Origin of the sequence: Pseudomonas sp. WC1 (genome assembly GCF_050586565.1) — a bacterium.
Taxonomy (GTDB): Bacteria; Pseudomonadota; Gammaproteobacteria; order Pseudomonadales; family Pseudomonadaceae; genus Aquipseudomonas.
In genome coordinates, this window is sequence record NZ_JBOBDQ010000024.1 from 1 (window position 1) to 57,671 (window position 57,671).

The 57,671-nt window shown below is 56.5% G+C and carries 44 protein-coding genes and 3 pseudogenes (1 of these 47 running past the window's edge); 24 read left to right on the forward strand and 23 right to left on the reverse strand.

What is annotated here, in order from left to right; genetic code table 11:
* Window positions 1–4: 4 nt before the first annotated feature.
* The 3 genes and pseudogenes from ACQ4OD_RS13045 to ACQ4OD_RS13055 form a co-directional block, all read right to left on the reverse strand.
* A complete protein-coding gene (locus ACQ4OD_RS13045) occupies window positions 5–772 on the reverse strand; it encodes a methyl-accepting chemotaxis protein (protein ID WP_430944419.1) in 768 nt (255 codons plus the stop codon).
* A 165-nt stretch (window positions 773–937) separates the two neighbouring features.
* Window positions 938–1,717: pseudogene (locus ACQ4OD_RS13050) on the reverse strand (methyl-accepting chemotaxis protein); the annotation flags it as partial.
* 100 nt (window positions 1,718–1,817) lie between these two features.
* Window positions 1,818–3,581: an ABC transporter transmembrane domain-containing protein gene (locus ACQ4OD_RS13055; protein WP_139672421.1), complete on the reverse strand. Its 1,764-nt coding sequence runs from the start codon at window positions 3,579–3,581 to the stop codon at window positions 1,818–1,820.
* A gap of 246 nt (window positions 3,582–3,827) precedes the next feature.
* On the opposite strand from ACQ4OD_RS13055, the gene ACQ4OD_RS13060 reads away from it, so the two are divergent.
* Entirely contained in the window at window positions 3,828–3,998 is a 171-nt protein-coding gene (locus ACQ4OD_RS13060) for a PA1571 family protein (RefSeq protein WP_173862435.1), read from the forward strand.
* 53 nt (window positions 3,999–4,051) lie between these two features.
* On the opposite strand, the gene pdxB is transcribed toward ACQ4OD_RS13060, so the two are convergent.
* The 3 genes from pdxB to rlmM form a co-directional block, all read right to left on the reverse strand.
* Window positions 4,052–5,194, reverse strand: a complete 1,143-nt coding sequence (pdxB, locus tag ACQ4OD_RS13065) for a 4-phosphoerythronate dehydrogenase PdxB (RefSeq protein WP_198753853.1) — start codon at window positions 5,192–5,194, stop codon at window positions 4,052–4,054.
* A gap of 47 nt (window positions 5,195–5,241) precedes the next feature.
* Entirely contained in the window at window positions 5,242–5,484 is a 243-nt protein-coding gene (gene tusA / locus ACQ4OD_RS13070) for a sulfurtransferase TusA (protein ID WP_139672427.1), read from the reverse strand.
* Between the two features lie 107 nt (window positions 5,485–5,591).
* Entirely contained in the window at window positions 5,592–6,656 is a 1,065-nt protein-coding gene (gene rlmM, locus ACQ4OD_RS13075) for a 23S rRNA (cytidine(2498)-2'-O)-methyltransferase RlmM (RefSeq protein WP_139672430.1), read from the reverse strand.
* Between the two features lie 219 nt (window positions 6,657–6,875).
* Between rlmM and acnA the strand changes: the two genes are divergently transcribed.
* The 3 genes from acnA to ACQ4OD_RS13090 all read left to right on the forward strand — a co-directional run bounded on the left by acnA (window position 6,876) and on the right by ACQ4OD_RS13090 (window position 12,289).
* On the forward strand, window positions 6,876–9,617 hold the full coding sequence (gene acnA / locus ACQ4OD_RS13080) for an aconitate hydratase AcnA (RefSeq protein WP_110698777.1): 2,742 nt from the start codon (window positions 6,876–6,878) through the stop codon (window positions 9,615–9,617).
* Window positions 9,618–9,746: 129 nt separating this feature from the next.
* Entirely contained in the window at window positions 9,747–10,523 is a 777-nt protein-coding gene (locus ACQ4OD_RS13085) for a CPBP family intramembrane glutamic endopeptidase (RefSeq protein ID WP_111532751.1), read from the forward strand.
* A gap of 200 nt (window positions 10,524–10,723) precedes the next feature.
* Window positions 10,724–12,289 (forward strand): methyl-accepting chemotaxis protein, encoded by a 1,566-nt coding sequence (locus tag ACQ4OD_RS13090; RefSeq protein ID WP_430944397.1) that lies wholly within the window; start codon window positions 10,724–10,726, stop codon window positions 12,287–12,289.
* 113 nt (window positions 12,290–12,402) lie between these two features.
* Here ACQ4OD_RS13090 and ACQ4OD_RS13095 read toward each other — a convergent pair whose 3' ends face one another.
* The 4 genes from ACQ4OD_RS13095 to ACQ4OD_RS13110 all read right to left on the reverse strand — a co-directional run bounded on the left by ACQ4OD_RS13095 (window position 12,403) and on the right by ACQ4OD_RS13110 (window position 15,232).
* Entirely contained in the window at window positions 12,403–13,287 is an 885-nt protein-coding gene (locus ACQ4OD_RS13095; RefSeq protein WP_139673197.1) for a pseudouridine synthase, read from the reverse strand.
* Between the two features lie 50 nt (window positions 13,288–13,337).
* On the reverse strand, window positions 13,338–13,646 hold the full coding sequence (locus ACQ4OD_RS13100) for a hypothetical protein (protein ID WP_046856421.1): 309 nt from the start codon (window positions 13,644–13,646) through the stop codon (window positions 13,338–13,340).
* Between the two features lie 67 nt (window positions 13,647–13,713).
* A complete protein-coding gene (locus ACQ4OD_RS13105; RefSeq protein WP_277503313.1) occupies window positions 13,714–13,950 on the reverse strand; it encodes a glutaredoxin family protein in 237 nt (78 codons plus the stop codon).
* A gap of 73 nt (window positions 13,951–14,023) precedes the next feature.
* On the reverse strand, window positions 14,024–15,232 hold the full coding sequence (locus ACQ4OD_RS13110) for an ammonium transporter (protein ID WP_430944398.1): 1,209 nt from the start codon (window positions 15,230–15,232) through the stop codon (window positions 14,024–14,026).
* 302 nt (window positions 15,233–15,534) lie between these two features.
* Here ACQ4OD_RS13110 and ACQ4OD_RS13115 point away from each other — a divergent pair, with 302 nt between their 5' ends.
* The 10 genes and pseudogenes from ACQ4OD_RS13115 (at window position 15,535) to ACQ4OD_RS13160 (ending at window position 28,017) form a co-directional block, all read left to right on the forward strand.
* Window positions 15,535–15,846 (forward strand): DUF883 family protein, encoded by a 312-nt coding sequence (locus tag ACQ4OD_RS13115; RefSeq protein WP_023631678.1) that lies wholly within the window; start codon window positions 15,535–15,537, stop codon window positions 15,844–15,846.
* 9 nt (window positions 15,847–15,855) lie between these two features.
* Entirely contained in the window at window positions 15,856–16,230 is a 375-nt protein-coding gene (locus tag ACQ4OD_RS13120; RefSeq protein WP_102683128.1) for a phage holin family protein, read from the forward strand.
* On the forward strand, window positions 16,227–16,553 hold the full coding sequence (locus ACQ4OD_RS13125; RefSeq protein WP_102683127.1) for a hypothetical protein: 327 nt from the start codon (window positions 16,227–16,229) through the stop codon (window positions 16,551–16,553). The genes ACQ4OD_RS13120 and ACQ4OD_RS13125 overlap by 4 nt, the downstream gene beginning before the upstream one ends.
* Window positions 16,554–16,631: 78 nt before the next feature.
* Window positions 16,632–17,963: a deoxyguanosinetriphosphate triphosphohydrolase gene (locus ACQ4OD_RS13130; protein WP_102683164.1), complete on the forward strand. Its 1,332-nt coding sequence runs from the start codon at window positions 16,632–16,634 to the stop codon at window positions 17,961–17,963.
* Window positions 17,964–18,240: 277 nt separating this feature from the next.
* On the forward strand, window positions 18,241–18,861 hold the full coding sequence (locus tag ACQ4OD_RS13135) for a response regulator transcription factor (protein WP_102683126.1): 621 nt from the start codon (window positions 18,241–18,243) through the stop codon (window positions 18,859–18,861).
* Between the two features lies 1 nt (window position 18,862).
* Window positions 18,863–21,178, forward strand: a pseudogene (locus ACQ4OD_RS13140) (transporter substrate-binding domain-containing protein); the annotation flags it as partial.
* Between the two features lie 415 nt (window positions 21,179–21,593).
* Window positions 21,594–23,858 carry a hypothetical protein gene (locus ACQ4OD_RS13145; protein WP_430944399.1) on the forward strand — a complete coding sequence of 755 codons (2,265 nt, stop codon included), beginning with the start codon at window positions 21,594–21,596 and terminating at the stop codon, window positions 23,856–23,858.
* On the forward strand, window positions 23,845–26,127 hold the full coding sequence (locus tag ACQ4OD_RS13150) for a hypothetical protein (RefSeq protein WP_430944400.1): 2,283 nt from the start codon (window positions 23,845–23,847) through the stop codon (window positions 26,125–26,127). The genes ACQ4OD_RS13145 and ACQ4OD_RS13150 overlap by 14 nt, the downstream gene beginning before the upstream one ends.
* Window positions 26,124–26,648 (forward strand): hypothetical protein, encoded by a 525-nt coding sequence (locus tag ACQ4OD_RS13155; RefSeq protein WP_430944401.1) that lies wholly within the window; start codon window positions 26,124–26,126, stop codon window positions 26,646–26,648. The genes ACQ4OD_RS13150 and ACQ4OD_RS13155 overlap by 4 nt, the downstream gene beginning before the upstream one ends.
* Window positions 26,635–28,017 carry a tyrosine-type recombinase/integrase gene (locus ACQ4OD_RS13160; protein ID WP_430944402.1) on the forward strand — a complete coding sequence of 461 codons (1,383 nt, stop codon included), beginning with the start codon at window positions 26,635–26,637 and terminating at the stop codon, window positions 28,015–28,017. The genes ACQ4OD_RS13155 and ACQ4OD_RS13160 overlap by 14 nt, the downstream gene beginning before the upstream one ends.
* Window positions 28,018–28,253: 236 nt before the next feature.
* On the opposite strand, the gene ACQ4OD_RS13165 is transcribed toward ACQ4OD_RS13160, so the two are convergent.
* Window positions 28,254–29,126, reverse strand: a complete 873-nt coding sequence (locus ACQ4OD_RS13165) for a hypothetical protein (protein ID WP_430944403.1) — start codon at window positions 29,124–29,126, stop codon at window positions 28,254–28,256.
* An 836-nt stretch (window positions 29,127–29,962) separates the two neighbouring features.
* Between ACQ4OD_RS13165 and ACQ4OD_RS13170 the strand changes: the two genes are divergently transcribed.
* On the forward strand, window positions 29,963–30,592 hold the full coding sequence (locus tag ACQ4OD_RS13170) for an MFS transporter (protein WP_430944404.1): 630 nt from the start codon (window positions 29,963–29,965) through the stop codon (window positions 30,590–30,592).
* Window positions 30,593–30,688: 96 nt separating this feature from the next.
* Here ACQ4OD_RS13170 and ACQ4OD_RS13175 read toward each other — a convergent pair whose 3' ends face one another.
* Window positions 30,689–31,588, reverse strand: coding sequence for a hypothetical protein (locus tag ACQ4OD_RS13175; protein WP_430944405.1), 900 nt, complete (start codon window positions 31,586–31,588; stop codon window positions 30,689–30,691).
* 698 nt (window positions 31,589–32,286) lie between these two features.
* Between ACQ4OD_RS13175 and ACQ4OD_RS13180 the strand changes: the two genes are divergently transcribed.
* The 3 genes from ACQ4OD_RS13180 to ACQ4OD_RS13190 all read left to right on the forward strand — a co-directional run bounded on the left by ACQ4OD_RS13180 (window position 32,287) and on the right by ACQ4OD_RS13190 (window position 42,018).
* Window positions 32,287–36,213: a reverse transcriptase domain-containing protein gene (locus ACQ4OD_RS13180; protein ID WP_430944406.1), complete on the forward strand. Its 3,927-nt coding sequence runs from the start codon at window positions 32,287–32,289 to the stop codon at window positions 36,211–36,213.
* 322 nt (window positions 36,214–36,535) lie between these two features.
* A complete protein-coding gene (locus ACQ4OD_RS13185) occupies window positions 36,536–37,609 on the forward strand; it encodes an RES family NAD+ phosphorylase (RefSeq protein ID WP_430944407.1) in 1,074 nt (357 codons plus the stop codon).
* A 395-nt stretch (window positions 37,610–38,004) separates the two neighbouring features.
* A complete protein-coding gene (locus ACQ4OD_RS13190) occupies window positions 38,005–42,018 on the forward strand; it encodes an NACHT domain-containing protein (protein WP_430944408.1) in 4,014 nt (1,337 codons plus the stop codon).
* Window positions 42,019–42,198: 180 nt separating this feature from the next.
* Here ACQ4OD_RS13190 and ACQ4OD_RS13195 read toward each other — a convergent pair whose 3' ends face one another.
* From ACQ4OD_RS13195 to ACQ4OD_RS13205, 3 genes are all read right to left on the reverse strand, one after another.
* A complete protein-coding gene (locus tag ACQ4OD_RS13195) occupies window positions 42,199–42,405 on the reverse strand; it encodes a hypothetical protein (RefSeq protein WP_028700110.1) in 207 nt (68 codons plus the stop codon).
* Window positions 42,406–42,569: 164 nt separating this feature from the next.
* Window positions 42,570–43,670, reverse strand: a complete 1,101-nt coding sequence (locus tag ACQ4OD_RS13200) for a helix-turn-helix domain-containing protein (protein WP_430944409.1) — start codon at window positions 43,668–43,670, stop codon at window positions 42,570–42,572.
* Window positions 43,667–44,320: a hypothetical protein gene (locus ACQ4OD_RS13205; RefSeq protein WP_430944410.1), complete on the reverse strand. Its 654-nt coding sequence runs from the start codon at window positions 44,318–44,320 to the stop codon at window positions 43,667–43,669. The genes ACQ4OD_RS13200 and ACQ4OD_RS13205 overlap by 4 nt, the downstream gene beginning before the upstream one ends.
* Before the next feature lie 128 nt (window positions 44,321–44,448).
* Between ACQ4OD_RS13205 and ACQ4OD_RS13210 the strand changes: the two genes are divergently transcribed.
* The gene (locus ACQ4OD_RS13210) at window positions 44,449–44,682 is read left to right on the forward strand and encodes a hypothetical protein (protein WP_430944411.1); all 234 of its coding nucleotides are present in this window, start codon (window positions 44,449–44,451) and stop codon (window positions 44,680–44,682) included.
* 1,225 nt (window positions 44,683–45,907) lie between these two features.
* Here the strand turns inward: ACQ4OD_RS13210 and ACQ4OD_RS13215 are convergent.
* Both ACQ4OD_RS13215 and ACQ4OD_RS13220 read right to left on the reverse strand, forming a co-directional pair.
* Entirely contained in the window at window positions 45,908–46,405 is a 498-nt protein-coding gene (locus tag ACQ4OD_RS13215) for a hypothetical protein (protein WP_182363940.1), read from the reverse strand.
* 3 nt (window positions 46,406–46,408) lie between these two features.
* Window positions 46,409–47,020 carry an antitoxin Xre/MbcA/ParS toxin-binding domain-containing protein gene (locus ACQ4OD_RS13220; protein WP_430944412.1) on the reverse strand — a complete coding sequence of 204 codons (612 nt, stop codon included), beginning with the start codon at window positions 47,018–47,020 and terminating at the stop codon, window positions 46,409–46,411.
* 504 nt (window positions 47,021–47,524) lie between these two features.
* Here ACQ4OD_RS13220 and ACQ4OD_RS13225 point away from each other — a divergent pair.
* Window positions 47,525–47,863, forward strand: a complete 339-nt coding sequence (locus ACQ4OD_RS13225) for a helix-turn-helix domain-containing protein (RefSeq protein WP_430944413.1) — start codon at window positions 47,525–47,527, stop codon at window positions 47,861–47,863.
* Between the two features lie 420 nt (window positions 47,864–48,283).
* Window positions 48,284–49,597: pseudogene (locus tag ACQ4OD_RS13230) on the forward strand (ATP-binding protein); the annotation flags it as partial.
* A gap of 30 nt (window positions 49,598–49,627) precedes the next feature.
* On the opposite strand, the gene ACQ4OD_RS13235 reads toward ACQ4OD_RS13230, so the two are convergent.
* Window positions 49,628–49,972 carry a YggL family protein gene (locus ACQ4OD_RS13235; RefSeq protein ID WP_046856427.1) on the reverse strand — a complete coding sequence of 115 codons (345 nt, stop codon included), beginning with the start codon at window positions 49,970–49,972 and terminating at the stop codon, window positions 49,628–49,630.
* Between the two features lie 185 nt (window positions 49,973–50,157).
* Here ACQ4OD_RS13235 and dacB point away from each other — a divergent pair, with 185 nt between their 5' ends.
* A complete protein-coding gene (dacB, locus tag ACQ4OD_RS13240) occupies window positions 50,158–51,621 on the forward strand; it encodes a D-alanyl-D-alanine carboxypeptidase/D-alanyl-D-alanine endopeptidase (protein ID WP_046856428.1) in 1,464 nt (487 codons plus the stop codon).
* Window positions 51,622–51,845: 224 nt separating this feature from the next.
* Entirely contained in the window at window positions 51,846–52,061 is a 216-nt protein-coding gene (locus tag ACQ4OD_RS13245) for a hypothetical protein (protein WP_430944414.1), read from the forward strand.
* 15 nt (window positions 52,062–52,076) lie between these two features.
* Here ACQ4OD_RS13245 and ACQ4OD_RS13250 read toward each other — a convergent pair whose 3' ends face one another.
* The 5 genes from ACQ4OD_RS13250 to ACQ4OD_RS13270 form a co-directional block, all read right to left on the reverse strand.
* Window positions 52,077–52,886: an OmpA family protein gene (locus ACQ4OD_RS13250; protein ID WP_102683123.1), complete on the reverse strand. Its 810-nt coding sequence runs from the start codon at window positions 52,884–52,886 to the stop codon at window positions 52,077–52,079.
* A complete protein-coding gene (locus ACQ4OD_RS13255; protein ID WP_102683122.1) occupies window positions 52,883–53,236 on the reverse strand; it encodes a DUF4398 domain-containing protein in 354 nt (117 codons plus the stop codon). Before ACQ4OD_RS13255 ends, ACQ4OD_RS13250 begins: the two co-directional genes overlap by 4 nt.
* Window positions 53,237–53,245: 9 nt before the next feature.
* Complete coding sequence (locus ACQ4OD_RS13260; RefSeq protein ID WP_430944415.1) at window positions 53,246–54,067, reverse strand: substrate-binding periplasmic protein; 822 nt, start codon at window positions 54,065–54,067, stop codon at window positions 53,246–53,248.
* 87 nt (window positions 54,068–54,154) lie between these two features.
* Window positions 54,155–55,084 (reverse strand): electron transfer flavoprotein subunit alpha/FixB family protein, encoded by a 930-nt coding sequence (locus ACQ4OD_RS13265; RefSeq protein WP_139672459.1) that lies wholly within the window; start codon window positions 55,082–55,084, stop codon window positions 54,155–54,157.
* Window positions 55,085–55,834 carry an electron transfer flavoprotein subunit beta/FixA family protein gene (locus ACQ4OD_RS13270; protein ID WP_102683119.1) on the reverse strand — a complete coding sequence of 250 codons (750 nt, stop codon included), beginning with the start codon at window positions 55,832–55,834 and terminating at the stop codon, window positions 55,085–55,087. It lies immediately after the preceding gene.
* A gap of 542 nt (window positions 55,835–56,376) precedes the next feature.
* Between ACQ4OD_RS13270 and ACQ4OD_RS13275 the strand changes: the two genes are divergently transcribed.
* Window positions 56,377–57,671: the 5' portion of an electron transfer flavoprotein-ubiquinone oxidoreductase gene (locus ACQ4OD_RS13275; protein ID WP_430944416.1), read on the forward strand. Its footprint extends 370 nt past the window's final position; only the first 1,295 of its 1,665 coding nucleotides appear in the window; it begins with the start codon at window positions 56,377–56,379; the stop codon falls past the right edge of the window.

Consider the following 57,671-nt stretch of genomic DNA (forward strand, 5'->3'; position numbering starts at 1 on the left):
ACCGTCAGGCGGTCAGGCGGGAAGTCACTTCGCCCAACTGACCCGACAGTCCGTGCAGGCGCTTTCCGGCCTGCTCGGTGTGCTGCACCGCCTGCTGGTTGGCGGTGGCGATGCGGGTGATCTCGACCAGGTTGCGCGAGATGTCCTCGGCGACACTGGTCTGCTCCTCGGCAGCAGTGGCGATCTGGCGGTTCATGTCGCGGATCGCCTCCACCGCCGTGGTGATGCGCTGCAGCATCTGCCCGGCCTGCTGCACCTGCTCGGCGCCCTCCTCGCTGCGCTGCTGGCCACTCTCGATGGCCTTGACCGCCTCCACCGCGCCCGACTGCACCGCCTCGATGATCTGGTGGATCTCGGCGATCGAGGCCGCGGTGCGCTGGGCCAGGCTGCGCACCTCATCAGCCACCACCGCGAAGCCACGCCCGGCCTCGCCGGCACGGGCGGCTTCGATGGCGGCGTTGAGCGCCAGCAGGTTGGTCTGTTCGGCGATGCCGCGAATCACTTCAAGTACCTTGCCGATGCGCGTGCTGTCGTTTTCCAGGTGGCGAATCACCGCGGCGGTGCCGGCAATCTCGCGGTTGACCGCGGCAATGGTGTCGATGGTGCGCTGCATGACCTGCTCGCCCGCCTGGGCGCTGTGGTCGGCCTCGTCCGCCGCGCGGGCGGCATCGGCGGCATGGCGGGCCACCTCCTGGGCGGTGGCGGACATCTCGTGCATGGCCGTGGCGACCTGGTCGGTACGCTGGAACTGATCATGGGTGCCGTGGGCCATGTCGCCGGCGATACGGCTGAGCTGACCGCTGGCGTTCTCCAGTTCCTCGGCGTTGTCCTTGAGCCGGCCAACGGTGTCGGCAAGAAAATCGCGCAGGGTGTTGGCGGCCAGCGCCAGGCGTCCGAGTTCATCCTCGCGGCGGCTGTCGACCCGGGCGGCGAAACGCCCCTGGCTGAGCTGGGCGACGTAGTCGATCAACTGGCGAATCGGCTCGACCAGGCTGCGGTTGACCAGCCATAGGCTGAACAGCCCGACCAGTACGGCCGAGGCCAGCATCACCAGCACGCCCAACCACACCGTGCGCTCGGCGCTGGCGCTGATGGCGTCGGCACGCCCGTGGGCATCGGCGCGCAGTTGCTCCACCAGTGCACTCATCTGGTCGCTGGTGGCGCGGTCCACCCCCTTGACCGCCAGGTCGCCGGCCACCGGGTCGCCACCGGCGGCCAGGAATGCCTGGCGCCCTTGCTCGTAGGCCGAACCCAGCTGGCGGTGGCTGGCCTTGAGCTGCTCCAGACGCGATTTGAGAGCCGGATCGCTGCTGTCGATCAATTGCCCCAGCAATTGCTGCACCTGCTGCTCGCGGGCCTGGAACTGCTGCCAGTACTTGTCCAGCTCCGCGGGTTGGCGACCACGCAGCAGCACGTTCTTCCACTCCTGCACCTGGATCTTGAACTGCAGGTTGGCTTCGTCGATCAGCTGCGAGGCACGCAAGGGTCCGTCCACCAACTCGGCGTAGCCGCGCACACTGGACGACAGGAACTGGAAGCACACCAGGGCGATCAACAGGATCGCCAACAGGCTGCCACCGAGCAGGGAGAGAATTTGCACTCTGAGGGATTTACGCAAGATTGCGGATCTCGGAACAAGGAAGAGGGAAACGGCGCACGCCGGCACCGCCGACAGAGGCGTCCTTGTCCTCGTTCGCTGCCCCATCAACGCCGCCATCGGGCGATGGCAACTAGGGCAAGCACCTGCGCAACAGCCGAGGCAGATAGTCTCAGGCAATTGCTACAGAATTGTTACAAAACAGCGACAGCAAAGACGGTCAGCCCGAGTTGAATTGCAGTGCTGCCAGGCGGGCGTAGAGTGGGCTTTGCTCGATCAATTGTCGATGGGTCCCGACTGCCGCCAGTCGGCCTTTGTCGATCACCGCGATGCGGTCGGCATGCTGCACCGTCGCCAGGCGGTGGGCGATGACCAGCGTGGTGCGCCCGGCCATCAGTTGTGGCAACGCCTGCTGGATCAGATACTCGCTTTGCGCGTCCAGCGCGCTGGTGGCTTCGTCCAGCAGCAGGATCGGCGCATCCACCAGCAGCGCCCGGGCAATCGCCAGGCGCTGACGCTGGCCACCGGACAAGCCCACGCCCCCTTCACCCAAGAGTGTCTGATAGCCCTGGGGCAGCTGGATGACGAACTCATGGGCATGGGCACCGCGCGCCGCCGCCTCGACCTCGGCCAGGCTGGCCTCGGGCCGACCATAGCGGATGTTGGCCTCGACCGTGCCGCGAAACAACGCCGGTTGCTGGGCCACCAGGGCAAACTGGCGGCGCAGGTCGGCAGGCGCCAGACCGGTTATCGGCTGGCCATCGAGCAGAATCGCGCCACCTTGCGGATCGTAGAACCGCAGCAGCAGGTCGAACAAGGTCGATTTGCCGGCCCCCGACGGCCCAACCAGCGCCACGGTCTCGCCGGGACGGATGTGCAGGCTCAGGCCGTCGACGGCCGCCACCGCGGGCCGTGACGGGTAGGCGAAGCGCACCTCGCGCAGTTCGATGTCGCCACTGGCGCGCCCGTGCGCCAATCCCGCCGGCTGTGACGGCGCCAGGATCGCCGTCTGCGCCGCCAGCAGCTCGGCGATACGCTCGGCGGCACCGGCGGCCCGTTGCAATTCGCCAATCACCTCGCTCAGGGTGCCAAAGGCGCTGCCGACGATCAGGCTGTAGAACACGAACGCGGCGAGCTCGCCGCCGGAGATACGTCCGGCGATCACATCCATGCCGCCGACCCAGAGCATCACCCCCACTGCGCCAAGCACCAGCACGATCACCAGGGTGATCAGCCAGGCGCGCTGGGCGATGCGACGGCGCGCCACATCGAACGCCGCCTCCACGGTGTCGCCGAACAGTGCCTGGTCACGCGCCTGGTGGTTGTAGGCCTGCACCGTCTTGATCTGGCCAAGGGTCTCGGCGACATAGCTGCCGACATCGGCCACCCGGTCCTGGCTCTGCCGCGACAGGCTGCGCACGCGCCGGCCAAACAGCAGGATCGGCGCCAGCACCAGGGGCAGGGCCAGCACCACGATGCTGGTCAGCTTGGGGTTGGTGACGAACAGCAGGATCACCCCGCCGACCACCATCAGCGCATTGCGCAGGAACATCGACAGCGACGAGCCGATCACCGACTGCAGCAAGGTGGTGTCGGCGGTCAGCCGCGACTGGATCTCCGAACTGCGGTTGTCCTCGAAAAAACCCGGGTGCAGGCCGACCAGGTGGTCGAACACCGCCCGGCGGATATCGGCCACGCAGCGCTCGCCGATCCACGACACCAGGTAGAAGCGGGCGAACGTCCCCACCGCCAGGGCCAGCACCAGCAGCAGGAACAGGCCAATGGTCTGGTTGAGCTGGTGCGCCGAGCCGGTCATGAAGCCCTGATCGACCAGCAGGCGGATCCCCTGCCCCATGGACAGGGTGATGGCGGCAGTGACCACCAGCGCCAGCAAGGCCAGCAGCGCCTGGCGGCGATAGGGTCGCACGAACTGCCAGCCCAGGTGCAGGGCGCGGCGTTGGCGGGGAGAGATCGGATCGGACATGGCAAAGGTCGTTCCACAGGGGATTGGTAGCAGACTACCACTCGTCGGTGCTATGCAACGCCTGGGAATGCGAGGTCGTCCCATGCCCGGACGGAACGGCAGTGGCTATGCCCATTCGTTCTAAAGTGTGACTGGAGCTTTGCCGCGCTTTCTGGTGGACTGATCCAGCATGAAGCCGAAAAGCTGTCACAGACCAGTCACGGCGAAGCGATACCTTGAGCTTGAACCTGAAAGAGGAGACAGGACATGAGCTTGCAGCACACCGATACGCCCAAGACCCAGCCCCCTGCGCAACATCAGGTCTGCGGCTCGATCATCGATGCCCAGGGCCGCGAGGTACCCATCACCGAGCAGATGATCCAGAAGGCCTGCAAGGACCTGGAAGCCAGCCGGGCCGAGAAAACCCGCAAGACCTGACCCCTGAATTGCGTGCAACCCGGCGCTTGCGCCGGGTTTTTAGTGGCCGAGCCTCAGGCCAGCACCGCCCCCAGCGCACTGACCAGTTGCGCCAGCTGCGGCGCCTCCCCACGTACACCCACCGCCAGCCCCTCGATCTCACGCCTTACCGGGTAGTGTTTGCGCAGCAGGTCGAACGCCGCACGCTGTTCGAGCGGATCTTCGCTCAGGCTGCGACGGAAATCGGCATCGTCACGACGTGGGTCGTAGACCGCCCGGCACAGGGTGGCCAATGCCCAAGCCGAATCCGCGCTCGCGTCAAACTCGATCCGCGCAAGGCTCGGCGCCGGCAGCAGGTCGGCGAGGCGCACCTGCTCGGGCTCCCCGCGCCAGCGGCAGAAGGCCTGGTAAATCTGCGCCGTGCCCCGCTGCTTGCCGTCCAGGCTGTAGCCGGCGATGTGCGGCGTGGCCAGGGTGCACAGGTCAGCCAGTTGCAGGTCCACCTGCGGCTCTCCCTCCCACACATCAAGCACCGCGTGCAGATCCTCGCGATCCAGCAGCAGTTCGCGCAGGGCCGCGTTGTCCACCACAGGCCCACGGCTGGCGTTGATCAGCCAGGCACCTGCGCGCAAGCGGGCCAGGCGCGACTTGTCGAGCAGGTGCCAGGTCGGGTGCTCGCCGCCACGCTGCAGCGGCGTGTGCAGGCTGATCACATCACACTGCGCGAGGACACTATCGAGATCGACAAAATCGCCGGTCTCGCTGGCCTGGCGCACCGGGTCGCACACCAGCACCTTCCAACCGAGGCCGCGCAGCACCCGCACCAGCCGCCCGCCGACCTCACCCGCGCCGACCACGCCATAGACGCGCTTGCCCAGGTCGGCCCCCTCGAGCTCGGCCAGGGTCAGCAGGCTGCCCAGCACGTAATCCACCACGCCACGGGCGTTGCAGCCCGGCGCGCTGCTCCAGTGGATACCGGCTTCGGCGAAATGCTCGAGGTCGAGATGATCGGTGCCGATGGTGCAGGTGCCGACGAAGCCCACCCGACTGCCCTCAAGCAGTTGCCGATCGACGCGAGTCACCGAGCGTACCAGCAGCACGTCGGCGTCCTTGACGCAGTCGGCGTCGATGGCCCGGCCGGGATAACGGCGAATTTCACCGAAACCGGCAAAGAAGGCATCGAGCAGCGGGATATTCTCGTCGGCAACTATCAGCATGGCGCTCTCCTGTCAGGGGAGCGCAGTGTAGCGCGATCGCGGCAGGCTCAGTCGGCCTTCTTGCGGATCCAGTACAGGTAGGTTCCGGCGTCTTCTTGCTGGCCGAGCAGCTCGTGGCCGAGGAAGATGCAGAACTTGGGGATGTCGCGGCGGGTCGACGGGTCGGTGGCGATGACCTTGAGCACGCCGCCGGATACCAGCTCGCGCACATGCTTGTGCAGCATCATCACCGGCTCCGGGCAGTTCAGGCCGGTAGCGTCGAGGATCGCGTCGTGGGTGAAATCGGTCATGAAAGGCTCCGCAAAATGCTCGTCATTGTGGCGTATCGGCCGAGGGGCGCCAAGCCCACTCCCACAAGGGCCGGGTACCGTGGGAGCGGGCTTGCCCCGCGATGGGCTCAGCGCGGCTTCAGGTCCAGCCGGCGCAGGTGGCAGGTGACTTCCTCACGGTCGTGATACAGCTGCTTGCAGGCGATCGAGACCTTCACCTTGCGCGCCTTGAACCCAGCCTCGATACGGTCCAGCAGCTTGCGAACCTCGGCATGGCGCTGTTTCATCGGCAGCTTCAGGTTGACCACCGCCTCGCGGCACAGCCCTTCGCCCAGCCAGGTCTCGATCAGCGAAGCGGTGCGCGCCGGCTTCTCGACGATGTCGCAGACCATCCAGTCCACCGTCAGCTTCGGCTGCCAGGTGAAACCGTCGGCCATCAGATGGGTGACCAGGCCGGTATCCATAAGGCTCTCGGCCATCGGGCCGTTGTCGATGGCGGTGACCAGCATGCCACGCTTGACCAGCTGGTAGGTCCAGCCACCGGGCGAGGCGCCCAGGTCGACACCCGTCATGTCGTCGTTCAGGCGCGCGTCCCATTGCTCGCGCGGGATGAACTGGTGCCAGGCTTCCTCGAGCTTGAGGGTCGATCGGCTCGGGGCCTCGCGGGGGAACTTCAGCCGTGGGATGCCCATCGGCCACAGCGCCGAGTTGTCGGCCTCGGCCAGGCCGAGGAACACCCGGCGGCCGCTGATGAAGGTCAGCAGCAGGCGCGGACGGCGGGCGTCATCGACCAGGCGGCCGGCCTTCTCCAGGGCCTTGCGCAGCGGCACTTCGAACTTGCGGCAGAAGGTCGACAGCTCCTTGCCCTCGTTGCTGTCGAGCACCTCCAGCCACAGGCTGCCGCACACCGGCAGTCCGGCCAGGTGCTCGAGCAGCACGCTGATACGGTCGGTCTCTGGCAACTCGACGTACATACCGCGGGCCCACTGGCGCGGGAAGATCAGCTGCGAGAAGCGCAGCGCCTGCATCATGCGTTCGGCGCCACCGGGCTCGGTGCAGACGAACTCGGCGCAGGCACTCTGCGGCTTGCCCTTGGCATAGCCGGGCACGCCCAAATGGGCGGCGTGTTCGCTGATTTCGGCGCAGACCTCGCCCTCGAAGCCGGGCCGGCAATGCATGAACAGGGTATTCATTTCTCACTCCACATCACTGGCGCAGACGGCGCCAGGGCGGCGAATGATAAAGGAAGTCGGGAACCAGCGACACGCCCCATCGGTCCAGAAAAGGGTCGGGGCCGGCAAACCGGTCTAACCTGACTGTTCAGCCAGGTCCGTGCCGTGCGGACCGGTCCAGAGCGGTGATACCGGCGAGCGACCCGCAGTCGCCGGGCACCGGAGCACAAGGAGTTGTAAATGCCCTCGCTCGATAGCCTGAAAACCCTCAAGACCCTCCAGGTGGCCAACCGCGCCTACCACTATTTCAGCCTGCCCGACGCCGCCCACCAGCTCGGCGACCTGCAGCGCCTGCCCATGTCGCTCAAGGTGCTGCTGGAGAACCTGCTGCGCTGGGAAGACGGCAAGACCGTTACCGGTGACGACCTGCGCGCCCTCGCCGCCTGGCTGCAGGAGCGTCGCTCCGACCGCGAGATCCAGTACCGCCCCGCGCGGGTGCTGATGCAGGACTTCACCGGCGTGCCGGCGGTGGTCGACCTGGCCGCCATGCGCGCGGCCATGGCCAAGGCCGGCGGCGACCCGCAGCGGATCAACCCGTTGTCGCCGGTGGACCTGGTGATCGACCACTCGGTGATGGTCGACCGTTATGCCACCCCGGCCGCATTCGCCCAGAACGTCGACATCGAGATGCAGCGCAACGGCGAACGCTACGCCTTCCTGCGCTGGGGCCAGAGCGCCTTCGACAACTTCCGCGTGGTGCCGCCGGGCACCGGCATCTGCCACCAGGTCAACCTCGAGTACCTGGGCCGCACGGTATGGACCCGCGAAGAGGACGGCCGTACCTATGCCTTCCCCGACACCCTGGTCGGCACCGACTCGCACACCACCATGATCAACGGCCTGGGCGTGCTCGGCTGGGGCGTGGGCGGCATCGAGGCCGAGGCAGCCATGCTCGGCCAGCCGGTATCGATGCTGATCCCCGAGGTGATCGGTTTCAAGCTCACCGGCAAGCTGCGCGAGGGCATCACCGCCACCGACCTGGTCCTGACAGTCACGCAGATGCTGCGCAAGAAGGGCGTGGTGGGCAAGTTCGTCGAGTTCTATGGCGACGGCCTGGCCGACCTGCCGCTGGCCGATCGCGCCACCATCGCCAACATGGCCCCCGAGTATGGCGCCACCTGTGGCTTCTTCCCGGTCGACCAGGTGACCCTCGACTACCTACGCCTGTCCGGCCGCCCCGAGGAGACCGTGCAACTGGTCGAGGCCTACTGCAAGGCCCAGGGCCTATGGCGCCTGCCCGGCCAGGAGCCGTTGTTCAGCGACACCCTGGCGTTGGACATGAACGATGTGGAAGCCAGCCTGGCCGGGCCCAAGCGCCCGCAGGACCGCGTCGCCCTGGGCCAGGTGCGCCAGGCCTTCGACCACTTCATCGAGTTGCAGCCCAAACCACTGGCCAAGGAAGTCGGCCGCCTGGAAAGCGAAGGCGGCGGTGGCGTGGCGGTGGGCAATGCCGACCAGGCTGGCGAGATCGACTACACCCACGAAAACCAGACCCACACCCTGCGCGACGGCGCGGTGGTGATCGCCGCCATCACCTCCTGCACCAACACCTCCAACCCCAGCGTGATGATGGCCGCCGGGCTGGTGGCGAAGAAAGCCGTGGAGAAAGGCCTGCAGCGCAAGCCCTGGGTGAAGAGTTCGCTCGCCCCCGGCTCCAAGGTGGTCACCGACTACTACAAGGCCGCGGGCCTGACACAATACCTCGACCAGCTCGGTTTCGACCTGGTCGGTTATGGCTGCACCACCTGCATCGGCAACTCGGGCCCCCTGGACGAGGCCATCGAGCAGGCCATCGGCAGCGCCGACCTCACCGTCGCCTCGGTGCTATCGGGCAACCGCAACTTCGAAGGCCGGGTACACCCGCTGGTCAAGACCAACTGGCTGGCTTCGCCGCCGCTCGTGGTGGCCTATGCTCTGGCCGGAAGCGTGCGCATCGACCTCAGCCAGGAGCCGCTCGGCACCGGCAAGGACGGCAAGCCTGTCTACCTGCGCGACATCTGGCCAAGCCAGCAGGAGATCGCCGAGGCGGTCAGCAATGTCGACACCCGCATGTTCCACAAGGAATACGCCGAGGTGTTCGCCGGCGATGCCCAGTGGCAGGCGATCGAAGTGCCACAGGCCGCGACCTATGTCTGGCAGGCCGATTCCACCTATATCCAGCACCCGCCCTTCTTCGATGACATCGGCGGCCCATTGCCGGAGATCGGTGATGTGCGCAACGCACGCATCCTCGCCCTGCTCGGCGACTCGGTGACCACTGACCACATTTCCCCGGCCGGCAACATCAAGGCCGACAGCCCGGCCGGCCGCTACCTGCGCGGCAAGGGCGTGGAACCGCGCGACTTCAACTCCTACGGTTCGCGTCGCGGCAACCATGAAGTGATGATGCGCGGCACCTTCGCCAACATCCGCATCCGCAACGAGATGCTTGGCGGCGAGGAAGGCGGCAACACCCTGTACGTGCCCAGCGGTGAAAAGCTGTCGATCTACGATGCCGCCATGCGTTACCAGCAGGATGGCACGCCGCTGGTGGTGATCGCCGGGCAGGAATACGGCACCGGCTCCAGCCGCGACTGGGCGGCCAAGGGCACCAACCTGCTGGGGGTCAAGGCGGTGCTGGCGGAGAGTTTCGAACGCATCCACCGCTCCAACCTGGTGGGTATGGGCGTGCTGCCACTGCAGTTCAAGGCAGGGGACGACCGCAAGCGCCTGGGGCTGACCGGCAGCGAGCGCATCGATGTGCTGGGGCTGACTGATGCGCAGATCCGCCCGGGCATGAGCCTGCCGCTGCGCATCACTCGCGAAGACGGGCGCCAGGAGCAGATCGAGGTCCTGTGTCGGATCGACACCCTCAATGAGGTGGAGTACTTCAAGTCGGGAGGGATCCTGCATTATGTGCTGCGGCAATTGATCGCAGGGTAAGGCCCCTTCGCGGGGCAAGCCCGCTCCCACGCAATGTGGGGGCTTGCCCCGCGCGGGTGGTTTCAGGTGTCCTGAAGGCCAGACGAGGAGTCCTACCCTCCTCTGATTCACCGGCACTAAGGAAACACCATGCCTCTTCTCCACTGGATCGCCCTGCTCCTGCTTGCCCTCGGCTATGCGATCGCCCTGACCTACGGCAGCCTCGGCCTCGCCGCCCTGCCCGCCTTGCTCGCGCTGCTGTGCAGTGCCCTGCTCGCCCGCCGTCCGGTGCGCTGGCAACAAAGCCTCGGCCATCTGCTGTTCATCCTCCTGGGCATCGCCCTCGCGCTGCACTGGCTGCCCGGTTTCCATGGCGCTCGCGTCATCGACAAGGCCGTCCTCAGCGAAGGCGCGGTGCCCTTCTCCATGTACCTGAACCTGGACAAGCCGCTGATCGGCCTGTGGCTGCTGCTGGCCTGCCCTTGGCTGGTAATGCTGCGCGGTCGCGGCCTGGCCATGAGCCTGGCGCTGATCCTTCCCCTTACCCTGCTCGCCTGCCTGGGTGGTGCCTCGGCCCTGGGCCTGGTTGCCTGGGCACCGAAATGGCCGGACCAGGCCTGGCTGTGGCTGGCCAACAACCTGCTGCTGGTGAGCCTGACCGAGGAACTGCTGTTCCGTGGCTACATCCAGGGCGGCCTGCAACGTCTGTTCAAACATGAGGGGCTGGCGCTGCTGGTGGCCGCGCTGTTGTTCGGCCTCGCGCACCTGGCCGGCGGCTGGCAGTGGTTCTACCTGGCCACCCTGGCCGGGGTGGGGTATGGTCTGGCCTATCGCCATGGCGGGCTGGCAGCGGCGGTGCTGTGCCACACCTGCGTCAACCTGGCGCACTTCACCCTGTTCAGCTACCCGATGCTGGCCCCGAGCTGAACAATCGGTCATGATCAGACCTAAACGTCATCTTTTATAAAGAAAACTGCAATATTGAAGGCAATGGCTGCGATCAGGTCGGCTGCGATAGCTCAACCACACTGATGGCACCTTGCCCCAGATCAAGGCAGTCAAATATTCATTCAATAAAACCAGAGGCTTGCCGATACCCGTCGAAAGCCTTGCGGATTGAACAGCCAATGCGTAACAACCAGCCGATTACCCAGAGAGAACGGACTTTCCCTGCCCAGCAGCGGTTGATCTCCACCACCAACGCCAAAGGCGTGATCACTTACTGCAACGATGCCTTCATCGAGATCAGCGGATTCTCCCGCGAGGACCTGATGGGCGCACCGCACAACCTGGTGCGTCACCCCGACGTCCCGTCAGCCGTATTCGCCCATATGTGGCAAACCCTCAAACAGGGCCTGCCGTGGATGGGTATCGTCAAGAACCGCTGCAAGTCGGGCGACCACTACTGGGTCAATGCCTACGTCACACCGATCTTCGACAACAACCAGGTGGTCGGCTACGAGTCGGTGCGGGTCAAGCCCACCGCTGAGCAGATCCGCCGCGCCGAGGCGCTGTACCATCGCATCAACCAGGGCAAGTCGGCCATCCCGAAACGTGACAAGTGGCTGCCGGTGCTGCAGGACTGGTTGCCGTTCATCCTGATCAGCCAGGTCGGTTTCCTGATCGGCAACTGGCTGGGCCACTCCTGGGGCTTCGCCTTGGCCGCCGGCCTGTCGGTGCCGCTGGGCCTGCTCGGCCTGAGCTGGCAGCAACGCGGCCTCAAGCGCCTGCTGCGCCTGGCAGAACAGACCACCTCCGACCCGCTGATCGCGCAGATGTACACCGACAGCCGCGGCGTTCAGGCACGCCTGGAAATGGCCATGCTCAGCCAGGACGCACGGATGAAGACCTGCCTGACCCGCCTGCAGGACAGCGCCGAGCAGCTCAGCGACCAGGCCCGCCAGTCCGACACCCTCGCCCACCAGAGTTCCTCGGGCCTGGAGCGCCAGCGCGTGGAGACCGAGCAGGTGGCCGCCGCCGTCAACCAGATGGCCGCCACTACCCAGGAAGTGGCCAACCATGTCCAGCGCACCGCAGACGCGACGCAGGAGGCCAATCGCCTGACCAGCCAGGGCCGCAATATTGCCGGCGAAACCCGTGACGCCATCGAACGTCTGTCGGCTGCCGTGGGCGAAACCGGGCTGACCGTCACCCAGCTGGCCAAGGACAGCGACGAGATTGGCGGCGTGGTAGATGTGATCAAGGGTATCGCCGACCAGACCAACCTGCTGGCGCTCAACGCTGCCATTGAAGCGGCCCGCGCCGGGGAGATGGGGCGCGGCTTCGCCGTGGTGGCCGATGAGGTCCGCCAACTGGCCCAGCGAACCGCCGAGTCCACCGGGCAGATCCACACCCTGATCGCCAAGCTGCAACAGACCGCCAACAACGCGGTGCAGACCATGGAATCCGGCCATCGCCAGGCCCAGGAAGGCGTCGAGCGGGTCATGCAGGCCGACCAGGCATTGGTGGGTATCAGCGAGGCCGTGGCCAACATCACCGACATGGCGACCCAGATCGCCGCGGCCACCGAAGAGCAGAGCGCGGTGGCCGAGGAGATCAGCCGCAACATCAGCACCATCGCCGACCTCGCCGACCAGACCGCCGGCCAGGCCCAGCGCTCGGCGCTGCTCAGCGAAGAGCTGACCAGCACTGCGGGGACCCAGTACTCGCTGGTGGAGCGTTTCAACCGCTGATGACAAAAGGCGCCGCTTAAGCGGCGCATCGCCGGCAAGCCGGCTCCCACACTGACCGCGCCGCCCTCAGGCCAAGCGCCATTTCTGTGGTAGCCGACTTGCCGGCGATGCTTTTACCAGTCGAGCGCCAGCCGGCTCTCGAAGTAACGTACCTCACCCGTCAACGGATCCTCGAAACGCAGGCTATGGGCCAGCAGCTTGAGTGGCCGTGCGTAATCATCCTGCTCGTTGACCAGCTGCGGATAGAACGGATCGTTGCAGATCCCCGCCCCGAGCGCCGCCATGTGCACGCGCAACTGGTGAGTCTTGCCGGTGACCGGTGAAAGGCCGTAGCGCCACAGTTCGCCCTGCTTTTCCAGTACGCAGGCATGGGTTTCACTGTTGTCGACCCCTTCGACCTCATGCATGCGGAAGAACGGTTCGCCATGCACCAGGCGGCTGCGATGCACCAGCGGGTAGTCATGCTGCGGCATCGCCGCGGCAATGGCCTGGTAGTGCTTGTCGATACGCCGCTCGGGAAAAAGGCGCTGATAGGCGCCACGGCTCTGAGGGTTGGCAGAGAACAGCACCAGCCCAGCCGTGTGTCGGTCAATGCGATGCAGCGGCACCAGATGCGGGTTGTCCAGGCGCCGGATCAGCCGGCGCAGCAGCGTCTGCTCGACGTACTCGCCGGTGGGCGTCACAGGCAGGAAATGCGGCTTGTCCGCTACCACCAGGTGCTCATCCACATGCAGGATTTCTTCCTGCACCGGGATCACCCTTTCATTGGGTACTTCACGGAAATAGTGCAGGCGCATGCCCCGACGATAGCGAGTGTCCGCTGCAATCGGCTGGCCCTCGGCATTCAATACCCGCCCTCGGGCGAAGCGGTCGAGCCATTGTTCGCGGCTGATGCCCTTGAAATGCTCGCACAGGCAGTCGAGCACGTTTGCCCAGGGCCCAGGCGGCAGGCATACAGTGCTGGCTTGCTGTTGGGCGGGGTCGAAAGGCGTGGTCATCATCGGGCTCGGTTCTGCGTGGGCGGACATTATCTCCTACCCCCCGCCCCTCAACCAGCCTCGCAGGCCGGCTCGCAGCGCGCCTTCAGCCAACGCAGTACCTGCACCGCGTCCCAGCGACCCGGATCGTAGAGGGCGTAGCTCAGCCCCTGGTAGCCCACGACATCCAGCGGGCGGTGGAAGCCGGCACGCTGGAACAGCGCCTCGATCTCGGCAAAGCAGGTGTTGAAATGGACCTTGCCGAACGGAGTGCGCTCGTCGGTGACGATGCCATCGAGGCGCAGTTCCAGCACCGCCTCGCACACACGCTCGGGCGCCATGTGATTGATGCTGTACTTGAGTTGCTCGACATTGAGCATGACTTACCTCGGGATACTGTATTTATATACAGCATACGAAGCGAAGCGGGTGCCGTCAATGCGCGACTCAGCCGAGGAAGGCCACTATCTGCTCGGCATCGAACGGCCAACCCAGCTCGGCACCGGTATCGCAACGGCGCAATACCGGAATGATCAGCCCGTAACGTTCGAACAGCACCTCACTGTCGGCGATATCGACCAGTTCGACCAGCAAGCCGTGCTCGACGAATGGCATCAGCAACGCTTCGGCCACTTCGCACAGATGGCACCCGAGGGTGCCGAACAATTGGGTTTCAGGCAGCATGCGTCTATCCGCAAAATCGCAGGAAGGGATGCTCATTCTAGGTCCGCCTGCGCCTGCGTGCACCTGACCTGCCTCAATCCTGGCTGGTGGCGCCGATGCGATGCACCGCCAGGTCCGCGCCCTGGAACTCCTGTTCATGGTTCAAGCGCAAACCATGCAGCACCTTGAGCAGACCATACACAGCAAAGCCGCCGATCAGTGCCACCAGCACACCCGCAAGGCTGCCCAGCAGTTGGCTGACCAGGCTGACACCGCCCAGCCCTCCCAGGGCCACCTGCCCGAACACGCCGCAGGCGATGCCGCCCCAAACGCCGCACAGGCCGTGCAGCGGCCATACCCCCAGCACGTCGTCGATCTTCCAGCGGTTCTGCGCGGCAGTGAAGCACCAGACGAACAGCCCGCCTGCCACCAGGCCGGTGGCCAGCGCCCCCACAGGGTGCATCAGGTCGGAACCTGCGCACACCGCCACCAGGCCGGCCAGCGGGCCGTTGTGCAGGAAACCGGGGTCGTTGCGCCCGGCCAGCAATGCCGCCAGGGTGCCCCCGACCATGGCCATCAGCGAATTGATCGCCACCAGCCCGCTCACCCCTTGCAGGGTCTGCGCGCTCATGACATTGAAGCCGAACCAGCCGATGATCAGGATCCACGACCCCAGCGCCAGGAACGGAATGCTCGAGGGGGCGAACGCCACCAGCCGGCCATCGCGATAACGGCCGCGGCGCGCCCCCAGCAGCAACACCGCCGCCAGCGCCAGCCAGCCCCCCATGGCGTGCACCACCACGGAGCCGGCAAAGTCGTGGAACGGCGCACCGAAGCGCGTTTGCAACCAAGCCTGCAAGCCGAAGTTGCCGTTCCACACGATGCCTTCGAAAAACGGATAGATGAACGCCACGATCAACGCCGTCGCGCACAGTTGCGGCGCAAAGCGCGCGCGTTCGGCAATACCGCCGGAAATGATTGCCGGAATCGCCGCGGCGAAGGTCAGCAGGAAGAAGCATTTGACCAGCGCGTAGCCATGGTCGCTGGCCAGCGCCGCCGCCGGCTGCAAGAAGCTCACGCCATAGGCGATCCAGTAACCGACGAAGAAGTACACCAGCGCCGAGATGGCGAAGTCGCTGAGGATCTTCGACAGGGCGTTGACCTGATTCTTGTACCGCACTGTGCCGACTTCGAGAAAGGCGAACCCCGCATGCATGGCCAGGACCAGTATCGCGCCCATGAGGATGAACAAAGTGTTGGAGCCGTGGACCAGGGAGTCCATCGCGCTGTGCGTGTTTTCCATGTAATGGCAGACCTGCAAAAAGGCACCAGGACAGTTCAAGAACCGGCATCCATGCACCGCATCGGTGCCAGGCCGCTGCCCAATTTCGGTGAGCCGGGCGGGGCCTGCGTGGTTTTTTCTTGGGTTTGTCGTGGATTGGGTTAAGGTTTAGCGGTATCTGCAGCAAGGGCGCCTGATGTCGGCGCACGCCTCGGCGGACACGCACCGTTTTTTAGCAAGCGCTGTACCAACACATCCCGCTGAACCTTCCACGCCACCGCTTACTCGAAATACCACACACATCCACAGGGAGAGGCCCACCTATGGCCAGCAAATCGGCAAAGACTGCACAAGACATACTGATGGCTGACTTCCAGGCCCTGGTCCGCGACACCGAAAAACTGCTGGCCGACACGGCCAACCTGGCCGGCGACCAGGCCGATGAACTGCGCGAGCAGATCCACGATCGCCTGGTCCAGGCTCGTGAAACCCTGCAACTGACCCAGGACTCGGTGCGCGCCCGTGGCCAGGCGGCCCTGGGCAGCGCCGAGCAGTACGTGCAGGAGAACCCGTGGCAGGCTATCGGCATCGCCGCCGGCGTCGGCCTGCTGATCGGCCTGCTGGCCAAGCGCTGAGGAACCTTCATGGACAACGAAGCCATCGGCACGGGCGCCTCCGGCAGGCGCCTGGGCGCGGCCGTGCTGGGCTTGCTGCACAGCCATATCGAGCTGTTCGGTATCGAGTTGCAGGAGCAGAAGGCCCGCACCTTGAGCCTGCTGCTGTTCGCCGGCCTGGCGCTGGTGTTCGCCCTGCTGCTGCTGACCGCCCTGTCGGGGCTGGTGCTGGTGCTGCTGTGGGACAGCTACCGCCTGGCCGGGATTATCGGCCTGTGCGTGTTCTACGGGGTCGCCGCGCTGTACTGCGGCCTGCGCCTGAAGGCCGCGGTGTTCGACGAATCCTCGCCGTTCAATGCCACCCTCGAGGAGTTGGCCAAAGATCGGGAGCGCCTGCTGCCATGAGCCTGCCAGAACTACCCAACACCCGTAACCCACGGGAGCTGCGCAAGGCGCTGCTGCGCCTGCGCATGGAAATGCACCGCCAGGAAATCCGCCACGAATCCGGGCAGTTGCTCGAACCGGTCCGCCGCCTGCGCGGCATGGGCGGCTCGTTCGGTGAAGGCCTGGGGGTCAAGCACGGCTCGCTGTGGGGCATTGGCGCCGTGGTCGCCCTGGGCTTTCTCACCGGCAAGGGCGTGCGCAGCGGCAACCTGACGCGCCTGGTGCGCCTGGGCGCCAGCCTGGCCCCCTTGATCCGCCTGTTCCTCGGCAGCCGCCGCCGCTGAAGCCCGAGCGCGCCCGGCCCTTGCGCGGGCGCGCCGGACACAGGAAGCTATCCCGACTCGACGATGGGAGAAAACGCCTTGGACTGGCAAACCCTGCTGACCCGCGAACGACTGGGCAAGGCCCTCTACAGCCCCGAGGAACTCGGGCGCAGCCCTTTCCACAAGGACCACGACCGCATCATCTTCTCCGGCGCCTTCCGCCGCCTGGGGCGCAAGACCCAGGTGCATCCGGTGTCCAGCAACGACCACATCCACACCCGCCTCACCCACTCCCTGGAAGTCAGCTGCGTCGGCCGCTCGCTGGGCATGCGTGTCGGCGAGACCCTGCGCGGCCAACTGCCGGACTGGTGCGAACCCAGCGACCTGGGAATGATCGTGCAGTCGGCCTGCCTGGCCCACGACATCGGCAACCCGCCGTTCGGCCACTCGGGCGAGGACGCCATTCGCCACTGGTTCCAACAGGCTGCCGGGCGTGGCTGGCTGGACGACATGAGCGACGAGCAGCGCGGCGACTTCCTCAATTTCGAAGGCAACGCCCAAGGGTTTCGTGTCCTCACGCAGCTCGAATACCACCAGTTCGATGGTGGCATGCGCCTGACCTACGCAACCCTCGGTGCCTACCTCAAGTACCCCTGGGCCGCGCGCCACGCCGATGCCCTGGGCTACAAGAAGCACAAGTTCGGCTGCTACCAGAGCGAACTGGGGCTGCTCGAGCAGATCGCCGGCAAGCTCGGCCTGCCCCAGCTCGAACACCAGCGCTGGGCGCGCCATCCCCTGGTGTACCTGATGGAGGCCGCGGACGACATCTGCTATGCCTTGATCGACCTCGAGGACGGCCTGGAGATGGACCTGCTGCAGTATGCCGAAGTCGAGGCGCTGCTGCTGGACCTGGTGGGTGACGACCTGCCGGAAACCTACCGCCTGCTGGGCGCGGGCGAGTCACGTCGGCGCAAGCTGGCGATCCTGCGCGGCAAGGCCATCGAGCACCTGACCAATGCCGCCGCCCAGGCTTTCGTCGAACAACAGCAGGCCCTGCTTGCCGGCCGCCTGGCCGGTGACCTGGTGGAGCACATGCACGGCCCGGCGCAACGCTGCGTGCTCCAGGCCAAGGACATGGCGCGCAAGAAGATCTTCCAGGACAAGCGCAAGACCCTGCACGAGATCGGCGCCTACACGACCCTGGAGATCCTGCTCAACACCTTCTGTGGCGCGGCCCTGGAGCAGCACGGTGGGCGCACGCCATCGTTCAAGAGCCGGCGTGTGCTGGACCTGATCGGCAACAACGCCCCCGACCCGCATGGTTCGCTGCATGGCGCATTCCTGCGCATGATCGACTTCATTGCCGGCATGACCGACAGCTACGCCAGTGAAATGGCCCTGGAAATGACCGGGCGCTCCAGCCCGAAATAGAAAAAACGGGGTGGCAGACGAATGTTTGCCACCCATGTTTAATTTGTATGAAATTTCCTATGATATTTTTTACAAATAAACTTGCCAGCTTCCCATCCCCGCAAAAGTTATCAACTCCTGATAAAAACCTGCCAACATCTACATCTCTCGTAGCAAAGTTTCGCGAGCGCTGTAAGTTAATTCCTATATCCCGCATTTGGCACCTACTTCCCTGCCCGCCGCCATGCATCTGAGCTAATGTGCCGGCTGCCTTCACCTGCAGCCTGGAATGTTGAATATGCACTCAGTCTTTATTGTTGATGACCATCCCGTTATACGCTTGGCGATACGGATGTTGCTGGAGAACCAGGGATATCGGGTGGTCGGTGAATCGGACAATGGCGTTGACGCCATGCAGCTTATCCGCGAGACCCCGCCGGACCTGGTCATACTGGACATCAGCATCCCCAAGCTCGATGGCCTGGAAATGCTTTCACGCCTGCAGGCCATGGCCATCCAGCTGAAAGTCCTGGTGCTGACCGCGCAATCGCCGGCACTGTTCGCCGTACGCTGCATGCACTCCGGCGCGGCCGGGTATGTGTGCAAGCAGGAAGACCTCAGTGAGCTGCTCAGCGCCATCAAGGCCGTGCTGTCCGGCTACAACTACTTTCCCAGCCAGGCACTCAATCCACCGCCGACAGGCAGCAACCAGGAGCTGGAACTGTTCCGTCAGGTCAACGACCGGGAATTGATGGTCCTGCAACTTTTTGCCCAGGGCCGCAGCAACAAGGAAATTGCCAAGGGCATGTTCCTCAGCAACAAGACCGTCAGCACCTACAAGAAGCGCCTCATGCACAAATTGCGCGCCAGCACATTGGTAGAGTTGATCGACGTCGCCAAGCGCAACGCACTGGTCTGAAATGATGACGTGGAGGTACATCGCTGTATTGCTGCTCTGCCTGGGCACGCCGCAGCAAGGTGGCAGCGTGACCGTCGACCTGGGGCGCACCTACACCTTGCTCAGCCGCTCGGCACCGACGTCGGTCCGGCCGCCCTTGACAGCGGCCCAGCGCGACTGGCTCGCAGAGCGCAAGGAGCTGGTGCTGGGCACCTCGGCGCCCGACTATCCCCCCTTCGATATCGCCACGGGTGGGCGCGAATACCAAGGGTTGACCGCCGACTACGCCGGCTTGATCGGCAGCGCCCTGGGCCTGCCTGTCCGTGTGCAGCGCTTTCCCAGCCGCCCGGCGGCGGTCGCGGCGCTCAAGAGCGGCCATATCGACCTGCTGGGCAGCGCCAACGGCTATGAAGCCGTCACTCAGGGCCTGGCGCTGTCACGCCCCTATGCCATTGACCAACCCGTGCTGGTGACCCGCGAGGACGAAAGCCGCGCACTGGACACCGGCCTGGCGGGCATGCGCCTGAGCATGCTGTATCACTACCTGCCGCCCGGGGAAATCCACGCCAACTACCCCAAGGCCGAACTGCTGACCTTCGAGTCATCCACCCAGGCCCTGAATGCGGTAGCCTTCGAACAGGCCGACGTGTTCATTGGCGACACCATCTCCACTCACTACCTGATCAGCCAGGGTCACTTGCCGCATGTGCGCATGGCCAACTTCGGCAAGCACGAGGCCGTAGGCTTCAGCTTTGCCATGCGTGAGGGCGAGCCTATCCTCCAGTCCCTGGTGGATGCCGCGCTTGACGCGCAGTCCAGCGCCACCCGCAACGATATCTTCAAACGCTGGAGCGCAAGCAGCGGCAGCCTGCTGACCGACCGCAAGCTGCAGTTGTCGACACGCGAGGAGCAGTGGCTGAGCCAACACCCGATCATGCGCGTGGTGGTCAACGACACGGCGGCGCCACTGACGTTCTTCGACAGCAATGGTCGCCTGCGGGGGATAGTCGCCGACCTGCTTGAGCTCATTCGCCTGCGCACTGGCCTGCGCTTCGAGATCCGCCGCGCCAGTGGCGACGGCGACATGATCGATCAGCTCGAGTCCGGTCGTGCCGATATCATCGCCAGCCTGTCCACCGAGGCACGCCAGGGCAACCCGCTGCAGGTCAGCCGCCCCTATCTGGAGAGCGCCTATGTGCTGGTCACCCATACCGGCACCGGCCAACCCAACAGCCTCAAGCAACTCAAGGGCAAGCGGGTCGCCGTTCCCCGCGACAGCACCGTGGCCGCCCTGCTTGCAGCTCGCCACCCGCGGATCCACCAGGTTGCCACCGAAAGCACCTATTACTCCATGGTGCTGCTCGCCAGCGGCGCGGTGGATGCGGCGATCGCTACCCTGATCGACGCCAACCACATGCTCGCCACCAGCAACGACCTGGTCATCCGCAGCACGGTCGGCACGGAACCCGCGGCCTTTTCCATGGCCACCGCCCCCGACGCCAGTGAGCTGGGTTCGATCCTCGACAAGGCGTTGCTGAGCATCTCGCCAGAAGAATTGGGGGTGATCAACAGCCGCTGGCGCGACCATGGGCTGCGTGACGATGCCTACTGGCGCAGCTACCGCCGGGTGATCCTGCAGGTGGTCGGGGTGATCGCGATCCTGCTGGTGCTCGCATTGGTATGGAATGCCCGGCTGCGCCGTCAGATCAAACAACGTCAGCGGGCCGAACGGGCGCTGAACGACCAGCTGGAGTTCATGGGTGCCCTGCTCAACGGCACGCCCCACCCCATGTATGTGCGCGATCGCGAGGGACGCCTGCAAAGCTGCAACGACAGCTATCTGCAAGCCGTCGGTGCCAGCCGCGAACAGGTGCTGGGCAAACGCCTGGAAGACGCCCCCTACAGCGACTGTGACTATACCCAACAGGTGCAGGACGACTACCAGCGGGTGATGGCGCAGGGAACACCCTTGATACTCGATCGACCCTTGCACCTGAAAGACCGCGACCTGACGATCTATCACTGGATCCTGCCCTACCGCGATTCGGTAGGCGAAATGCAAGGAATCATCGGCGGCTGGATCGACATCAGCGAACGCCGCAACCTGGTCCAGGACCTGCGCCTGGCCAAGCAGCAGGCCGATGACGCCAACCGGGCCAAGAGCACGTTCCTGGCCACCATCAGCCATGAGATCCGTACGCCGATGAACGCTCTCATCGGCATGCTGGAGCTGGCCTTGAAGCGCGCCGAGCAGGGCAAACCGGACCGCCCCGCGCTGGAAGTCGCCCACCATTCGGCCAACGATCTGCTGGGTTTGATCGGCGACATCCTGGATATCGCTCATTTTCCAATTCACGAAAATAATCAAAACCCAAGATAGCCCCTGGAAATTCGACTCCAAAGGAGAACAAACAGATAGAAAAAATTTTGACGATCATCAATTTTAGAAATCTGTCACAGTGACAAAAATACCGTCAAACAAAAAAACAATACAACAAAAAATCACAGCCAACCCTTAGGCACATAAAAACCCACAGTAACCTAGTAGTTCGACAGTACAGAATCCGACGTGTCATGCACCAAAAACCATCTCAAACTTACACTTCTTGAATATAATAAAAATCAAACAAAAAAAACAAAAAAAACTTCAGCAAATACCTTGCCAAACACTTCAAATCAAGGAAAAAATTATACCTTGACGAAGATACTAATCATGTTGTTTTCTAGGTCGAAACCTTCGCATGCGCCTAGACATGATTAGCACATTCTATATCTCTGAGTTCCCCATAGCCGCCATCAGCAAAGAAGTACTAGTTGCGCTTGAAGTAGGCAAAGTACAGTACCGTGATGACAGTAGGAAATGGGGACGGGCAATTTCATTGCTGAGCGCATTCCTTGATATTGTCGATCGACGTCTTGAACCCAAGGATCTGACGTCTGAGAGGACAACCGAAAGAGCAATAAGAGGATTTGAAGGGTTCTTGATTGAGCACACAAAATACAGCAAAAGAGTAATATCATCAATCTACTCTGAAATACTACGCACGCTGTCTAAATGTTTAAAATTTCCGTTAACAGCCTCCCGAACAAGACAAAATGAATCATCAAATCGTGTGAACGACTCCGTGGCATTTTATGAGTCTCAAACGAAGAGCCTGGAAAAGATAAAATTCTATCAGGGATGGTTTATCACAAGCCGCAACAACACAAAAACCTTTATAAATCTGGCTGAATTTCAAAGTCTCTACGGTACCAAAACTACTGAGTACCTGATAGCTCGAATGAACGAGAAATTGCGAAAATACGCACACCACTCGGTTTCTGGCTATACGGCCCTTATTAGATTTATCATCAAAATGATGTGTTTAATCTATAAAAACAGAGACAGCCTCAACGCACTATTAAACCCTAACAAGGTTAATGCATTTGCCGAATACTGTTTCACATACGGATTACTTCACACAATAACATCAAAAAATGATATCCAAAACTACTATGCCACCTGGAGCAGAACTGTAAAAGTATTCAAAAATGTTTTTTGCGAATCTGAATTTATTGCGAAACCCGCCCATCCAATCCTCACCCCGACATATACCACAGCAATTCATAGCAAGGATATGGAGTACAATAAAACTTTCACCAAAATCCCTTTGACATTAAACACAGACGAAGCTCTCGATGAATTAAAGTTTCTCCTCCAAAAAAACAGAAAATCGATTATCGCCGCTTGCAGGCAGACTTGCGCACAAGAACTCGTTCGCCTCAGACGTTTCAACAACCTCCGTCGCCAGGGAAAAGTGATAACGAGCTTTGACGGACTAACTCACAATCTGGATTACTCAAATAAAGACATAGCCGCGACCTGGCATCGCAGCCCTTATTGCTCCAATGACTTGATTGCCGAAACAAAACTGGGCTCAGAAAAGCTCCAAGAAAATCTTTACATGCTACGGTCGACTACACTTTTACCATTCATCTACCTGATCATTTTATACAACCCCAACATCACCCCCTCGTGGTTTACAAATTTGGAGCTGTATAACCTGAAAGGAAGGATGACTGGATTCACTCAGGCGAATAATGGCTATGTCGCACGCAGTAGAAAAGAAAGAGCAAAAAAAATTCAGGCAATCTATCTTGACAACCAATCCGCCAAGCTATTCAAAGCGATCATAAAGCTTACGAGCCATGCACGCCTTCACTTGCAAAAGATAAACGATCCGGATTGGAGAATGTTACTGATAAGCTGTCGCAAGGGTTTCAGCTCACCTCAAAAAATGACGAATATACCGAATCTAAAAAACTTGCCTCAAAAAACTTCATTCATAAAAAATCTAGCGCAACATTTTGGAGAAATACAACCAAGCTACAGATCAGCACAATTATCGCGACTAACCCCCCGCAGTATCAGGGCCGATCAACTCGTCATTAGATTTTTGGAAACCCTCAGCGAGACAGAGGTTTCTGTTGCAGCAGGGCATTCAAAACGCAGCAAGAGATTAGTTGAAGAGTACATACCTCCGGAGGTCCGATACTTTGTAATGGAGCGATGGATACGGCAGTTCCAAAACGCCATTATCTACGAAGTAATGAAAACCAGCAGGCACTTGTTGGACTGCATCGACTTCAGCACGGAAAATGAGCTTGATTGGTTCCTGCGAAATACGCGCTCAGATTTCGAATTAGACTTTAGCAAAAAAATTCCAAGCCACTCCACTAAGGATAGCAAGCCACAGCAGAGCGACCGTATATACATCAGCCTGAACAAGGAGAAAATATTAATACTACTCTCTATATACGATTTAGTGATAGAAGGGCTGCAAAAAAAACGAGTCATCACCAAGACAGCGTTGGTTTGGTTTAGGGTGGCATCGCTCGTTAAGACAGCTTCAAGTTTAGCTAGTGAAGGGCAGATTGGAACTTATTGTTCACAAGCAGCGGCCTATCTTTTAAAAAATTCGCGCAGCGACCTCTCTATCACCAAGAAGCTCATTGGATCAGTTTATGAAGAATCCTAAAGATAAAACTGCCTCGGCTTTATCAATAGAGAACGCACAACGCCTGCTTAAGGCTTTTCATGCCAGTGATGAGTGGGAAACGCCCGAGCATATTCGAGCTGAGGTATTCTCTACCTTAACTGTTGGGGCGCCCATATACCGCCCCTATTGGTTCTCTAAAGACACGCACTATCTTTTGGATATCTGGAAGCAAGAACTCGATGACGGCGAAGGGAATATCATTACACGAACGATAGATTTCAATGTCCGACTTCCAAATGGACTTCTACTCACTCAAGGTAAAAACAGGGAGCTTTTAGATTTCTTTAAATTTTGGATTGCGGCTCAAGTACACCCCAGATACAACGGGAGTTTCTTTAAACCTTTGTATGCGCAAGCTGAGTTAACACGCGTCCTCTACACTATCGACTGGATTATATTGAATGCAGAGCGGTTCCAAATTTGCGAATATGGATTGGGACTCATTGGAGAGCGACACTATGAAGAGTTCCTGATCTCAGCAGCCGACTTGCCCGTGTGCGAGTCTGTTTATAAATTCCATTCCATGACCGAAACTTATATTCGAACCGAAATACAAAAAATTGACCAAAAAGACTTCGCAGAAACTATAGAGCGGAATGAATGGATGTGTTCCGTACCTGGCGCGCACATGCGCAGCTTAAACTTAACCAACCAAGAAATTGTATTTGCACATTACATTTTTTGGCGAAAAGGATGGTATACGCCGAACCGAGGGGCCCTCAAATTCAGGACCAGAAAACTCCTAGAGGCTCTATACAAAAATACTCTGCATGGCTCCCGCCAACGCCCCAACCGATTCGAAGATCTTGATATAGGCGAAGAAGAGTATAGCTCCGAGTATCTGGCATCGGAAACCAGACTCAACTATACGGAAGGAGTGACTTACAACAATCTAGATAGATATATATCAACGCTACGTAAAGCAACCGCCCACACGAACGAGAAATTCTACATAAATCGAAGTGCGATTTTTTCGCTAACACCAAGATCCATTATGAGAGGCTGCACAATCAAGCCAGATGGGCGTTTCATAGTTGCGCCAACTGAAACTATCTCGGACGCGTTAAAGTCATCATTCGAGTTCATGATAGAGCACTGTGACTTCATTCTATGCCATGTATTTATTCATCTAAAAAACATGGTAAAACGTACTGATGGCTCAAAAATACTTGACAATCTTTCAGATGATATGCGATCGGAAATGGAGGAGCATTACACCTATGACAGATGGTCTCTTACCCGAAGCGGTGATTTTTTTTATCAAGAGCTTAGGATGGGAAAAGGCATATGCGAGCTTTACCAGGTACTGATTGGCTGCATTTGCCTTACCACGTTTGGCCTTGCCGCTCGCAGAGTAAAGGAAGTGGCGAACCTGGACGCGACCACTTGCCTTTATCCAGCTGAAAATCCCTACGAGAACTCTGACACTCAATTCTGGATCGTATTTGAGGGTGCAAAATCTGGTGCAGGTGCTTATCGCCAAACCCTTAAACGCCCGATACCTCGAATAGCTGCCAAGATGCTGTACAAACTTATTAAGTTTCATTCACTTTTATCAGAACACAAGCTCGTTAACACTCCACGACTCCTCCTTAGCGTAGGCCGCATGACAGGACAAGTGAGTCAACTATCACGCAGTGGCATATATAACTATCTCGAAATAGCATGCGACTTCATTGAAACTCACTGTTTTATTGACACAAATGAAATAAAGCGCAGGCACTATCTCCGCCCTCACGGCTTGCGTCGATTTTTTGCGTTACTTTTTTTCAACTCATCTGACAACAACAAGCTTACTACTATTGCATGGATGCTCGGCCATACTGACCTCTCTTCGTTTTACCGTTACGTCACAGAGATTGTAGGTGTTCGTGCCATGAACGAGGCCAAAGCTCACAAGTTGGCCAGAGTAATTAAGCATGACGATGCTGACGATATAACTAACCTACCAGAACTGATCAATAAAATTAGAGATGACTTTAACAGTTTAGACGTGATGATTCGTACTTCTCACGAGCTGCATGATGATCTCAGCTATTTATCAGAAGAAGGCATGATCGAGATGGATCCCAGCTTTGAAAAATTCATGGCATCAGAAATTCTAGAAACGGAGATTTTTGCTTATCTGAACAGGGGAGAGATCACCCTGGAGCCAAACTTCTTTAAATTAACTGACTCTCAAGGAGAAACTCTGTACTCTTTTAACCTAGCACTGACCATTCGTAACAATGATGAGCCTTTTATATGAAAAGCGATACTCTTGACAAAGCCGGGAAAAAATTTTCACTGCTCAGAGCAATCCTTGTCAGTCCTGAGTCCTACACCGACCCTGCTTTGGCAAAAGCGATTGCAACTCAAGAATCTTTTGCGAGCTATGAGAGCTTACCGTTAGAAATTTCAAAATTCTCATTGAACTCATTAAAACAAGCAGCCGATAAACTAGTACCTGGTGGCTTCGCCACCATTGATAGGCAACGGAAACTATGCATCGCAGCTCTATCGAAGGTCCCCGTACCAGAAGAGCGCCGGGACACTGTACGCTCCCTTCAATCTCAAAACAAGGCCAATCGGATTGCTATTGAGGCGCTCGAAGCACATGTAATGCGCCTAACTTATTTATTCAGGGAGACATACAAACTTTATAAGAATGCAGCTCAGTCGCCACCCGAACTCTGCGCACTTATCTTTGAAAGCGATAACGCCTACTTAAATGCGCTTATCGCAGGAATGGATCTTAACGAGCTTGGTGATCTGAATGAAAAGAAATAGCCCACCCTCAATCGGCTCACTCCCCACTAACTTCAACCTTCCATACATCATAAAAAATGATGGAAGACCCATCTATAAACCTGCTAGCGAGCTTCCGATAGTTCGATTTCCAGACGGTAAAATATGTTTCATGGCGAACCTATTTTGCCTCGAACTGTACTCCAAAGGTTATTCCCTGCTCAACGGCGGTGGAAGTATTCGAACCTACCTAACGCAATTATACCCTCTAATTAGATACACACATCTCAACCAAATCCATTTTTTGGAAATCTCTAATAATCGCTTTCAACAATTCATGCTATCCCTGAATACGGTCAACCAACACGGCGACCCTATTCGAAGCAGCAACCAAAAAATTTCAATCATTTTTCAAAGCTTAGATTTTTTGCAGTTCGTAGGAGAAACTTGCGGGCGACCAAATTTCGTATCTGAAAACGGAACGATCCGAGCGGAAATGGTGCGAGAAAAAAGCATTGATCAAAACGAGGATAGTTACGCAACTGGCCCACGCTGGAAAATTGATAACTTACCTCTACCGGACGTTAAGGGCCCAGGCCTGGCGATCGGCAAGGAAGCTCTTCGGGCAATAAAGCATCAAACATCCGAGGCGACCTCTAGCTTCCTTTCATCAAGAAACAGCTTGATCGTCGACTTCCTAGAAGAAACAGGCGCCAGGAGAGGTGAAATGACCCCTCAAACTGTGCAAAGCATTTACGACGCCATCCAAAACAAACTAACACCCAATGCCCTATCGATAAAAACAATTAAACAGGGACGAGAAGACATAACTCGCGACATCCCTGTAAGTAGCGCGCTTTTAACAACAGCACGTGAACATATAGAAATGTCTCGCAGGAGAATCATAAGACGTACGCTAGGAGCAAAAGATGATCATGGCTATTTATTTATTTCAGAACGAACAGGGCTTCCTCTAAGCACCAATTATATTACAAACATCTTTCATAAACTTCGTAAAGATTCTGGAATCACTGAAAAAGCGCATCCTCATCAGCTAAGGCATTTGTTTGCCCAGCGCGAACACCAACTACTTGAATTAATTATGGAAAACAACGTCGATTTCAAAATTCAGGGTTACGCAAAGAAGAACGAAGCCATAACGCTAAAACTTATGCAACTACTGGGGCATAGAAGCAGAAAATCCCCTGACCATTATATTGAACAATCCAATGCAGAGCTTGCAAAAATCGCTTTGACGGACAAAATTCTCATCAGGGAGCAAGCCATCGAAAGTTATCTCGAAAAGACACATTCGCTTATAGAGGCATCCTCATCTATGTCCGCCAAAGAGTTTCGCCAACATTGCATAACAATGCTCAAAAGCATCGTCAAAGATATCGATTCCGAATAACTCCCAGCCATCATGTGAAATTTCTTCAAGCATCTAATCAATTCGCCCATGGATCCCCATCAGATCCCCACCCAATGCAGTGGCTATTAGGGTGATGGTGGTTAATTTAAATGACTGACAGCTATCTAGGTGCCCACCATAAGGCTAAATACCACCAGCCTATCCGAGCATTGTATTGCTCCACTTTAACTAAACACCTCGGCAAAAGTGACGTCAAGAGCAAATAATATATTTAGTCAATCTATAAATCGCTTGTCAATGGTTAGAGATGGGTTCAGAGAGATAGAAAAGCCACCTATGGCCCCTAGCTCTACGAATACATCAAAACCGGGCAGCGGAAAATTACTATTATCAACATCGGCAATATATACTGTACGAGAAACGACTTTTGTGGCTATACAAACTTGAGCAAAGCCACCTCTAGACGACAGCGAAGAGTTTTTAATTATCTGTTGCAAAGCAAAAATTGGAGCCCTTCCTAACCAGCGCGGGAACTGAGCGCAAAAAGTACGCTTACGCTCTATCTCTTTTAAAACATCACATTTTTTATCGCCCAATACAAAAAACTCACTATCTGAAAAATCTAACTCTTCAAGTGATACTACGGCCGACTCTTGCGGTGAGTTTTTGATCAAAAAGGCTTTCTCCATATATGTTCTTTTGCAGAACCCGAAAATCAAAATCTCGCATCGCACACTACTCGGATGCAACTCGCCTAGGGCCAGCAGGTATTTTTGAGTGATTTTCTTTGTTAGCCCAGCAATTTCCTCAAGGCTGGGCATACGCTCTTCTATTGATTTGATGACTTCGCCATCAACATCACAATACTCCACTTCTGACAAGTTATCCAAACACAAAGCGAGTATATCCTTTACACCACTACCGACAAGGGTGCTCCCTACGTAGCCATAACATACATTCAATATTCTTTTGGAGTATTCTCTTGTAAAGACACTCTCATCTTGATATAGATTAACCGGAAGCACAAATAATTTCTGCAAACTATCGGTCATCATTCCCACGTGACTGGGCACCCTTGGATCCGCAACCGCCCAAACACCTGGATACCATTCATCAACTGCATTCTTCCAGCATATGATTGACGTCATGAATTTTCTCACCATTATTAAAGTATAGCATCGAGCCCATTTCGATCCGATAGGAACAAGCTTAGTCCGAACGGATTAGAATTCACTGTCAAAATTAAAAAATTCTTGAAAAAGGTCAGCACTACACTCAAGAGGAAATATTCAACAGATCGCTACCCACCGCCATCTGTAGACGATTCACTTTTCTGGTAACCAGGTGAATCCAGTCGCCTTTCGACTGTTTTTCTAACATTTACCAAAGCGCAGCAACTTTTCTCATGGCCCTCGCCGGCGATCAGAGAGCCTTCTCAGCCAGCAGCAATCAGTAATAGTAAACATCTTGACGGACCAGGCTAGCGGAATACAGCATCTGGCTAGCTCGGATGCAACGCGCCGTGAGATAGTTTACCGCATGCGATAAGGCCACATCCCAAGATGATCGGATGACGAGAAAAAATTAGCCACCGAGGCTACCAATGCGTGCCCACCCATCTCAAATACACCCTTTTTTCTCGGCTCATCGGGAACTCACGCCCCTGTCCCTACACCCAGTAACGATTGTTGTCCCCACCTACCCCGGCCTAAGGTGTTCGACCTCAAGTAACTCTTGAAGTGGCAGGGTACCCTCCGACTGAATTTAATGCTTCACTTTGGCGTCTCTTACATGTATCATACGGGCAATTCAAGGTTTACCAGCCCTCCTACTTGCAGGTGGGGCATTCGGAGACCTCTCAGGTGGTCTGCTTGTTTTCACCCTCGTCTTCGTTGTTTTGAAGATAGAGTTCTCAATTGATTGGAAATCCAGCAAAAGGAGAAAAAAGTGAGAATTAATAAAGTAAGCCTGAAATGCAAGTGCAATGGCGTCAAGTCTCTGGGGGTTAAGACGGCTGACCACTGAGAGAGGTTGGAATGCTCGCTGTAGATGTAGTGTGGTAAAAGAGACTCCCCCGCCAATTCAAAAAGCACCCTATCGGGGTGCTTTTTTTATTTCTGCCCGCTGCCTACCGCCTCTACCGCCTCTACCGCCTCTACCGCCTCTACCGCCTCTACCGCGAACAGGTTGCGCTCCTGATTGGGAACGCGGTAACAGAAAATTCTCCCGGAAGATTATCCTGGTAAGTTGCCTGACAGTGGCGCCAGCATGTATCGGCATGATCGGTCGCTCAGAGTCGACCCAGATGGTTGTTCTGTTCATGTCCGTAGCAATTGGCTTCCTGATGCTGTGGGCATCCGCTTACTGGGCCTTGATCCAGGACACAGTTCCGAGCTACTACGTCGGTACCGCAGGTGGCTTGATGCACGGCATGGGCAACTGTGCAGGCCTGTTGGCTCCAACGCTCACCGGTATCATCATCGAGGGAACAGGTACCTACAGTGCTGGGGTTGTGGTTACAGGGGTACTTGGAGTGGCCGGTGCACTGGCTGTGTGGCTATTCGTACGCGAGCGCAATGGCGCTACGAAACAGCAGCCAGCCACTCCCTGCTAGTAACACGTGTAATTATCCGGCAAGCCCAAACCACGCTTTTCTCTGCCACTACAGCAAGCAAAGCGTGGTCTCGATTGTATTGGCAATGCGAAAGCATTACAGAATGGTTATATAGCTCTTATCAAGCCTATTATTCTGGGTCGGCCTTCTGCCAAGATACACAAACTGCATAAGATCATTAAACAAAACCACCTCAACTGCATCTCCCTCAATGAAGCCTTTTTCATTAAACAACTCCATTGCACTCTCAAAGTCACTATATAGAGCACCGTTTCTAGAGATAGTAACAGCCACTGCACTGAGGCGATTCATGCAGCAGTCATACATATTCGGCGCCTTACGGAGTTCTTCATCCGCAACCTCATCACCACGAATTTTCCTTATTTCGTCGATACCCTCTTTAGTGCAGGCTTTTACTTTACTCAACTTTTCCTTTTGTTCAACAATCCATGCCCTTGCCTCATCAAGCCCAATTGCCTTTAGAATGGCTAACGAGCACTTATCAATGACTGATATATTATTTTCATCTACCTCATAAAGACTCAGTAGCGTCTTGCAACGAATAATAGGCGGCAAAATTGAAAAGGAAGACATTATCGCACCACTACTTCCGAATCTATACCTTGTAAAGTAATCTACAAACAAATACGCATAAAGATCAAACAGACTATCAAATACGCTGACCACATCCTCTTCAGTAATTGGATCTAATCCTTGTGTATGGGTACATTTATTTCCGATGAGCCTTATATTATCAACAGCCTCCATCAATAATTTATTATCGTTACTTTTCGACTTGAGCCCTGACGTAATCTCAGCCTTACCCAAAGTGACGTGAGCATTTGGATCAAGATCTAGGATTCGACGAACAACAACCTCGGCGTATTGCCTGACAGTTGAAATCACTCCTCTTTTGGATCTATCCTTTAAATAAATAGCATCATTTAGAAGCTCTGCCACCAATTCGCCATATGCGCTGTTATTAAAATTTGCCACGGCGTCCTCCTCTGCATTCTGGCGCATTATTGAATGCGATCAAGACATGAGTCTAAGCGTTTTTTCGTCCGTATGTGCTTATCTTGGCCGCTGCCGCGGCCTAATAGTACAGGCCGCGCCTGGCACCCAACTGAGCACGCTGTGCCATCCCATCAACCTAGCGGAGCGGCGACCAGCGTGGACTGTCTGCCAGGTAGGCGCTTGGTGCGGGTATTCCCTCGGGCGACCGCCCCATGGCGTTTCCGGCCTATGGCCTGGATCATGACCATCGCGCAGAGTGTGGATTACTTTCGGGGACTGTCGGACAGCCATCAAGCCTCGATCTATTCATCATTAGGACAACTCGACGGAGCCCGACTGCTGCCCCGCCCCATTAGACAACTACGCCTTTAACAACCATCGGCTTTCCAATTTACGCTCTGAGCGTCCTTCATCAGCGCCATAAAGCCAATAGCGGACGCGCTGCGCTGGAGCAGAACGTCGACTGCCGAGAGTGACAATCCTCCTCCGAGCGTCTGACCACTTGCTGACATCGTCGCGAAACACGATGATATCACCTTGAGATTATGGCATGCAGGCGTTATCAAGGAAGGTTTCCTTCGACAGAAGGCTAGATGCCTCCTTCTTTCTCCCTCCGTGCTATCAGCCAAACGCACGCTGGCTTAGAGCTTCCGTGCCCGCCCAAATAGAGAGAGATGATGTCCATCATAAAATCAGAATATCAAAATTTGCGCCCACATGGCGGGAAGCTCACAGACATCGTCATTCTGGCCCAAGCCTGGAAAAAGTCTCAAGGCTTCATCCGACGCCACAATTCATATGCTGACGTGCTTGAACTCGATAGATCAACAGTCAATTTAGAGCGGCAATTGCGCATGTGGGCCAAGGCCTTGGAAAACCCTAAGTTTCGGACTAAGGAAATGATGCTGGTACCTGCCCCCAAAAACGGAAGGTGGATATTCCAGTCGGACCCTGAGCCAAAATATGAGGATTTCTTAGATACCACTCGCAGCGATTCAATATTTCACGCTTGGACACCTGCTCCAAACAAAGACGACAACACATCTAAGGAGCCAAGTCTTCAAAAGCTCCGACCTCTTGCACACATATGTATTCGTGATCAGTCTCTAGCCACTGCCGTAATGATGTGTCTAGCTGAATCAATAGAGTCAAACCAAGGGAACCCCGACGAATATGATGCAGTAAAGGCTCGTTCCAAAGGGCTTACTAGTTATGGGAATCGGCTTCACTGCCGCTGGCTCGAAAGTCACGGCGGCCGTGCTCAAGCAAACTTTTCTTGGGGCAATAGCCAGACCTATAGAAAATACTACCAAGACTATCGTGCCTTCCTATCTCGCCCACGACAAATTTGTGCTGAGTCTGCGTTAAGGATACCCAAAGGTAAGGAACTGTTCGTAGTATCACTTGATCTAAAGTCCTTCTATGATCGCGTAGACCGCCAAGCGTTGGTGACGGAGCTAAAGCGCCTTGAGGCCGAGTACAACCTGAAATTTCAAGTGCAAGCTGACAATGGTGCTGACAAGGAATTCTGGGAAAAAGCGGAAAAAATATTAAAATGGCGCTGGAAAGCCAGCGACAATGAACATGCTAATTTATTCAAAGAATCAAACACAGAGAAATTAGACCTTGGCCTGCCACAAGGCCTCGTCGCTTCCGGCTTCTTAGCAAATGCATACTTGATTGGCTTCGATCAAGCGCTGGACAGTGACACCCGCAGCGAACACGTAATTAGCGAAGACGACATCAAAATACTAGATTATTGTCGCTACGTGGATGACATCAGAATCGTTGTCCAAGCACCAAGTCATAGCTCACCCCTCCAGCATGTCAAAGAGCATGTCATTGAAAGACTAGAGGAGCACAGAAATCGCCTTGGAGCTAAAAAGAAGATTCTCCTATCTGAAGACAAGTGCTCTATAACGCCCTATCGATCAATGTCCTCTCAAAATAACGTTTCGACTCTAATGAGCGTTCTTGGGGCAGAGCTTAGCGGAACGTTTGATATAGATTCACTAGCACAAGCTGCTGGCGGCCTAGAAGGCTTACTATGGATTTCAGATCAGATCGAAGGATCACAAGAGCCACCAAAATCTAAGCTACGGCTAGCAACGATTGCGGCACCCGCAACGGATGTGAGAGATGACACTGTGAAACGGTTTGTGGCTACTCGTCTCGTGGAGTTGATGAGGCAGCGTCTAGCCATGACTGATCTAAGCGCACCTGATGATACAGGAGAGTCCCTAGGTGATCGCATGAATGGCGGGGAGGCACTGGCCCATGAGTTCGAATCCACAGCTCGCAAATTAATTAAGTGCTGGGCAGAAAACCCCGCCCTAGTGTTACTGCTTAGATGTGGGCTTGATCTATTCCCGCACCCAAAATTACTTGCACCAGTATTAGAAGCACTTAACGCAAAGCTCTTCGAGGCTCCCGATGAACCCAGTCAGAATGAGCAGCGCCAACTGAAGAGTGCAGAATACGTTGCCGCAGACTTGCTTCGCGCGGGCATTGTTGAAACTGGCTTCAGGGAGAGCGAAAGCTATCCTCACAGTGTCGACATTCAAGGTTACAGAGAGGATCTTGGCAGCTTTGCAAGAGCTATCGTTGAGAGAAATCAATCACCGTGGTACTTGCTACAACAGGCACTCCTATACTTAGCATCGATAGGAGATAACGGCGTGTGCCTCGAAGATATCGAGGATCCCACTGTGAATGATCCTTATAAGAGACTGAGAAGCGCCCTTCTTTTTGAGCGCGCCAAAGGGTTGGAGCTGGTAAGAACGATCCCGTATGCACTTGTAGCTCAGCAGATGCACCCTAATCCCCGGCGCTTCGCAGCCTGGCTTTCTGAGGGCTTGCGTGACACACCATCAACTATTCACATAAAAAAAGTCATACATTTAGTTGCACTGGAAAGACCCGACCTACTCCTAGAGGCGACAATAACCCAGGGTGGCACTCCGCCCAAATGGAAAAAATTTGTACCTCAATCCGTGCTCGAAATCGGTCGTATTAATGCAGCTAGGCACAAAGAAAATAAAGTGCTTGCAACGCGCCAGCTGCTCCGCGTCATGCAAGATCCAATGAACGCGTTTAGCCAAGAAAACGGTCTCTTGATGCTTGCCAAAGCGCTCCTCACTACTCCGGGTATTGAAGAACGACTTTCGAAGGGACTTAGCCCTATAGACATCACTGTCACGTGTTTAAACTGGGATCAGATACAATCACTTCCAAGTGGCTCCGACTTTTTGAGCGTACTCCTTTCCGAGGACTCAGAAGATAATCCGCTATACGAAAATCCAGAGTGGGTAAGCGATGATCAGACCTGGATGTACGGTCTAGGTCGTATTCTCAGATCCGCGTTAACTGGTGACTTCGATTTCACTACGAGAAGATTCTTGGTAACTGAAGAAACTGGCCGGTACAGAGGTATTCGTAGCAGCTGGTACAAACGACGCTTTGGAATGCTGAATTCTGGCAGCGGGATGCTGGATGAGCCTTCACCAATCTCCCCTTGGCTATCCGGTTTTCTCTCGATACTACTCCAATGGCCTGGGATTGAATTTAAAGCTAACGATGCGGCCCCAGTTTCGTCGGTACGCACTCCAGGAGAGCTTCTCGCAATTCTAGAAAAACGAATTTCGGAGCAACGAGAGCTATTTGGTCCACGTAGCAAAACGCCCTTCTACGTTATACCCACAAGTGACGATGCTCCTCTCGTGGACAGACCGCTGCGGGTAGCCATTGTTCAAACTCTTCGCCCTAGAATGGACGACTTTGACATCAAGGACCCGACGTACTGGACTCCTGCCATGCTGTCACAACACAGACGCCATCTGGCTGAAGTGTGTCGCCTAGCTCACGCCAAATTGCGCGCCTGGGCTTCGTCTCGACCATTAAAGCCCGGAGAAGATGACGACTGCAAGATAGATATAATTCTTTTCCCTGAATTAGCAGTTCATCCCGAGCATGTATTTTTCCTCCGCCGCCTCTCCGACATGCTTAAAGCCAATATTTTTACTGGGCTTACGTTCATGCACTCAACCAAATGCGGCGGACCGATAAATCAGGGACTATGGTTGATACGTACTGACGCGCCAGATCAGGGAAGGAACATACAATATATCTGGCAGGGCAAACTACATCCAATGAAGCTTGAACAGCAAATGGGGATTAAGGGATATCGTCCTCATGTGACTCTGGTAGAGCTTCCGGTAGGTACGACCTCACCAACACGCATAGCCGCGGCAATCTGCTACGATGCGACCGATCTCGACTTAGTGGCAGATTTACGCGATCGCTCAGACATTTTCCTAGTTTCAGCATTAAACCAGGACGTACAGACCTTTGACAACATGGTGGCAGCACTGCACTTCCATATGTACCAACCCGTGGTTCTCGCTAACTCAGGCGAATTCGGCGGTTCGACAGCCCAGGTCCCACTTCCAAAGCATGAACGCTTAGTTGCCCACACTCACGGCTCAAACCAAGTCGCTGTCTGTGTTTTTGAGGTCGACCCTACACCTTTCAAATCGACAAAACCAGCGAAGTCACCAAAGCAGGTTAAGACAGCGCCAGCGGGCTATCGAGGAAGAGCACACTAAGAATCCGATATTCCCTAACTCCAGTATAGAGAGCGATGTTGACCAGATATTTCTAGGTGGGCACCACCGCTCTCTTTTTTAAACCACCGTGATCTGATGGGTCGACGTCCGCCTCTGGCCAATTGCTGCTGTTAACCACCGGCAGCTATAGGTCAATCGCGCACACTGGCGAACGGCCCTTTCGACCCAAAGCGGCCCTTTGTGAAGGCATAGGTCGGCTAGAATCGGACCATAGCAATCGGCTCACTTGAGCCCAAAATCGGAGCGATCCGCTTGGTCTAAAGTTTGAGTTCCATCCCATAAAAGCATCCACGGTAGAACTATGGAAGAAACTGACAAGACGAATCAAACCCTCCTTTGCTCTGAATGTTTCACGGATGAAGGACTGCGGATAGATGCATTCAAGCTCGGCACCGAGGAGCATGTGAAATGTCCGAACTGCCAAAGCCAAGAAGGCCGAAAGCTGACGAAGGAGCTAATTGAAGCTCTTGCATGGCGTTTTTTTGTAGGTGGCACTACCGTCCGTGGCGACTATGGTGCAGCGCCTATTATTCAGTGCAACGAGCATCACTTTGGGAGGAGCGATATATCGCCCTCGATCTGGCTCAAAGATGACATCAGGCTTCTTGAGGAGGCTGGTCAGCTTGGCTTTTTCCACTACGGCCCACGCCTCTGGATGGTGGGCGAAGTCGAGCCACTTAAGGATCTTCAGGACGAATTGAAGCGGTCGAAAATCATCAAGCGCGTAGTGGAGGAATACCCAGAAAAGACACTTGAAGTGGGGCAGAAATTTTATCGCCTACGAATCTGCCCACAACGTCCAGCTGATCCGGCAGAGTATGATAGCCCGCCTATTGCACTCGCTGGAAAGGGGCGACTCGATTCGCCAGGCTTTCCCATCATGTACGGATCGCAGGACATCGACGTTTGCATTCATGAGTGTCGGGCGTCGGCAGATGACGACATCTACGTTGCTACCCTAGCGTCCAAGCGAAATTTACGGCTTTTGGATCTTACGTATCTACTCGAAGAGGATGTGACGGAGTTCGAAAGCTTGGATATGGCTATCCATATGCTCTTCCTGGCACGTTCTCACTCCTATGAGATTTCCAGAGCAATTGCATTAGCAGCCAAAGAAGCGGGCTTCGACGGCATAATTTACCCGTCGTTCTTCAGTTTGATTCGCACTGGCGGCCATCCTTTTGAAACCGCCTATGGCATGTCACTGCGGCGCTGTCATCCTGATCGGGAAAAATACGCAGAGGCATACACAATTAAAAATTTTGCTTTGTTTGGACGTCCGCTTGAGAACGACCTGGTAAGCGTCCAATGCATTAATCGTTTGGTACTCACTCAGGTCGGATATAGAGGACACTTCGGCCCCGTGCAGTATTGACCGAAATGTTAGAGGTTCTCAGATCAACGGCGGCTACTGCCCTTCCTTGAAGGGCAGCTTTGGCTCGATTGCGGCCGGTCGAGAATGACCGCCTTCGACCCATAGCGACCGTTCGGAGAAGGCAGCAAACGGCCAAAAGCGGTCATTCAGATGTATCTACCAACTTGGAGGCGACGTAGAGTGTAAACGCAAAACAGCATCACGCACCGATGATCAGGCAGCTAGCTCTTGCTGAGATTGACACCGTACCGAAAAACTGAGCGTCAAGTTTTTTACAAGCCCAATTTTGGGTAAAAATGGCGTACCATCATCAGCAGGAACAGTCAGTGAAACTGACCTGACTGAGATGACGTAGCACCGTAAATAAGGTGCATCAAAAACGCAGAATTTATCCTATGAATTCAACTTTCTACCTTACGCGCAGCCTCTCCAGTAAAGAAAGAATTTACACTGAAGAAGCGTTGCTTGCCGCTTCGAATTACGTTGTTGTCCTAGCAGAACCCGGAGGCGGAAAAACTGAGCTTATGGGAAGCCTAGCGCGACAGCTAGGAACCTCAACTGTTACCGCAAATAAGTTCAAACACTTGGGGGCCGACACCGAGAATTCCCCACTCGTGATCGATGCGTTTGATGAGCTGGCCAAACTCGATCAAACGGGCATTCACAGCCTTCTTGCTAACGCCAGAAAAGCTAAGCCAACGCACGTCATTATTTCGAGCCGATCCAGCGAGTGGGGTACTGCTGCCACCAATGCATTCGAAGACTATCTAGGATGCTCACCGCTGGTGGTTAGGCTTTGCGAGTTTGAAGAGGGGGAACAGCGAGAAATTTTTCATCATCATGTCCGAGGTGAGGAATTTTCAAAGTTCCAAGCAGAAGTAGCTCGATTCGACTTAGGAGCGTTACTCCCAAACCCCCAATTTCTCAAGATGTTTGCAGATGCCTATATTGAAAGCGGCAGGCACTTTACAGATAAGCGAAATATATTTTCACAAGCGGTCGAGCGGCTGGCGAAGGAAGCTAACGTCAATGTAGCCCAAACCCTATCCATCAAACAAAGGGTTGCCCTGTCGTCCGAAGTGTTCGCCAAGCTTTTGCTGTCCGGAGCAGAAGGAATAGGGACGAGCGAGTTAACCGCAGATCGAATCTATCCACTGCTGGCATCACTTTTTGACAAGCACACAGCTGCTGAAGGCATCTTGGCAACTCGGCTTTTCAAACCTGGCGATAGTGCAGATCAGCATCGACCCGTCCACAAGATCGTTGCTGAATACTGTGCGGCAGACTACCTTACAAAGCGGATCGCTGATCCAGCTGACCCTCTGACATTACATAAATGCCTACCTATCATCGCTCCGAACAATACAGTTCGAGATGAACTCCGGGGATTACTGGGTTGGCTCGCGGCGCTAGGCAACAGATCCATTCAAGAGACTGCTATTGAGCTTGATCCCTATGCGGTACTTGCAAACGGTGATCCCTCTCAACTTGAGCACTCTTCAAAACGTCTACTTATACAGGGCCTGAAAGACGTCGAAACGAAGGACCCCTATTTCCGCCGAGGAGATGCTTGGCGCCGGTTCAGTGCTTCAGGTTTCTTCACCCAAGAGGTTATGACAGAGATTAAACCCCTGCTAGCGAGCGGCAGTGATGGGCATTTGCGTGATTTAATTCTTGAACTGTTGACGGGGTCACCAGCGATTGCGCATCTGACGCAAGAGCTGCGTCAACTAGTGTTAGACTCAAGCGAGAGCGAACACACTCGCTTGTTGGCTAGCAGATGTCTGCTCGACCTGTCCGGCCATGACCATCGCGCCGATTTAGCAGTCCTAGTCTCTGAGGCCAGTCATACTTCTCTGAAAATTGCGGTAACCATCCTAACAACTATCGGCGTAGAAGCTTTAGGTTTAGATTACCTCGCCAGCTTCTTTCGAGTCTGCTCAAGCCTTTATCCTCGTCATCAAGTACCTTACAAGTCAACAGTCGGCACTCGTTACTTCATAAAGCGCTTCGTTGGCGGACTTAATTTAATATCAATCGAGTGGCTACTTGATGACTTAACCAAAGACCTTGCTTGCACATGCAAGAAAAAACATTATGAATGCGATTGTCGAATTGGAATCAGCAAAATTGTAGGACTAATGCTGGATCGATACTTTGACCTGGCAACGCCTCCTTTTGCCGCTAAAAAGGTTTGGCATTGGATCGAAAATCTGATTTTTCATGAGCAAAAATCAACAGATCAGAGCAAGTCAGTTCAAGTGCTTCAAAATGACGATGGATTGCGCCGAGAAATTATGGCACAAGCACTTGGCCCCCTTACCAATAGCGACGATATTTTCGAGACCAAAATACAGAAATTTGATTTTCACGCTCACTCCGGCCTTCGCTTTCAATCCGATGATTACAAATTTATAGTCGACCTGGCATTTGAAATTGATAACCCAGCCCTGTGGGCGAGCTACATCGCAATGCATAGCTTCAATCAAAGCCAAGCACTGCGAGGCCCAAACAAATTGCGACGACACATGCGTGAACAGGCATTGGAGAAGCCTTCTTTAATGCGCGAGTGGGCAAAGTTCAACAGAGCAATCGCGCAACTTGCACAATCTCAACAAAAAAGCATGTCTACCCACAGACGGATAATGAGACACCGCCACCGGAAACAAAGCGACATCAATAAGTTGAACATCCAATATTTGCGGGACAACAGAGAGCTTATTGAAAGTGGTCGGCATTGGAATTGCCTTGCGCGCTTTGCTGATCTCGTACTTAACGCGCCCGATCAAATTGAGCATGAATTCGGTGATGAAGTGCTCGTTCGTAAAGCTCTCAGAAACTGCCTGGATTTCATTGCTCCCAATGTACCTAATCTGCTCAGACTTGCACAATTACAGTGTGCATCGCAGGGCGCGCACACTGAGCCTGTTCTTTTTGCAGCTTGCTTGGAAATCATGCGCAGCGACGGAAACCTAGAAAATGTCGATCTGCCGTTACTGAATGCGCTACGAACTAATCTCGACATGGGCTACGGTGCGGTGTCGGATGAAGAGCGTGATGCGTTGAAAGATGAAGTCAACCGATTGATTTTCGCAGGTACGGGAAGTGCCGAAACCTTTCTCCGGCAATATGTCGAGCCCCAACTCGCACAAAAGGGCTGTCAACACCCCGAAATTTGGTTGTTACGCGGTGATGAGGTCTTCAGCCAACTACGGGCAGCAATCTCAATAGAATGGCTTGACAGATTTTCTGATCTGGCGCTCGGGCCGCTTGATACGCTCTTTGAAATTGCGGCCGAATTCGGTGATCGCGATGCTCTTCAAAAAATCATCGCAGAACGTTGCTCAGCTTTTATGTCCGCGTGGCCCAGTCCGACCGGCGATGAAGACCTCGAAAATAGGCGCATTTTCTGGTTGGTGCGCGCTTTCTATTTTTTAGAAGATGCGCCTGAAGCATATTGGAACTGGCTAAAAACCGAAAAGAATAATATATTTTCGCTTAGTGAGCGCTCAGGACGATTTAACTATGGCGAACACTCCCATTGGCCCAAGCTCACATTAAGAAAAGTGGTGGCGGTTCTAGAGGCCTTCATTGACAAGTGGCCAAAGGTAGACCTCCCGAGCCATTGGGGTACGGGAAGCCCCGATGAAGAAAATGCGTACCGCTTTTTGAAAGAAATTGTTTGGTTAATCGATTTAGACGTCTCCGATGACGCCGTCCGTGTCATTGATCGTCTCCTTGCCGATCCGAAGTTCGCAGACATGTACAACGATCTTAGGAGCATACGTGCTCGTAAAATCAGTCAGATTGCACGGAGGTCATTCGAACCGCCAACGCCACAGGAAATCGTCGATCGACTGGATCGCGACATGGTGGTGAATGTTGAGGGTTTGCGCCAAGTCGTCCTCCAAGAGCTTCAAGATTTTCAGAAAGCAATAAATGGTGGTGAATTTAACTCTGCGGATCGCTTTTACGACAATAATAAGCACTTGAACGAAGTACGAGCTACCGAGATCATTGCTGAACGTCTCAGTCTAATACTCAAGCCTCAAGGCATCACAATTACAACGGAGCACCAGCTAAAAAGTGCTAACCGCAGCGATTTCACTGCGACAAAATTGATTGGCGGTACAAGACGGCTGCTTGTGACTGAGGTAAAAGGTCAGTGGCATAGAGAGTTATATACTGCCGCGGCGGCGCAACTATATGCGCGCTACTCCATCCACCCCGATGCTGAACACCAAGGCATTTATCTTGTGATCTGGTTTGGCCGAGATGTGAACGTCGCAGGAATTAAAAACCGAAATATCCACACCTCTCAGGAGCTGAAAAGCAGCATCGAGAAAACGATGCCACCAGAGCTAGCTGGCCTAATCGATGTGTTTGTTCTGGACGTTTCTAAACCCTAAGGAAGGATCGTACCGAACGAGCGCAGCAGGCCTAGAAGATGCCATATATTGCAGTCCGAATTCCCCTAGTTTTGTACGCAGGCGGTATGACCGCTTCTGGCCGCTAGCTGCCCTTCCTGAAGGGCAGCAATGGGTCGATTGCGGTCAGTCGCGGCTGACGCATAGCGCCTTCCATGATGATCAGTGGATCGTACCGCCGGGCTTCCCTAGCGCTCGGAGTTGATGATCCGTTACCGCCTGAAACAGCGATTCCGCAATCTGGCGAAGTCGCTCCACCTCTATGGCTGAGGCTCCATCTCTCTGTGCCTCATGATAGAGGCGCAGCGCTTCCACTGCGTTCGTGTAGGCAGGATGATCAGGTAGAAGTACGTCTCGCTTTATTGGCATGTGGCTACCCTTAATCAACGTTTTGAGCAAATGCACCACCTGCATGCCGTCCACGGCGCCGACTGCGACTTAATCCGTAACAGCCACGAATCCCTAGACAGGTTGTGAGCTAACGCAAACCTGTGAGGGATCCGTCCAGAGAATGATCGGTTTGACCAAAATTTTCAAACGAGACGCAGATTCGCCCCCTTTCGGGGTGCCGCCAAAGCGTCCTGCCGCCCCGGGAGCGAGACAGGAGCCAAGCCAAACAGAATCGGCGTCAGCTCGGATTGCGTCAAGCTCAACTCTGCGGCTACTGCCTGTAATGATTTCCCGGATTCTCGGGTGAAACTCAGCACCTTTTGGAGAACCTGGGACGTCTCACGTGGAGAAGGATCTATCTCGCTTGTACGCGCGCCCTTTTTCGAAAGCTCAACGCAAAGATCTCTATAAGTCCATTCACTTAGTAGACTTACCTTGTGAAGCCTGTAAACGAGCGCCATGGCAGACACATTCCAGTACTTCTTAGCTTTGATAATGTCTGCAATCGTTCGGCAATGAGATGCGTAGGCAAGCACGCTCTCTCTTGGCATGAGCAAAGCCGAAGCGAAACTATTCGCCTCTGCTTCAACTTCCTTACCTTTATTCTCTCCATGCCGGTGCAAGACTAAATGGCCTAATTCATGCGCTGCATCAAAGCGACTGGCTTCCGCTGACTTCTGGGTATTCAAAAATACAAACGGAGTAGTTCCCCTGCGCCAACAGGAAAATGCGTTCACCTGATTTGTTTCTTCAGCAAGTGAAAAAACACGAACGCCCTTCGACTCAAGTAGATGGACCATATTTTTTAGGGGCGCATGCCCAAGCAGCCACTCTGACCTAACAACCATGGCTGCCGCTTCGGGATCCATCCCAGAGCAGTCTGGAATACTAGGCGAGGGCAAGTTAAACTTTTGATCCACCCAGTCGGAAAACAGATAAGCAATACCACCAGCGGCGAGAGCAGCATCACGTTGACCTGACGTCATACGGGAAAATGATCGAAAACTCGCATTTTCTCCCGTAGGAGACTCGATATCCTTACCTAGGAAAAACTGAATGGGAAAGTTCAGTTCTCTTGCTATCGCTGTAAGACTTTCACTTGTAGGCGATTGGCTACCACTCTCGTAAAGAGAGATAAGCTTACTACTTAAACCTGCACGATCCGCGAGCAATTTCATGGTAAAGCTTCGGCGTTGCCTTGCTAAGATTAGCCGAGATGGGTTGAAATCGCTCAGTTCTGTCATGATCTTGGAATTACTGGAATATCGATATCGGATGAAGGCTCTGGACCTTGTGGGTCAATGTTATCACCGAGTTGCAAGGAAGGCATAATGAATCTTGGCTTCCAATCGTCTACTTTTTCATTTTCAGCAATATTAATTGGTCGCGATAGCTCGTACCGCACTTCCCCAGCTTCCTTGTCAACATAAAAAAGCAAGATCCACAGAGTCTGGTCGCTATGGGGAGAGTACCGATGGAGTTCTTCACGAGAAACAGGGAATAACTCCGTTTGCCTCACATTATACGACACACCTTGACTCGTTTGACGCCCCTTCTTGTTACGCGTCATTGGCGTACGGGCATGGTTCCCGGTGTGCTCATCTCCGCAGATCACGGTGATGGCATGTTTTCCATCAGGGGATACGACGCGTGGCTGGTTGCCCGGGTTCTCGATCCGCCACCCTTTAGGGATCATCACAGACCGAATGACCTTAGTACCCTCCATCCAGGCCATCGAACCGCCAGCCCCCTTTGGATGCAACGGGCTCTCGCTCAGGTAGGCCCGAGCACAAGCGTTCACTGTCTCGCGGAGTTCCGCCTCCGAGAGATCGAACAAGCGTTTGACAGCGACTTGGGGCGGCACATCGGAGAAAGCGAAATCTTGATCGAGCATCGTGGACGACCTCATGTTGTTTCCGCTTATTCTACATCAATTGATGTAAAAAAAAAGGAAACCGAATTGGAGGTCGCATAGTCTTTCCTACCCCGCCTTCGCGAGGATGCCGTCGTTGGGGGTACGCTGTGCTGTCGTTCGGCGGTTTCCTGGGGATGGGTGAAAAGCTGTTCGCCGTGCCGTGGGGTGCTTTGCGCCTGGATACGGTGAACAAGCGCTTCGTCCTTGATGCCTACAAGGACCGCCTGAAGAACGCCCCAGGCTTCGATAAGGACAACCGGCCAAACATGAGCGACCCGACTTGGGGCAAAGATATCCAAGACTACTACGGCACCACGTGGGAGAACGATCCCCGGCGGTGATGTGCCAACCTGCTTGGCCGGGCTTCCGGCCAAGCCTCTGCTGACCAACGGGACCGGGGCAGGCAGCTTTGGGTCGTTAGGTGCCGGACCGGATGGCTGACCTCGTCATCCAGATGCTAGATCTGAAAGTTGAAGAGGGCGACATCGACGGACTCGATTCAGCAGCACGGTTCAACGTCTAGGGTTGAAGGGCAAGGCATGCTCAGGGCATGGGCTGCCCCCCCCTGCCCCGCCACCTGCATAACCTGCACGTCCTGACCAAGCACCACCCCGGGAACGTTCGTCTTTTTCAATTTCGAGCATGACTAGTGGATCGCCACTAACCGCAGAGACACCAGATCTCGCACAAGAGGGAGGTTTGCAGGAAGCCAACTGGTAGAATGGTCACGCTGGCTTGCTGCCGGGGAGCCTGCGACAGTGCATTTCGTTGCCTAGACATTCGCTACCACTAACCCACTGGCTAGGTAGCCAGACGGAATTAAAGGCCCCACGCAGCACTCAGGCGTGCGCCTCAGCCCGATGGCTGAGGCGCACGTACTATCAACGTTGGTTGTAGTAATCGCGGATCATCTTCCAGATTTGGTAGATGGCCAGTGCGACCCTGAGGATGAGCATCAACATAGCTACTCCTTGAGCAGCCCGCTCCAGAAACGAGCCCAGGGCCTCGCGTCTGGCCGAAAGTGCTCCATTACACCATCGGGCAGGCTGAATCCGATTGCCTTTCGCTACTGGGCAGGGCCACTAAGTCCTAGGCGAAAGGTCCGCTTACCGATCGTCGACCGGTCGTCGGATGATACGATTTTTTCCGCAATTGCGAAATCGTAGCGCATGGCCATTATTGACAAAGGCCATTTGATATCGAACCAATGGCTTTTTGCCATCATACCAACATGGCACTATGTCTCCTAATGATGGCAATTTGACTCTTTGGTTCGATAGAGTTAGGATGCTATTGCTCCATTACACCCATCGGGTGCAATTAAAGATAGCCACTAACTATCTTTAAAGCAACAACCGCCCTACGGGGCGGTTTTTTATTTTGCTTCTATTTAATATTCACGAGATGCATTTTCGCGCACGAAGCACACAAACCTATATAGCAGTTTCAGAAAGTTCTTATTTGCTTACTCACAACCAAACCGCACTAGAAAACCATTCACCGGCAGAAGTTACTTGTCAATGCACGGGCCAGCCCTACTGAAAACTGCGCAAGCTCAAGAGCAGTTCAAAACTCGTCCGAGTAATAGCCCCATCTAGCAAACAGATCATCCAGCGCTGAAGAAATTCTCGACTCCGACATTAATTCAGCTCCCTTGTAACTCATAGCGACGGCAATCGCCATCGCGAATTCATCAAGCCTTCGCGGATCAACCGCCCAAACCTGAAGCTTCATTACAGATTGGTCGCGAAAATTGCATTCTTGAACCTTTTCAACCTGTTCTGAAATCAAGCGCCATTCATCTATATGAAGCGCAAATGTCTTATGTACCCCATCGGCCAATATGGGGCCTAAACTCAAGTATGAGTCACCAGCCAAAACCATCCCTGAGTGCGAAAATGCTTTTACGCCAAATGACATAAGGCGAGGCGAGGAAACGTAATCACGCACTACACACAAATTTACTGGTCCGTTGGAAAACTGCCATTCCAACTCTCGGCGGAGATATCTTTCAAGTTGTGGCTCGTCCGCCATTACAAGACGGAAGGTGTCGATGCTGTTCATGCGTTATGTAGCCACCCCATGCTCAAGTCTCTTGATCAGCTTGCAGACCTCTTCACAACCTTCCGTCGTCGCGAGTGCCTCAGCGGGCTTCAGCCCCCCGAGCGCTAGGCACTCTTGGTTAAGCCAGCTTGCGTATTTGTCGCCAAAGAACCACAGGAGCAATGAGACAGCCTTGGCATAGCTCTCTGAGTAGGTCGTGCCTTGCGCTTCTGCTACAAGAACATTTGCCCTCAGACTGCGGTCATTCGATCGACCAGGAAGCTGATGCTTAAGACATTTTACTTGCGACCAACCTGCAACTTCCCTCAACCTACCAGGTGCACCGCAATTCTCGCAAATGAAGCATGATACAAGTTCTACAACATCGAAAATTCGATCGATCGTTACATCACCACCGCGGTGGTAAATCCGGAGAGCACCAAACTTCTCTTTTATTTGATCAATCTTAAAATCCACCCCCTCCTCCTGAGCATACCTAACGGACACTCGAAGAGCACCTTCCAAAACCTCCACCCAACCGTCCTCACATTGAAACCCAAACAGATTATCGTCATCGCCCAACTGCAAAACACACCTATACCTTTGACTCAAAATACTTTCGTTGAAATTATTCACCTAAGTATCCCCCCTCACCCTCCATAGAACACTTGTTTCCTTTCCCATCAACTCCGAAGGATATAATGTTCCGTCGACCAACTCATAACAATAATGCTTACCAGAGATTCTGACTTCGCTAAGAGGGTCCATTTTCCACGCACCACTTCCATTTAGCCAAGGAGGAGAAATCAACTGAATCTCCCGAATTCGCTCCTCCTTATTATTTCGCGAAGTGAGACCAAGAAGGTAAGGCGGGCTTGGCAATAAGATCTGCTGAGCGTGCCAAGAACCATCATAAAAAGTTTCATGAATAACAGAAAACCATTCAGAATTTGATGTCACCGTAACATACGCCCAGTGATGCGCGCCTTCTTGAGGAGGGAAAAATGGACTGCCAAGAAGTCGACCCCGATCATTAGTTTCGAACATATTATATATCCCAATAAAATCCAATGCGTACTATAGTACGCAGCTAAAAAAATCACAATATGGCTTCATACTCGCTTTTCGGGAGGGTAGCGAGTGAGCGACATCAGGCAGGCATTCGCGGAGGCGCTCAAAGACCTGCGGCTAGGCGCCAATTTGGCTCAGACGGATTTCCCGCCGTTCATCAGCAGGGAGCACGTCAGCCTGCTTGAAAGAGGGCTGCGTGCGCCCACGCTGGAGACGATCGATATGCTTGCGCAGGTTCTGGGGGTCTCCCCACTCGCCCTCATTATCCAGTGCTACCTGATCCGCGACCCATCGGTGGATCTGGACCACTTGCTCAGCGACGCCGTCCAAGATGTGAGGTACAAGCGCGTGCTCGCTCGGCGCGGGATTAGTCCGGATCCGAGCGACGGGACCGAGGAGAGTAATTGAGGGAACGGGCGGGAGCACCGCATGAAGCTTCGATGACCAAGCTCTTTCTTTCACTCAAGAGATCCAAGGATCAGACAGATCGGTGCAGCTTCTTGAGCCTCGCCCAGAGCAGCATCCACTCGAATGACAGTTGGAATCATTGCAGCGTCGAGCGCAACCTCATGTGCCTCGCCTGCCATGAGGATTGGCACACATCGTTGGTTACGAGCACCCTTGACTACCGCCATGTGCCTGGGAATGCTCACCGAGACTCATGCAAGGGGTTTAATCCTGTTCACACGCAGATGGTGGCAAACGTAGGAATTGAGATCTCACTACGAGCAATGCTGTGTCACATCTATCCATTCAATTCTGTACCAATAGATTAATATATGGATATCCATCGTCCTGATGATTGCTTGTCGTAAGTAGCAAAACGCCCGGATCGAATCCGGGCAAATGTCGCTGGCTCCCGAACCCGTCGACCTCGCGGCGCTGGTCGAGTCGGTCGGGCGGATTTTCGACGGCCTCGCCCGCCACAAGGGTTTGGTACTGGATGTGGTGATTGCCCGCGAGGCCCGCTGCCATGCGCTGCTCGACCCGTTGCGCTTCAAGCAGGTCCTGTCGAACCTGGTCAGCAATGCGATCAAGTTCACCGAACAAGGGCAGGTGCGCATCACCGTCAAGCTGCGCAACGACGGCGAACCGGCGTTGCCGGCGCTTGACCTGGAGGTTCGCGACAGCGGTATCGGAATTCACGAGCACGACCTGCAGCGCCTGTTCTCCCCCTTCGTACAGGCCAACCCCTACAGCGACGGCGCACGGGCCGGCACCGGCCTTGGGCTGGTGATCAGCCGCGACCTGTGCGCGATGATGGGCGGCGAACTGACCCTGCAGAGCCTGCAAGGTGTCGGCACCCGCGTGCGCCTGGTGATGCCGCTGCAGTGCGTCGAGCCGGTCGCGGCACCGCCGCGGCCAATGGCGCAATTCCTGCCGCCGAACAAGCAACTGCGCATTCTGGTGATCGACGACCACCCGGCCAATCTGCTGTTGATGGCCCAGCAGCTAAACTACCTGGGGTTGAACCAGCAAAGCGCCGAGGAGGGCGGCGAAGGACTGCGTAAATGGCGTGAGGGCTGTTTCGATGTGCTGATTGTCGACTGCAACATGCCACAGATGAATGGCTACGAACTGGCTCGGACCGTGCGCACGGAGGAACGCCTGCACGGCCGACCGCGCTGCACCATTCTCGGCTATACCGCCAACGCCCAACCCGAGGTTCGCCAGCAGTGCCTGGATGCCGGCATGGATGACTGCCTGCTCAAACCCATCGGCTTGCAGGTGCTGGGGCAACGCCTGAGCGCCATCACACCCATTGCCCGGCGGTGTGACAGCCACCCTGGCCCGGCACCACGCTTCGATCTCAAAGGCCTGTCCACGATCGTTGGCGACAACCTCGCCGACCGCGACCGCATCCTCGAAACCCTGCTCCTGAGCCTGCGCCAGGACCTGAAGATTCTGATGGCCATCGATCCGCGGCACGAAGGTGACGAGCTGGCGCTGCAGGCACACAAGATCCTCAGCGCGGGACGGATGCTGAATGCGCGGGCGTTGATCGAGGCTTGCCAGGCACTGGAGGGAACGGACGTACCCCAGGCCGAACTGCTAAGGCGCCGTCAGGCATTGGCACGGCATATGCGCCGCGTCGAGAAAGCCCTGGCCAGGCAGCTGGAGCACCTGGCCGAGGCGGGATGAGGGCGGTACAGGGCGTACCGCCGACATCGATCAGGAAGCCGGGTTGATCGGCTTTTCCGGGTACCAGGCATCCAGCAGCGGGCTGACTTCAATGCTGGTCAGTTCGCTACGGCCCTTGAGCCAGGCTTCGACAGCGGCGCGCTGCTCTTCGCTGACCGAGCCACGCTTGACGGAGCAAACCAGACCGAAGTCATCGCCGCCGACATAGTCCAGGCCGTTGGCATCCATGGCATCAGCCAGGAAAGCATCGAGGAAGGCATCGATGGCTTCATCGGACAGGTCTTCCTTGAAGCCCAGGTTCAGTTCGAAACCCAGCTCCTGGAATTCATCCACGCACAGTTTCTTGCGCAGGCGACGGGAACGGTTGGTAGCCATGAAACAATCCTCTCAATTAATTACGCGCGGCACTTTACCAGTTTCCAGCGCACAACGGCGCTTTTCCGTCGAACGAGGCCCATGCAGAGCACGCTTGGGGCATAATGCGCACTATATTCGTCTTGGGGCCATCATTTCATACAGCCCCAGTGTCTTTTCCCCTCGCCCGCAGGGTTTGTCCATTTATGATCAAGACGCTCCGCCCACTGCTGTTCGCCGGCCTGTTCCTGCCCTTGTCGCTGTCCGTCCAGGCCGCCACCGTCAACACCAATCTGCCACCGAAAGTGCAACAGGCGCTCAAGACCAACAAGCTGCAGGATTCGGCCCTGTCGCTGGTCATGCTGCCGCTGGACGGACCGGGCGCGGCGACCGTGTTCAACGCCGACGTGTCGGTCAATCCGGCCTCGACCATGAAGCTGGTCACCACCTATGCCGCGCTTGAGCTGCTGGGCCCCACCTTCCAGTGGAAAACCGAGTTCTACACCGACGGCACCCTGAGCAACGGCGTGCTCAATGGCAACCTTTACCTCAAGGGCGGTGGCGACCCCAAGCTGAACATGGAAAAACTATGGTTGCTGATGCGCGACCTGCGCGCCAACGGTGTGCGTACCGTAACCGGCGACCTGATCCTGGATCGCAGCCACTTCGTGCAACCCAACCTGCCACAGTTCAACGACGACGGCGGTGACGACAACAAGCCGTTCCTGGTCAAGCCGGACTCGCTGCTGGTCAACCTCAAGGCCTTGCGCTTCGTCGCCCGTAACGACGGCGGCAAGGTCAACGTGTCGGTCGAACCACCGATCGCCAGCATCCGCATCGACAACCAGGTCAAGGCCGTGGCGGGCAAACAGTGCACTGGCGAAGTGCGCTACAACCCGGTAGTGCAGCCTGATGGTGTCAGCGTCACGGTCAGTGGCCAGCTCGCCGATGGCTGCAACTCGCAGACCTACCTGGCGCTGCTGGATCATCCGACCTATGCCGCCGGTGCCGTACGGGCCATCTGGAACGAGCTGGGCGGCAGCATCCAGGGCCGCGACCGCATCGAGAACGTGCCCAAAAGCGCACGCCTGCTGGCCCGGGCCTTCTCGCCAGACCTGGTGGAAGTGATCCGCGACATTAACAAGTACAGCAACAACACCATGGCTCAGCAGCTGTTCCTCAGCCTTGGCGCGCAGTTCCGTACCGACGCCGACGGCGACGATGCCCGTGCTGCCCAACGGGTGGTCCGCCAGTGGATGGCCAAGAAAGGCATCACCGCACCACACCTGGTGATGGAGAACGGCTCGGGCCTGTCCCGTGCAGAGCGGGTTAGCACCCGCGAGATGGCCGCGCTGCTGCAGGCGGCCTGGAAGAGCCCGTACGCGGCCGAGTTCATCAGTTCGATGCCGCTGGTGGGCATGGACGGCACCATGCGCAAGCGGCTCAAGCGCACCGCCATGACAGGCGAAGGGCACATCAAGACTGGCACCCTGAATACCGTGCGGGCTATTGCCGGGTTCAGCCGGGACAGCAACGGGCACACCTGGGCGGTGGCGGCCATTCTCAATGATCCCAAGCCTTGGGGGGCTTCGCAGGTGCTGGATCAGGTGTTGCTGGATCTTTATCGGCAGCCGAAGGTGGGGAATGGGACTGTTGGGGTGATGCCCTGACCGGGCTTGGGTCCTCAAAGTGCGGGTTTTGATTGATGTAAGCACATTCATTGGCGAGGGCGACGCATAGTCACCTTTTCGCCTTTACGGCGACCTTCTTTTGCACGCGGGCAAGAGAAGGCAAAAACCGCTGGTTCCATTCATCCGGCCCCTCACTCCGGGCTTGCTCCGGGAGGACGCGCCGACGGGCCATCCATGGCCTGATCGGCGCTTGACGGGCATCCATGCCCGTCACCTCCCTGCGCAAACCCTGCGTTCGGCCTCCTGAAGTCGCAATTGGCGGCGCCTGGACTATTGCGCGCTTAGAAGCAGAGCAAGAGCAAGAGCAAGAGCAAGAGCAAGAGCAAGAGCAAGAGCAAGACGAAAAAGCACAAATGCTTGTTTGGCAGCTGATCATTGATTGGCTGTCGCAACGGTGCACCGATGCGACGTGCTCATGATCGAAGAGGCGGGGCTCAGCGTGCGGGAGCGAGCTTGCCCTTGTCGTCGGAGAAGACGATCTCCACCCGACGATTCTGCGCCCTGCCCCGCTCCGAGGCATTGGCCTCCACCGGGTACTGGTCACCATAGCCCTCGACCTGGATGCGCTTTTCATCCACGCCCAGGTCAACCAGCATGTCGGCCACCGATTGGGCACGATCACGGGACAGCTTAAGGTTCTCTTCCGCCGCGCCGGTGCTGTCGGTATAACCCTCGATCCGCACCACTCGACGCGGATTGAGCTGGAGGAATTGCACCAGCTTGAGCACGGTGCGGCTGGCCGAATTCTTCAGATCAGCCTGGCCGGTATCGAACAGCACATCACCCAGGGTCATCACCAGGCCACGGTCAGTCTGCTCGGACGCCAGCGCTACAATTTGCGCCTCGACGAACTTGCCCTGCTGCTGCACGCTCGCCAGCTTGGCCTCGCGCAACGCCAGTTGCAGGCGCTGGCGCTCCAGGTCGAGCTTGGCCATGCGTTCCTGGTTCAATGCCAGCTTGGCATGCTCGCTGGCGATCTCGCTGTAGCGTTGGCTGAGGTAGGCGTAATGGCGGACATCGCTGCCGGTGCCGACATAACCGGCCAGGCGCTCCGCGCGCCCCAGCGATTCGCCGGCACGAATCACGTCACGGGGCGCGCTGCGCAGCACGTCGGAATTGTCCTTGACCTTCTGGAACGCGGCGCTGGCGTCGTCCAGCGCCGACTCGCTGCGCTGGCTGGCGCAGCCCTGCAACCCCACCAGGGCCAGCAAGGCCAACGCGGCCACGGGCGTGAAGCGGCTCATGGCTGCACCTCCAGCTGTTTGCGCAGACGCTTGATACGCGATTGCAACACCTGCAACTGCTCCTCGCTCTTCTGGTTCAGCACCCGCGCCTCGGCCAGGCGGGCATCGAGTTCGGCCTGCTCGGCGCGCATGCGTGCATCGCGATAGCTTTCACCGAGCATGTTGCTCTTGGCGCGGGCCAGTTTGTCTTCGGCCAACTTGAACTCCGGCACCTGCTCGGTGGCACCGACCGCCTTGGCCTGCTCGAGCGCCTGCTCAGACAAGCGCAGCTGTTCATTGGGTGCCGGGTCATTGGCACAGCCGGCCAGGCCAAGCACGGCCAGGGCGAGCATCAAGGGTTGGATTCTCACACACGCTTCCTACTGTTTGGGGGCACCCTGCGACGCCTGCATCTGCGCCTTCCAACGCTCGACATTGCGCTGCAACACAGCCTCGCTCGCCCCGGAGATCGGCAATTCTGTCAGCTTTTTCGCCAGTTGTCCGCGCAACCAGCTGTCGTTGCAGGCCGAGTTGTGCGACACCGCCAGATACAACCCCGGCCGGTCCACCGGCAAGCCGCGGGCGATGAGGTCGTTACCCACCCCCAGGCTCTGGGCCATGGCCATGCCCGAGTAGCGCCCGGCCAGCACATAGTCCACCTGGCCAAGCACCAGCTTCTGGAAGGCCTGCGTCAGATTCTGCGCCGGTTCCAGCTTGAGCTGGGCCTTGGCGAACGCCTCGAAGGCCGGTGTCAGACGGGCCTTCTCCGACAAGGCGCCCTGGTAGCGGGCAAGGTCGGCCGGACCGTCGAACGCCAGGGCGGCGTCATGACGGGTCCAGACCAGGTATTCATTGAGCTGCAAAGGCGGGTGGATGTAGTCCAGGCTGGTCAGCTGGGTTACCTGCATCGGCGTGTCGAGCAACAGGTCCATGCGCCCGCTGCGCACTTCCTCCAGCGCTTGTTCGCGCTTGCCGGCGTGCAACACCTCGACCTTCACCCCCAGCTCGGCGGCGACTTGGCGAAGCAGGTCGACATTGGCGCCAATCAGGTGCTTGGGGTCTTGCGGATCCTGCCAGGAATACGGTGGCGCATCCGGGCTGCCGGTGGCTACCAGACGCTCGCACTTCCCCACCGCCAAGGCCTGAGTCGACAGCAGCGCCAGCACGCAGGCCAGCCCCCCCTTGCTCCAGCGAAACGCCATGCACCCTCTCCCCACCCCTGAAAAAAATCATGAAAAAACCCGGACCGCCAAGGGCGGTCCGGGTTCTTTATAAGTGAAGCAGTCGGATCAGACCAGCTTTTCCAGCTCTGGAACCGCTTCGAACAGGTCGGCTACCAGGCCGTAGTCGGCCACCTGGAAGATCGGCGCCTCTTCGTCCTTGTTGATCGCGACGATCACCTTGGAGTCCTTCATGCCGGCCAGGTGCTGGATCGCGCCGGAGATACCGACGGCGATGTACAGCTGTGGCGCGACGATCTTGCCGGTCTGGCCGACCTGCATGTCGTTCGGCACGAAGCCGGCGTCGACTGCGGCGCGCGAAGCCCCCACGGCAGCACCGAGCTTGTCGGCCAGGGCGTACAGGTGCTTGAAGTTGTCACCGTTGCCCATGCCACGGCCGCCGGAGACGACTATCTTGGCAGCGGTCAGCTCTGGACGGTCGGACTTGGCCAGCTCTTCGCCGACGAAGGCCGACTTGCCAGCGTCGTGGGCGGCAGCCACGGCTTCGACGGCAGCCGAGCCACCCTCGGCGGCCACGGCGTCGAAACCGGTGGTGCGCACGGTGATGACCTTCACGGCAGCGCTCGACTGCACGGTGGCGATGGCGTTACCGGCGTAGATCGGGCGCTTGAAGGTATCGGCCGATTCCACCGAGATGATCTCGGAGATCTGGTCGACGTCCAGCAGCGCGGCGACGCGTGGCAGGATGTTCTTGCCGTTGGTGGTGGCCGGGGCCAGCACATGGCTGTAACCCTTGGCCAGCTCGACTACCAGCGGCGCGACGTTTTCCGGCAGGGCGTGGGCGTAGGCCGCGTTGTCCGCGACCAGCACCTTGGCGACTCCGGCGATCTTGGCGGCGGACTCGGCGACGCCACCGACGTTCTGGCCTGCGACCAGCACGTGGATATCACCACCGAGCTTGGCGGCGGCAGCGACAGTGTTCAGGGTGGCCGGGGCTACGGCACCGTTTTCGTGTTCAGCGACAACCAGGATAGTCATTTAGATTACCTTCGCTTCGTTCTTCAGCTTCTCGACCAGTTCGGCCACCGACTTGACCTTGATACCCGCGCTGCGGGCGGCAGGCGCTTCGACCTTGAGGGTCTTGGTGGTGGAGGCGAGGGATACGCCCAGGGCGTCCGGAGTGACAGTCTCCAGCGGCTTCTTCTTGGCCTTCATGATGTTTGGCAGCGACGCGTAGCGCGGCTCGTTCAGGCGCAGGTCGGTGGTGACGATGGCTGGCAGGTTCAGCGCAACGGTCTGCAGGCCACCGTCGATTTCACGGGTGACGTTGACCTTGTCGCCAGCAACTTCGACCTTGGAGGCAAAAGTGCCCTGGGCGTAACCGGTCAGCGCGGCCAGCATCTGGCCGGTCTGGTTGTTGTCGCTGTCGATGGCCTGCTTGCCGAGGATGACCAGCTGCGGCTGCTCCTTGTCGACAACGGCTTTCAGCGCCTTGGCCACGGCCAGGGAGTTCAGTTCATCGGCGGCCTCGACCAGGATGGCGCGGTCGGCGCCCAGGGCCAGGGCGGTACGCAGTTGCTCCTGGGCGGCGGTCGGGCCGATGGAGACGACGACGATTTCGCTCGCCACGCCCTTCTCTTTCAGGCGGACGGCTTCTTCCACGGCGATTTCGCAGAAGGGGTTCATGGACATCTTGACGTTTGCAAGGTCGACGCCGGAGTTGTCCGCCTTGACGCGAACCTTGACGTTGTAGTCGACCACTCGTTTGACAGCTACAAGAACCTTCATGGATTCCTCGTTACTCTCCGGTGAAAAGAAGATCGCCTGGGGACTGCCCGGCGAATGCGCGTGGGTACAAGGGCACCTCTAAAAACGTTTCTGCGCCGGCAAAGTTCAGTTGACCGATCAGTCTTGTTGCGACCTTCAGGGACAAAACCTGCGGGTCATTTTCTGTCGTGGCGTGTAGACTCCACTACAAAACCTGATTCGGCCCGTAAACCCTGCTCCACGCCTGGTCTTTAGGGGTGCACCTGCGCCCGACGGTCAGCCTACGGCGAACGCGAAAGCGCTCGTATCTTGACCGTAACACCCAATCCGGTCAATACGGCAAATTGGCCAGCCTCCAGCCGCCTACCTGCGATTCTACGGGCCTCCGGCAAATTCAAACAAACGTTTGTATTGGACCCGCCAAGTGGTGTAGATATAATGCGCGGCCAAGACAAAACGGTGTAGTCCATCACCTGCGAAGCTACAGCCTCTGCACGCCGCACGTGACCGTGAACACCCATAAAAGACAAGCAACGCGATGAGCCTTGAGTAGGAGAGAACCTGTGGAACGCGAATACATGGAATTCGACGTGGTCATCGTCGGCGCAGGCCCGGCGGGCCTGTCCGCCGCCTGCCGCCTGAAGCAGAAGGCCGCCGAAGCCGGTAGCGAGATCAGCGTCTGCGTGGTCGAGAAAGGCTCCGAAGTCGGCGCCCACATCCTCTCCGGCGCCGTATTCGAGCCGCGCGCACTGAACGAACTGTTCCCCGACTGGAAAGAACTGGGCGCACCGCTGAACACCGAAGTGAAGCGCGACGACATCTATGTGCTCAAGGATGCCGGAAGCTCGACGAAAGTGCCTGACCTGTTCGTGCCCAAGACCATGCACAACCAGGGCAACTACATCATCTCGCTGGGCAACCTGTGCCGCTGGCTGGCCCAGCAGGCGGAAAACCTTGGCGTGGAGATCTACCCAGGCTTTGCCGCCCAGGAAGCGCTGTTCGACGAAAACGGCGTGGTGCGCGGCATCGTTACCGGCGACCTGGGCGTGGACCGCGAAGGCAACCCGAAAGACGGCCTGTACATCCCCGGCATGGAACTGCGTGCCAAGTACACCCTGTTCGCCGAAGGCTGCCGTGGCCATATCGGCAAGCAGTTGATCAAGCGCTTCGACCTGGACAACGAGTCCGACGTCCAGCACTACGGCATCGGCCTGAAAGAGATCTGGGAAATCGACCCGGCCAAGCACGAGCAGGGCCTGGTGGTGCACACCGCCGGCTGGCCGCTGGACGTGATGGCCAAGGACAACACCGGCGGCTCGTTCCTCTACCACCTGGAGAACAACCAGGTGGTCGTTGGCCTGATTGTCGACCTCTCCTACGCCAACCCTTACCTCTCGCCGTTCGACGAGTTCCAGCGCCTGAAGCACCACCCGGTGATCAGCCAGTACCTCGAAGGCGGCAAGCGCATCAGCTACGGCGCTCGCGCCCTGGCCAAGGGCGGCATCAACTCGCTGCCCAAGATGGTCTTCAACGGCGGCGCGCTGATCGGTTGCGACCTGGGCACCATGAACGTGGCCAAGATCAAGGGCAGCCACACCGCGATGAAGTCCGGCATGCTCGCCGCCGAAGCGGTGGCCGACGCACTGATCGCCGGCAGTGAAGGCGGTGACCAGCTCAACAGCTACGTCAGCGCCTTCAAGGCCAGCTGGCTGCATGAAGAGCTGTTCGCCAGCCGCAACTTCGGCCCGGCCATGCACAAGTTCGGGCCACTGCTGGGCGCAGCGTTCAACTATGTCGACCAGAACTGGTTCGGCGGCAAGCTGCCCTTCACCCTGCACGACACCAAGCCGGACTATGC

Excerpts from the sequence above, each read along its gene's own strand:
- ACQ4OD_RS13045 (WP_430944419.1), bottom strand. The coding sequence starts at position 772 with ATGGCCCACGGCACCCATGATCAGTTCCAGCGTACCGACCAGGTCGCC.
- ACQ4OD_RS13055 (WP_139672421.1), bottom strand. The coding sequence starts at position 3,581 with ATGTCCGATCCGATCTCTCCCCGCCAACGCCGCGCCCTGCACCTGGGC.
- ACQ4OD_RS13060 (WP_173862435.1), top strand. The coding sequence starts at position 3,828 with ATGAGCTTGCAGCACACCGATACGCCCAAGACCCAGCCCCCTGCGCAA.
- pdxB (WP_198753853.1), bottom strand. The coding sequence starts at position 5,194 with ATGCTGATAGTTGCCGACGAGAATATCCCGCTGCTCGATGCCTTCTTT.
- tusA (WP_139672427.1), bottom strand. The coding sequence starts at position 5,484 with ATGACCGATTTCACCCACGACGCGATCCTCGACGCTACCGGCCTGAAC.
- rlmM (WP_139672430.1), bottom strand. The coding sequence starts at position 6,656 with ATGAATACCCTGTTCATGCATTGCCGGCCCGGCTTCGAGGGCGAGGTC.
- acnA (WP_110698777.1), top strand. The coding sequence starts at position 6,876 with ATGCCCTCGCTCGATAGCCTGAAAACCCTCAAGACCCTCCAGGTGGCC.
- ACQ4OD_RS13085 (WP_111532751.1), top strand. The coding sequence starts at position 9,747 with ATGCCTCTTCTCCACTGGATCGCCCTGCTCCTGCTTGCCCTCGGCTAT.
- ACQ4OD_RS13090 (WP_430944397.1), top strand. The coding sequence starts at position 10,724 with ATGCGTAACAACCAGCCGATTACCCAGAGAGAACGGACTTTCCCTGCC.
- ACQ4OD_RS13095 (WP_139673197.1), bottom strand. The coding sequence starts at position 13,287 with ATGACCACGCCTTTCGACCCCGCCCAACAGCAAGCCAGCACTGTATGC.
- ACQ4OD_RS13100 (WP_046856421.1), bottom strand. The coding sequence starts at position 13,646 with ATGCTCAATGTCGAGCAACTCAAGTACAGCATCAATCACATGGCGCCC.
- ACQ4OD_RS13105 (WP_277503313.1), bottom strand. The coding sequence starts at position 13,950 with ATGCTGCCTGAAACCCAATTGTTCGGCACCCTCGGGTGCCATCTGTGC.
- ACQ4OD_RS13110 (WP_430944398.1), bottom strand. The coding sequence starts at position 15,232 with ATGGAAAACACGCACAGCGCGATGGACTCCCTGGTCCACGGCTCCAAC.
- ACQ4OD_RS13115 (WP_023631678.1), top strand. The coding sequence starts at position 15,535 with ATGGCCAGCAAATCGGCAAAGACTGCACAAGACATACTGATGGCTGAC.
- ACQ4OD_RS13120 (WP_102683128.1), top strand. The coding sequence starts at position 15,856 with ATGGACAACGAAGCCATCGGCACGGGCGCCTCCGGCAGGCGCCTGGGC.
- ACQ4OD_RS13125 (WP_102683127.1), top strand. The coding sequence starts at position 16,227 with ATGAGCCTGCCAGAACTACCCAACACCCGTAACCCACGGGAGCTGCGC.
- ACQ4OD_RS13135 (WP_102683126.1), top strand. The coding sequence starts at position 18,241 with ATGCACTCAGTCTTTATTGTTGATGACCATCCCGTTATACGCTTGGCG.
- ACQ4OD_RS13145 (WP_430944399.1), top strand. The coding sequence starts at position 21,594 with ATGATTAGCACATTCTATATCTCTGAGTTCCCCATAGCCGCCATCAGC.
- ACQ4OD_RS13150 (WP_430944400.1), top strand. The coding sequence starts at position 23,845 with ATGAAGAATCCTAAAGATAAAACTGCCTCGGCTTTATCAATAGAGAAC.
- ACQ4OD_RS13155 (WP_430944401.1), top strand. The coding sequence starts at position 26,124 with ATGAAAAGCGATACTCTTGACAAAGCCGGGAAAAAATTTTCACTGCTC.
- ACQ4OD_RS13160 (WP_430944402.1), top strand. The coding sequence starts at position 26,635 with ATGAAAAGAAATAGCCCACCCTCAATCGGCTCACTCCCCACTAACTTC.
- ACQ4OD_RS13165 (WP_430944403.1), bottom strand. The coding sequence starts at position 29,126 with ATGACGTCAATCATATGCTGGAAGAATGCAGTTGATGAATGGTATCCA.
- ACQ4OD_RS13170 (WP_430944404.1), top strand. The coding sequence starts at position 29,963 with ATGGCGTCAAGTCTCTGGGGGTTAAGACGGCTGACCACTGAGAGAGGT.
- ACQ4OD_RS13180 (WP_430944406.1), top strand. The coding sequence starts at position 32,287 with ATGTCCATCATAAAATCAGAATATCAAAATTTGCGCCCACATGGCGGG.
- ACQ4OD_RS13185 (WP_430944407.1), top strand. The coding sequence starts at position 36,536 with ATGGAAGAAACTGACAAGACGAATCAAACCCTCCTTTGCTCTGAATGT.
- ACQ4OD_RS13190 (WP_430944408.1), top strand. The coding sequence starts at position 38,005 with ATGAATTCAACTTTCTACCTTACGCGCAGCCTCTCCAGTAAAGAAAGA.
- ACQ4OD_RS13195 (WP_028700110.1), bottom strand. The coding sequence starts at position 42,405 with ATGCCAATAAAGCGAGACGTACTTCTACCTGATCATCCTGCCTACACG.
- ACQ4OD_RS13200 (WP_430944409.1), bottom strand. The coding sequence starts at position 43,670 with ATGACAGAACTGAGCGATTTCAACCCATCTCGGCTAATCTTAGCAAGG.
- ACQ4OD_RS13205 (WP_430944410.1), bottom strand. The coding sequence starts at position 44,320 with ATGCTCGATCAAGATTTCGCTTTCTCCGATGTGCCGCCCCAAGTCGCT.
- ACQ4OD_RS13215 (WP_182363940.1), bottom strand. The coding sequence starts at position 46,405 with ATGAACAGCATCGACACCTTCCGTCTTGTAATGGCGGACGAGCCACAA.
- ACQ4OD_RS13235 (WP_046856427.1), bottom strand. The coding sequence starts at position 49,972 with ATGGCTACCAACCGTTCCCGTCGCCTGCGCAAGAAACTGTGCGTGGAT.
- dacB (WP_046856428.1), top strand. The coding sequence starts at position 50,158 with ATGATCAAGACGCTCCGCCCACTGCTGTTCGCCGGCCTGTTCCTGCCC.
- ACQ4OD_RS13245 (WP_430944414.1), top strand. The coding sequence starts at position 51,846 with ATGCCCGTCACCTCCCTGCGCAAACCCTGCGTTCGGCCTCCTGAAGTC.
- ACQ4OD_RS13250 (WP_102683123.1), bottom strand. The coding sequence starts at position 52,886 with ATGAGCCGCTTCACGCCCGTGGCCGCGTTGGCCTTGCTGGCCCTGGTG.
- ACQ4OD_RS13260 (WP_430944415.1), bottom strand. The coding sequence starts at position 54,067 with ATGGCGTTTCGCTGGAGCAAGGGGGGGCTGGCCTGCGTGCTGGCGCTG.
- ACQ4OD_RS13265 (WP_139672459.1), bottom strand. The coding sequence starts at position 55,084 with ATGACTATCCTGGTTGTCGCTGAACACGAAAACGGTGCCGTAGCCCCG.
- ACQ4OD_RS13270 (WP_102683119.1), bottom strand. The coding sequence starts at position 55,834 with ATGAAGGTTCTTGTAGCTGTCAAACGAGTGGTCGACTACAACGTCAAG.